Below are 44,287 nucleotides of genomic sequence, written 5' to 3' on the forward strand. Positions count from 1 at the left end.
TGAACCGGTGGGGGCCGAAGGGGGGCGCCGCGTAGGGGATGCCCCGGAAGACCGCGATGCCGTTCTCGTACCGGCCGCGCACCGCCCCGTAGGGGGTGCCGACCACGGGGTTCGTCCGCTCTGCCGTCATCTGCCCACCAGCTCCTCACCGCGCTCGTGAACCATGCTCATCAGAGCATCACATCGCGCCCCGCTATTCCGGCGGACGAGCGCGGCTGTACGGGTTGTCCGCGCGTGCCGGGCCGGGCTGGTCGTACGGGTCGTAGGGGCCGCGCGCACGGGTCGTACGGGTACGGGGCGCACTCCCACCGATTGACCCCCGCTCCCCGGCAGATCTACGGTAGAAGACGCTTTCAGAAAACGTTTCCCACCTCATCCTCACGTCGTACCACACGTCGCACTACTGGAGGGTCATGCCCAGCGCCCAGCCGCCGAGGGCCGTGTTCGCCATGGATCCGGTGCACCTGCCCCTGCTCTTCCCCCCACCCCTGATGGCACGGCTCCGGCAGACCGCCGAGATCGACCCGGGGCTCGTCGTCCAGGACTTCGCCGCACCCGAGGCCGTCGAGGCCCTGCGAGAGGCCGAGGTGCTGATCACCGGGTGGGGCTGCCCGCACCTCGACGCCGACGCGCTGGCGGCGGCACCCCGGGTGCGTGCCGTGCTGCACGCGGCGGGCTCGGTCCGCTCGCTGGTCGGCGAGGCGCTGTGGGAGCGCGGGGTGACCGTGTCCAGCGCGGTCACCGGCAACGCGCTGCCGGTCGCCGAGTACACCCTCGCGATGATCCTTCTGGCCGGGAAGGACGCCTTCGCGCAGCGCGAGCACTTCCGGCGCACGCACGCGTACCCGACGCCCGCCGAGACCGCGCCGATCGGCAACCTCGGCCGCCGGATCGGCGTCATCGGCGCCTCCCGCGTGGGCCGCCGACTGCTGGAACTGCTGCGGCCCTACGACTTCGAGGTCCTGCTGCACGACCCCTACGTCAGCGTCACCGAGGCCGCCGTGCTCGGCGCCGAACTCCTGCCGCTGGACCACCTGTTGAGCGGCAGCGACATCGTCAGCCTGCATGCCCCGGACATCCCCGAGACGCAGCGCATGCTGGACCGCGGGCGGCTCGCCCTCATCCGCGACGGCGGGGTGCTGATCAACACCTCGCGCGGCGCCCTGATCGACCACGAGGCCCTCACCGACGAGCTGCTCGCCGGCCGGCTGACCGCGATCCTCGACGTCACCGACCCCGAGCCGCTGCCCTCCACGTCCCCGCTGTACCAGCTGCCGAACGTCTTCCTCACCCCGCACATCGCGGGCTCCCTCGGCAACGAGCTGGCCCGGCTCGGCGGCATCGTCGTGGACGAGCTGGAGCGCCTGGCCGCGGGTCTGCCACCGGTCCACGAGGTACGGCACGCGGACCTGGCCCGTGTCGCCTGATCCCGGCCGTCCACAGTCCGGCACACCGGGATCAACCGTGGGATACGGTTTCCGGACCGACGCCGGGGCGGACCCCCGGGCGCCGGTCGGGACCGCGGTCATGGTGAAGGAGTCGCTACGGTGAGTCAGCGCAAGGCGTCGGGCGACGCCGGCCGGGCGACGATCCGGGACGTGGCGGAGCGCGCCGGGGTCTCCGTGGCGAGCGTCTCGCGCGTGCTGTCCGGCAACTACCCGGTGTCGGAGGAGCTGCGCCGCCGGGTGCTGAAGGTGGTCGGCGACCTGGACTACGTCACCAACGCGCACGCCCGTTCCCTGGCGGGCGGTGGCACTCCCACGGTGGCGATCCTCATCAACAACATCACGGGCGCGGCGTTCGCCCACGTGGCCAAGGGAGTTGAAGGCGCGGCCACGCTGCGCGGCTGGCTCTCCCTGGTCGGCACGACCGGCGACGACCCGGAGCGTGAGCTGGCGCTGGTCAACCTCATGCGCCAACAGGGCGTCGCCGCCGTGGTGTTGCTGGGCGGCGCGTACGACGTCGACGAGTACCAGGTGCGGATGGCCCGCTTCGCCCGCTCCCTCGACGCGGCGGGCTCGCACCTCGTCCTCGTCGGCCGTCCGCCGCTGGAGGGCGACGTCCCGGCGACCACGGTCGACTACGACAACGAGGGCGGCGCCTATGCCATGGCCAGCCACCTCCTATCGGCCGGCCACCGACGGGTCCTGGTCCTGCCCGGACACGCCGAACTCACCACGGCCCAGGGCCGGTTGAGGGGCGCGCAACGGGCCTTCGAGGCGTACGGCGTGCCGTTCGACCCGGGGATGGTGCGGCACGGTCCGTACGACTACGAGCACGGGTACGAGGCGGTGGAGGACACCCTGAAGGACGGGGTGGAGTTCACCGCCGTCCTCGCGGGGACCGATGTGGTCGCCGCGGGCGCCATGCAGGCACTGCGCGCGGCGGGCCTGCGAGTGCCCGAGGACGTGTCGATCGTCGGCTACGACGACATCCCGCTGGCCTCCCAGCTCACTCCCCAACTGACCACCGTGCACGTCCCGTACGAGGAGATGGGCCGGGTCGCGCTGCGCGCGGTGGCGGACCGGCGCGAGGGCGGCGGCACGGGCCGACGCAGGGGCGGCGACGGCGACCATCTGGTGCTGGGCACCCATGTCGTCGTACGGAACTCGGTGCGCCCGCCCGCGCCGCGCGGCTAGAAAGCTCCTCGAAGATCCCGGGGACCTCAGAGTTACGTAACCGGTTTCTCTTCAAATCCCCTGGCCAGACGGGTTCTGTCCAGGGCGATAGAAACAATCTGCTGCACACCTCTTGCTCCCTGCGGGCCTCGATGCCTACCTTCCCAGCAACCGGTTTCTACCTCTTCTCTTCCGAAGGAACACGGTCTGATGAACTTCACCAGCCCCCGGAGAAGGTTCGCCCGCGCAGCCGTCGCGGGCCTCGCCCTGACAGGTCTGCTCTCCGCCTGCGGCGGATCCGGCTCGGGAGACAAGACGTCCTCCGGTCCGGTCACCCTCCCCTTCTGGGGCTGGGCCAACGGGCAGGACGCGGTAGTGAAGGCGTTCAACGCCGCTCACCAGGACATCAAGCTCAAGTACACCAAGGTCACCGACCAGTTGACGATGCAGAAACAGCTCACCAACGCGGTCAAGGCCGGCAACGCGCCCTGCCTGGTGCAGAACACGGCGGAGTACGTGACCACCTGGGTCTCGCAGGGCGCGCTCGCCGACATCTCGAAGTACGTCTCCGCCGACAAGGACAAGTTCAACGCGGGGGCCTGGGCCAGTGCGCAGGTGCAGGGCAAGTCCTATGGCGTGCCGACCAGTTCGGCCCCCGCGTTCACGATCTACCGCACGGACATCTTCAAGAAGTACGGCCTGAAGGCGCCCACGACCTGGGACGAGTTCATCGCCGCGGGCAAGGTGCTCAAGAAGCACGGCATCAAGATCACCAACTACGCCGGTGAGGACCCGAGCACGCTGGAGGTGCTCGCCATGCAGGCGGGCGCCCACTGGTACGCGATCGACGGCAACTCCTGGAAGGTGGACTTCCAGGACGCGGGCAGCCTCAAGGCGGCCCAGGTGATCCAGGACATCATCGACAACGACCTCGACTCCAAGCTCTCGTTCGCCGACTACGCGGCCGTGCAGCGCAACTACGACGACGGCGGCACCGCGACCCGGCAGATCTCGACCTGGCAGATGGCGGGCATGGTGCAGAACTTCACCAAGTCCGACGGGCAATGGGCGCTGTCGCCCTGGCCGACGTATCCGGGCGAGGCCGCCAAGACGCCCGCCGGGACCAACCAGAGCGGTGGCGTCACCCTGGTGACGAAGCAGTGCGCGCACCAACAGCAGGCCGCCGAGGCCGCGTTGTGGCTGTCGACCGACACCGGTGCGGTGAAGTCCATGGCGAGCCCGACCACCGGCAACGGTGTGATGCCGGCCCTCGCGGACAGCGACGCGTATGTCGCCGAGGCCATCTCCGACAAGCTGCTCGGCACGAACTACGAGCCCGCGAAGAAGGTCGTCACCGACAGTCTGAACACCGTGACCTCGGACTGGGTGTTCGGCCCGGACTGGACCGCGATGTTCACCGAACTCCAGACGGGCTGGGCGAAGGTGGTCAGCAAGCAGGAAAAGGTCATCGATCTGCTGGCGCACATGCAGGAATGGACGGTCAAGGACCTGAAGTCCCGCGGTATCAGCGTCAAGGGCTGAGGCAGCGCCGATGATTCGCTCCCAGCGCTGGAAGGGTGCCGCGTTCACGGTGCCCTTCCAGCTCGGTTTCGTGTTCCTCTACCTGATACCGATCGGGTACGCCGTCTACGAGTCGCTGTTCGTGGAGCACCAGTCGGGGCTCGGCCTCGGCGGTTCCACGGAGAGGTTCTCCGGCCTCGACAACTACCAACAGGGCCTGACCGACCCGGCGTTCATGAACTCGGTGCTGCGCGTGGTGCTGTTCGCCTGCGTGCAGATCCCGGTGATGCTGCTCGTCAGCCTGCTGCTGGCGCTGTTCCTGGACGCGCTGTCCTCGAAGGTCGCGGGCCGCTTCCGGATCCTGCTCCTGGTGCCCTACATGATCCCCGGGGTGGTCGCGGCGATCGTGTGGATCAACCTGTACAGCCCTGACGTCGGCCCGTTGACGCCGTTGGGCAAGGTGTTCGGGCTGTCCTGGAACTTCTTCGCGCCCTCGATGGTGTGGCCGTCGATCGGCAACCTGCTGACCTGGCACGGCATCGGCTACAACATGGTCATCATCTACGCGGCGCTCCAGGGCGTGCCCCGCGACCTCTTCGAGGCGGCCCGGCTCGACGGCGCCTCCGAGTTCCAGGTCGCCCGCAGCATCAAAATCCCCTACGTACGTGGGGCGTTGGTGCTGACCGGGATGCTCTCGATCATCCAGATGCTCCAGATCTTCAACGAACCGGCGCTGTTCCGGAACGTCACCCCGCAGACGGTCGACGACAGCTTCACGCCCATCATGATCATCTACAACCAGGCGTTCAACGCGGGCAACTACCACTACGCGGCGGCCCTTTCGGTCCTGCTGGCCCTCATCCTGGGCCTGGCCTCCTTCCTCTTCTACCGGCTCACCGCGAAGGAGGCCGACGCATGACCCTCACCGAGGACCGCCGCACCGCTCATCAGGTCCGGCGGCTCAACAAGCCCGACCCGGCGGCCCGTTCACGCGGCGGCCAGCGTTTCCTGCTTGTCGGTCTGGTGCTGGCCAGCGCATACAGCCTGTTCCCGGTGTGGTGGCTGATCGTCGCCGCCACCAAGAACCGCACCGGCCTCTACCAGAGCAACGGCCTGTGGTTCTCCGGCATGCACCTGTGGGCCAACCTGCGTCAGGTCTTCACCTACGAGAACGGCATCTTCCTGCGCTGGACCGCCAACTCGTTCCTCTACGCCGGCGTCGGCTCCCTCGGCGGCACCCTCATCGCGCTCGCCACCGGCTACGGCCTGGCGCGCTTCGAATTCCCGGGCCGCAGCGCGGTGTTCGCGTGTGTGGTGGGCTCGTTCCTGATCCCGATCGCGCTGCTGACGCTCCCGCTGTACCTGATGTTCTCGAAGATCAGCCTGGTCGACACCCCCTGGGCGATGCTCATCCCCTGCCTGATCAACCCGTTCAGCGTCTACCTCGCCAAGGTCTACACCGAGGCCACGGTCCCCTTCGAACTCCTCGAAGCAGCCCGCCTGGACGGCGCGGGCGAACTCCGCATCTTCTTCAGCATCGTGCTGCGGATGATGACGACGGGCGGCGCCACGGTGTTCCTGCTCGCCTTCGTGAACACCTGGAACGCCTTCTTCCTCCCCCTCACCGTCCTGCGCGGCGAGAACAACTGGACCCTCAACATCGGCCTCTACAACTGGTCCGGCAAACGCCTGGAGTCGGGCGTCGACCTCACCAGCCTGGTCCTGACCGGCGCGCTGCTGTCGATCGTGCCGATGGCCGTGATGATGGTGGCGATGCGGCGGTACTGGCGCACCGGCGTCACGCTGGGAGCCCTCAAGTGACCTTGCTGCACAACCCCGTTGTCCGTGGCTTCGCCCCCGACCCCTCGATGGTCAGGGTCGGCGACCGTTACTACGTGGCGACCAGTTCCTTCGAGTGGTTCCCCACGATCCCGATCCACCGCTCGTGGGACCTCGCGCACTGGGAGTACGCGGGCCATGTCCGGGGCGCCGTGCCCGGTGACTCCCTGGCGGGCGTCCCGGACTCGGGCGGCATCTGGGCGCCCTCGCTGAGCTGGGACGGCGAGCGGTTCTGGATGACGTACTCGATCGTCCGCTCGGTCGGTACGCCGTACTTCGACGCCGACACCTACATCACGACGGCCACGGACATCGACGGGAAGTGGACCGCCCCGCGGCGGGTCGCGAGCCACGGTTTCGACCCGGCGCTGTTCCACGACGAGGGGCGGCTGTGGCTGCTCAACCTCCAGAACGACTGTCGCCCCGGCGGCCGACGCTTCGCGGGCATCGTCACGACCGAGCTGGACCGCGACACGCTCGCCCCGACCGGCACGACCCATCTGCTGCTCCAGCACGAACGGCTCGTGGAGGGGCCGAAGTTGGTGCGGCGGGGCGGCTGGTACCACCTGCTGCTCGCGGAGGGCGGCACGGGGTACGAGCACGGGGTGCTGGTGGCGCGCAGCCGTACGGTCACGGGCCCGTACGAGCTGGACGACCGCCCGCTGCTGACGTCCCGGGACGATCCGTCGGTGCCGTTGCAGAAGGCGGGACACGGTGAGCTGCTCGAACTGCCGGGCGGTGACTGGGTGTTAAGCCATCTGGCGGCGCGCCCGGTCCCGACTCCCGACGGGCCGCGCTGCACCCTGGGCCGGGAGACCGCGATCCAGGCGGTGACCTGGGACGCGAACGGCTGGCCGAGGCTACGGCACGGGGGTTGGCACCCGGCGGAGGAGGTCACCGTGTCGACGCCACCCGTCTCACCGGTGGACCAAGTCACCAGCCCCACAGGGCCGTTGGGGTGGCCGTGGAGCAGTCCGCGCGGGTACCCGGACCCCTCCTGGGCCGACCCCACCGTCCGCCCCGGCTGGATCCGGCTGCGCGGTCGGCACGGCCCGGAGTCCCGGTGGGCGCACAGTCTGCTCGCCCAGCGGATCACGGAGCATCGCACGGAGGCCGAAGTCACCGTAGAGGCACGGCCGTTGACGTTCACGCAGGCGGCGGGGCTGGTGCTCTGGTACGGCGCCGAGGCGTATCTGAGCCTGCATCTGACCTGGGCGGAGCCCGAGGGTGAGGGGCAGCACGGGCAGCAGTGGCGGGGCGGTGATGGGCGTACGGTGCTGAGCCTGGTGGAGCGGGACGAGGACGGTACCCGTCAAGTGGCCGTCGTCGAGGTCGAGTTCGGTGCCCCGGTGACTCTGGGGGCGACGGTCGAGGGGGCGGATGCCCGGTTCTGGTATCTGCGGGAGGGAGTGCGGACGCCGGTCGGGCCGGTGCTGGACTTCAGTCGGCTGTCCGACGACCACGGGTCGCGGCTGCGGTTCACCGGTGCGATGGCGGGCGTCCACGCCTGGGATCTGGTCGACGGCGCGTTCACCGCCGACTTCTCCCGTTTCCGCCTCGACTGCGTGCCCGGCTGAGCTGTTCGGGGTTTCGAAAGCACGGGTCGGCGCCATCAGATGAATTCCCTGGTCTTCCCGACGTGTTGACGCGCACCTATCGTAGGAAGCGCTTTCTGGACGGCTGCCGGCCGGACCGGGGAAGCAGCGCCGGTCGAAACTTTCGTTGGCCCTCGGGCGGGCCGGAGAGGCGGTACCCGATGGTCCGTACGGGGAGCGCGGGTGTCACGGCGGGTCCGACGCTGGCGGTCGTGGCCCGGGAGGCGGGGGTCTCCGTGCCGACGGCGTCCAAGGTGGTCAACGGCCGGGAGGACGTGGCGCCGGAGACCCGGCGGCGGGTGACGGAGGCGCTGGAGCGGCTCGGGTATGTGCGCAGGCCGAGGTTCGACGCGAGCAAGGCGCCGGGGCTTGTCGACCTGGTGGTGCACTCCTTGGAGAGTTCCTGGTCGGGGGCGGTGCTGCACGGGGTGGAGGAGGCGGCGTACGAGGCCGGGCTCGAGGTGGTGGTCTCGGCGGGGCTGACCCGGACGCGGGCCGACCGGCCCGAACGGGGCTGGCTGGACAAGCTGGTCGGCCGTGGCTCGTCCGGAGTCCTGTTCAATCTGGCGGAGTTGACGCCGTCGCAGTACTCCTGGCTCGACCAGCACCGCATCCCGTTCGTGATGATCGACCCCGTGCACGAGCCGCCGCCAGGGGTGGTGTCGGTCGGCGCGGCCAACTGGCAGGGCGGGGTGACGGCGACCGAGCATCTGCTGTCCCTGGGCCACGAACAGATCGCGGTGATCGCGGGGCACCGGCACAAGATGTGCAGCAGCGCGCGGGTCGCCGGCTACCGCTCCGCGCTCGCCTCCGCGGGCCTGCGTGTGCGCCCGGAGTACATCCGCCACGGCGGCTTCGACCAGGCCATGGCCCGCACCCGGATGCACGAGCTCCTCGACCTGCCCGCACCGCCCACAGCGGTCTTCGTCTGCTCCGACCGGATGGCCCTCGGCGTCTACGAGGCGCTGGCGGAACGGGAGTTGCGCATCCCGGGCGACATCAGCGTGGTCGGTTTCGACGACCTTCCCGAGTCCCGCTGGGTGACTCCGGCGCTGACCACGATCCGGCAGCCGCTGTCGGAGATGGCGGCCACGGCACTGCGGTTGCTGCTGCGGCTGATGGCGGGTGACCGTCCGGAGGGGACGCGGACGGAGTTGTCGACGCGGTTGGTGGAGCGGACCAGCACGGGTGCGCCGGGCGGCCGGTAGCCTGCCGATATGGCCATGTCATGGGAGAAGCGGCAGTTGATCGCGGACGGCTTCGAGCCCACGTATGTGGACTTGGAGTGGTACGACGGGCCACGAAAGGGACTCGCGCTCATCCATGGCGTCCCGCACTACTACGAAGGCTGGGAGTACGACGCCCGGGACGAGGCCTACGAGTACGCCGTGTGGCCCGCGAGCGAGGCGGCGGTGGCGATGGAGCGCGAGCAGTGGGCGATCTTCGTCAGGTACCAGGTCTCCGATCCCAGGGGCGACGAGCATCCCGGCCTCGAAGGGATCGACGCCCGCTACGACGAACTGGACCTGCTCCTCGCACCGCACCGTCAGGCGCCGGAGGGTGCTCGACGGCTCCTGGGCGAGATGCGGTTCGACGACGGGGACGACCGCTATCGCCTCGACGGGGTCGACCACTGGTTCCGGTGGCACCCGGCCGGGTGAGGTCGCCGTGACGGCGTACGGGGCGGCGTGATCCGTCGTCCGCCGCCCCGTCACCGTCCGCCGTCGCGGTGTCGGACGAACTGGTCGCCCAGCGCGCGGAGTTGTCGGCGCAGGAGCTTGCCGTTCGCGTTGCGGGGCAGGGTGTCCAGCCGGACAACATCGGGCGGGACCTTGTACCAGGACAGCCGGGACCGGGCGAGGGCGATCGACTCGGCGTCCAGGGCGGCGTCTTCCTCCTTGTCGGCCGGCTCGCTCTCGGGGACGGTCACCACGTAGGCGCGCGGGCTCGTGTCCTCGGCGGGTCGGCCCATGGAGATCACGCCGGGTTCGGTGGCGCCGTAGTTGTTGATCAGCCGGTTGCCCGGGAGCGGCACCAGTTGTTCGCGCAGTCGTGGCGAGAGGACCTCGCCCGCGCTCGACACCTCGGGGAGGTGGCCGAACGTCTCCGCGTGGCCGGGTTCGAGGAGCATGCGGGCCAGGAAGCTCGGCTGCGTGAAGAGGTCGGTGACCCGGTGGCGGTGGACGAGAACGAGGACGAGGACGAGGACGAGCACCGACGCTCGGGCCCTGGCTGTGCACAGGGCCCTGGCGGTGTACGGGCTGCTAGCTCAGCCCCGCCGTCCAGTTGATGCCGCCGAGCAGGTGGGCGCGGAAGTCCGGGTCTTCGTATGCCTCTGCGGCGTGACCCAGGGCCGTGTAGAAGACCCGGCCGTCGCCCTTCGCGTGGCACCAGGCCAAGGGGTGGTCGACGCCCATCCGGCCACCCTCGTAGGAGGATTCGTCCGCCGAGACGAGGACGTGTGTCGAACTCCGCGGGCTGGTGCGGAAGTCGTACCACTCGTCCGTGAACTGCCATACGGCGGGCAGGTGTCGGGTGGACGGGTGCGTGCGGTCCTCGATGACCGCCCGGCCGGGCTGGTGGGCGGGGTGCCGGTCGAAGCGGGCGCCGAGGAGGTCGCCGTAGTACGGCCAGTCGTACTCGGTGCAGGCCGCGGCGTGGATGCCGACGAAGCCGCCGCCCGACTCGACGTAGGCGGCGAGGAGTTGACGGCCCGTCGGGGTCAGGACCTCGCCGCTGGTGGAGAGGAAGACGACGGCCGCGTAGTCGTCCAGGGGGCGTTCGAAGGCTGCCGGGTCCTCGGTGGCGTCCACCTCGAAGGGGCCGAGGGTGCGTACGGCGGTCACCGCGGCCGGGATGGAGTCGTGGCGGTAGGCGGTGGTGCGGGTGAAGACCAGGAGGCGGGGTGCGGCGGCCATGCGCGTGAGCCTAGTTCGCGTCCGCGTCTGCTCGGCGGACCCCGCCTCCCGGCGCGTGCTCAACCGCCCTTCCCCACACTGTTGTCGGGCGCCCCGTCCCCGTTCGTCGGCAGGTCGCCGCGCTCCACGGGCGAGGTGACCGCGCGGGCGGGCGGGAGGACGACGGTGAGTTCGCTCTCGTACGGGCGGCGGACCGACGCGATGGCCTTGCGCAGGAGGGCGCGGCTCACCTTGCCCTGTTCGGCGCCGACGTGCACGAGGTGGCCCTTCTGCGCGAGCACGTACTCGATCTGCCCTCCGCCGGTCCGGTACCAGGCGGCTCCGTCGCGTACGCAGGTCATGTGCTCGGCGAACGCCGCCTGTGTCGCGCAGTTCGCGTCGGTCATCGTGCCCGGCTCCACGCGCAGGTTGATCACGGCACCGGTCTTCAGCGAGGTGTACGCGATGGAGAGACCGACGTCCGAGGCGCCGACCGACTGCTGGGCGAGGGTGAATCCGGGCGGGTCGATGACGTGGACGAGGTCGGGGTCGAGGCCCAACGCCTCCGCGCGGGACGCGAGTTCGGCCGGATCGGCGGGGGACGCGGAGGCCTTCGGGTCCGCGGTGCCGGCGCCGGCCTTCTGGGTATCGACGCCCGCCTTCTCGGTACCGCAGCCGGCGAGCAGCAAGGGCAGCAGCAACAGCGGCAGGACGCGCGCGGTACGGATCATGCGCCCATCCTGCCGTACAGCTGTTCCACAGTTGAGGGACTTTTCTCTCCTCCGGTGAGGGACTTTTCTCTCCTCCGGCGCGGCCTCGCCGCGTAGCCTAGGTGGGGATGAATGCCATTCCCGCACGCCTCGACCATCTCGTCCTCGCGACGCCCGAACTGGCGGCGACGGTCGCCCAGTTCACCGAGCGCACCGGTATCGCGCCGGTGGAGGGCGGTGCCCATGTCGGGCTCGGTACCCGCAACTACCTTGTCTCTCTGGGTGGTTCGCGTTACCTGGAGATCATCGGTCCGGACCCGGAGCAGCCCGCGCCGTCGGGTCCCCGCCCCTTCGGCATCGAGGGGCTGGCCGCCGCCCGGACGGTGACCTGGGCGCTCTCCCCGCCCGACCTGGACGCGGCGGTCGCGGCGGCGCGTGCGCGGGGGTACGACCCCGGGCCCGTGCGGGCGATGAGCCGCCGCCGGCCCGACGGCACGCTGCTGGAGTGGCGGCTCACCGACGGGGACACGGCGCATCCCTCCGGCCTGGTGCCGTTCCTCATCGACTGGAGTTCCTCGCCCCACCCGACCGCCTCGGGCCTGCCCGTCGCACCCCTGCTGGAGCTGACGGCGACGGCCCCGGTCCCGGCCGAGATCCGCCCGCTGCTGTCCGCCGTGGACACGGAACTGCCGCTGACGGAGGGCCCGGTGGGTCTGTCGTTCACGGTGAGCACACCACGGGGAGCGGTGACCTTCGGCTGAGGAACCCGAGGAACCCGAGGAGACCGAGGAGACCGCTTCGACACGACGTCGGCCGAACGGCCGTTGCGACACGCCCTCGACCGAGTAGCCGCTCCGACCCGACCGCCGTGTCCGATTCCTTCAAGACCCGCCGACCGGCCCCCGCCTACCGTGGCCCCATGACTCCACGATTCGACGCGATCGGCCTGGTCGTCTCCGACATGGCCGCCTCTGTCGCCTTCTACCGCCGGCTCGGGTTCGGGTTCCCCGAGGGTGCCGAGAGCCAGCCGCATGCCGAGGCCCAACTGCCGGGTGGATCGCGGCTGTTGCTGGACACGGAGGACACCGTCCGGTCCTTCCACGCGGGTTGGCGGCCGCCCACCGGGGGCAACGGCCGGGCCGCGCTCGCCCTGCTCTGTGACGACCCCGCCGAAGTCGACCGGGTGTATGAGGAGTTGACCGGTGCCGGGCATCACGGCGAGCTCAAGCCGTGGGACGCCTTCTGGGGTCAGCGGTACGCCGTCGTGCACGACCCCGACGGCAACGGCGTGGACCTGTTCGCCCCGCTGAGCACGTCCTAGCCGGCGCGGGCGAGCAGTTCCCGCAGTGGCATCCCCGCCAACTCCTTGACGTCCCGGGCGAGATGGGCCTGGTCCGCGTAGCCGGACCGGGCCGCCGTCTCGGCGAACGGGACTCCGGCGCGGGCCAGCGCGAGGGCCCGCTGGAGGCGCAGCACCCGGGCGAGGGTCTTGGGGCCGTAGCCGAACGCGGCCAGCGAGCGCCGGTGCAACTGGCGGGCGCCGAGGCCGAGTTCGTCGGCGGTGGCGGCGACGGGGCGGCCGGTGTCGAGGGCCGCCACGAGGTGTCGTAGCAGCGGATCGGGGGCGGGTGTCTCGGTGGCGCGGCGCAGGGCCAGGTCCTCCAGCGCGGTCGCCGGGTCGGGGGCCGTGTCGAGGCGGGCGCTCAGGCGTCGTACCGTCGCGGCGGGCCAGAGGTCGGTGAGGTCGACGCGGCGGTCGCGGAGTTCGTGGGCGGGGACACCCAGGTAGGTGGGCGCGGTGCCGGGGGCGAAGCGGAGGCCGGCCCAGTGCGCGGGTTCGCTGCCGGGGACGTAGGCGCGGGTGTCGGGGCCCGCGACCAGCAGGCGGCCCTCGTGCCAGAGAAGGTCCATGCAGCCGTCGGGCAGGACGGGGTGGACCCGGGCGGCGGTGGGGGCCTCGACGGTCCGGCTCCACACGACCGCGCCCGGCAGCCGGGACGCCCGCTCCACGTACACAGCCGCCAGGCTACGCCGACCGCGTCCGGTGCTCCTGCGGGCTCACGCCGTAGACCCGCTTGAAGGCGCTGGACAGGGCGAACGCGCTGCCGTAGCCGACCTGTCGGGCGATCGCGCCGATGGTGTCCTCGGTGTCGCGCAGGCGGTCGGCGGTGAGGGCGAGGCGCCAGGCCGTGAGGTACGACATCGGGGGTTCGCCCACCAGGTCGGTGAAGCGGCGGGCCAGGGCCGCGCGGGAGACGCCCGCCTTGGCGGCGAGGGAGGCGACCGTCCAGGGGTGGGCCGGGTCGTCCTGGAGGAGGCGCAGGACCCTGCCGACGACCGGGTCCGCCAGGGCGCGGTACCAGGCCGGGGCCGCCGCCTCCGGGCGGGAGAACCAGGCCCTGAGCGCGGCGATGACCAGGAGGTCCAGAAGGCGGTCCAGGACGACCTCCTGGGCGGGTTCGTCGCGGACGATCTCCTCCATGAGGAGCGGGGTGAGCGGGCACTCCCAGACCTCGGAGGGGAGGGAGAGCAGCGGTGGGAGGGCGTCCAGGAGACGGCCGTTGATCTCGCCGCGCATGAGGTAGGTGCCGATGAGCATGACCGCGGAGCCGTCGAGGCGGTCGCCCCAGGTGCGGACGCCGAGGTCCATGGAGCCCTTGAGGGGGGTGCCGTCGGGGTAGTGGCACTCGCCGCCGGGCAGGATCACGGCCTGCGGGGTGGTGTCCGGGGCGTCGCCGCAGGTGTACGGGTCCGGGCCACGCGCGATGGCGAGGTCGCCCGCCCGCAGCCGTACGCGCTCCCCCGTCTCCGGAGTGATCACGGCGTCACCGCGGACCATGAGCATGACCGTCAGGGGGGCGCGGTCCTCGACGCGTACCGCCCAGGGCGGGTCGAAGCACGCGCGGATCATGAAGGCGCCACGCGCGCGTGGACCCTCGAGAAGGCCTGCAAGGGCGTCCATGCGGCCAGCGTAGACGCGGGCTTATGGGAATGAGCCGTTCAGCGATGGTCCGGGCTCGCGGACGGCGGTTGACTGGTCGGCATGACACAGAATGCGCGGAACATGACGGTTGTGGTGACGGGCGCTTCGGGTCGTACCGGGCGCCGGGTGGCGGAGGCGGCGCGTGCCGCGGGGCTGACCGTGCGGGAGGCCTCGCGGGCGCGGGGCTTCGACTGGGCGGACCGCTCGACGTGGGCGGACACCCTGCGGGGCGCCGACGCGGCGTATCTCGTGTACCCCTCGGACGTCGGGGCTCCGGAGGCGGGCCGTGCGGTGGGGCTGCTGGCGCAGGAGGCGGTCGGGCTGAGCGTACGGCGGCTGGTGCTGCTGTCGTCGCGGGGTGAGGAGCGGGCGCGGCCCACGGAGGAGGCGCTGCGGGGGTCGGGGGCGGACTGGACGGTCGTACGGGCGGCGTGGTTCGCGCGGAACTTCAGCGAGGGGCCGCTGGTGGAGGGGTTGCGGGAGAGCGGGGAACTGGTGTTCCCCGGGGGTTCGGTGCGGGAGCCTCCCCCATAGCCTTAAGGGCATGGGAGGTGCCCCCAGTCGATGTGCGGGACATCGCGGACGTGGTCGTCGCGGCGCTGACGGGCGGGGACCGGCATGTGGGGCAGGCGATCACGGTGTCCGGGCCTCGGTTGCTGACGTTCGGTGAGGCGGTCGCGGAGATCGCCGCGGTGACGGGGCGTGAGCTGACGTATCGGGCGGTGTCGGCGCGTCAGTACGGGGAGGTTCTCGCGGGGTTCGGGGTGCCGGCGGAGGAGGTGGAGTTCCTGGTGGAGTTGTTCGAGTCGCTGCTCGACGGGCGCAACGCGTATCTCTCCGAGGGCGTTCAGGAGGTGCTGGGCCGTGAGCCGCGTGGCTTCGGGGAGTTCGTGCGGGAGGCTGCGTCCGTGGGGGTCTGGAAGGCCGGTTCGTAGGCTGCGGGTTCGTTGGGGCTGGGTGCGCCCACGCGGCGGAGCCGCACATCGACACAGCCCCGCGCCCTATGGGGCGCGCTTCACTTCTCCGGTGTTTGAGAGTTCCCTGTTCCCTTGTGGGTGCTCTTCGCGTGGGTGCGGAGCCTCGACGTCACGTCCTCCGGAGGGAGGAAGCGGGACCAGCGTTCCGGGAACTCGGACGGCATGTAGGAGTCGTCGGGGTCGTCGTCGTCCTCGCCGTCACGGGCGCGGACCGCGGCCATCCGGGCGACGTACTCGGCGACCTGCTCCTCCTGCCGGCGTTCGTTGGCGGCGCGGGCCGCTGCGGTCGCGGCGGCCGGCCAGACGCGGTCGATGGCCGCGTTGACGGCGGCGCCGACGAGCACGGCGAACGCGGACACACCGATCCACAGCAGGACGGCGACGGGCGCGGCCAGGGAGCCGTAGATGGTGGGGCCCTCGACCGTGCCGGTGAGGTAGATGCGCAGCAGGTAGCTGCCGAGCACCCACATGGCGAGGGCGACCAGCGCGCCGGGCACGTCCTCGATCCACGGGGAGCGGACGGGGACGGACACGTGGTAGAGCGTCGTCAGGAAGACGATGGACAGGACGATCACAACCGGCCAGTACAGGACCTGTACGACCGTCTCCGACCACGGCACCACCTTCACCACGGCGTCCGGTCCCGCGACCATCAGGGGCAGCGCGATCGAGCCGATCACCAGGGCCGCGAGGAACAGCGCGAAGGACACGATGCGGGTCTTGACGATGCCGCGTACGCCGTCGAGGCCGTACATGACGGTGATCGTGTCGATGAAGACGTTGACCGCGCGGGAGCCCGACCACAGGGCGAACAGGAAGCCGATGGAGATGACGTCGGGCCGGCCGCCCTTCATGACGTCGTGCAGGATCGGCTGGGCGATCTCGTGGACGCCCTTGTCGGACAGGACGGTGCGGGACGCCTCCAGGATGTTGTTCTCCAGGCCGGCGATGCTGTCGGCGCCGGTCCAGCTGTCGACGTAGCCGAGCAGGCCGATGAGGCTCAGCAGGAGCGGCGGCACGGACAGCAGCGTGAAGAACGCGGCCTCGGCCGCGAGGCCCAGGATGCGGTACTCCATGCAGGAGTTGACGGTGTCCTTGACCAGCAGCCAGGCGGTCCTGCGCTTGGAGACGTTCCGGTAGAGGGCACGCGCCCGGTGGAACCGGCCGGCCGGCCGCTCGGGGGGTTCACTTGCTGACTGCACGCCCTAAAGGTATCCGGCGCGCCGGGATGCACTCGCCCCCTGGGGTCACCGGCCCGGACGGGGCGCCCGCGGGGCCTTGATGTCATGCCCGCGATGGCCGAAACTTTTCGGTCCTGAATTCGAAATGGCTTTCGATATTTTAAGGGTTGTTTTGGAGAATGTCCCGGTGAGGACTTCGACCGTCAATCCTGATTGACCCACCGCGCATCTCGCGAAGACGAAAAAGCGCCATTGCCCAAAACGGCCTTGACCCGTTCCAGAATGTCCAGAAATAATCCGGACTGCATTCGTTGCGCGCGTTGGGACGACGTCAGCGCACACGACTCGGGGGAATCACACATTGGGTCCATGACCGGGACCCCGTCCCAGAAATCTACTTTTACCCCACCCGTTTCGCGTGTGCCGTATTCGTCTTTGGCGATTTTGGCAATTCAAAGACAATGATCAGCACCAAGGAGCCACGTGGTGGGAAAACCCGGCACCGTCACCGAGACCGTCCTCGCGGAGGTCCTGGCCGGTGTCGTACGCAAGGAAGCCATACCCCTCGACAGTCACTTCTTCGACGACCTGGGGGCCAACTCGCTGGTCATGGCGCACTTCTGCGCCCGGGTCAGAAAGCGCGAGGATCTGCCGTCGGTGTCGATGCGGGACGTCTACGGATATCCGACGATCCGGAGTCTGGCGGCGGCGCTCGCCGACACGCCCGAGCCCGTCGAGCCGGTCGAGGCGGCGCGGACGCCGGCCGGGAGCACGGCGCGTTATCTGCTGTGCGGGGCGCTTCAGTTCCTCGTTTTCGCGCTGTATTGCGCGCTCGTCGGGACGGTCACCGGACGCGGCTACGAATGGGTTTCCTCCGGTAACGGAGTCGTCCAGGTATATCTGCGGTCCGCGATATTCGGCGGCACCGTGTTCATCGGTGTGTGCACGGTGCCGGTGGTGGCCAAGTGGGTTCTCGTGGGCCGCTGGAAGGAGACCGAGTTCCCGGTCTGGGGGCTGGCCTACGTCCGGTTCTGGACGGTCAAGGCGCTGCTGCACGCCAACCCGATGATCCTGTTCGTCGGCAATCCGCTCTACGTCCTCTACCTGCGCGCCCTCGGCGCCCGCATCGGCAAGGGCGTCACGATCCTGTCCCATTCCGTGCCGGTCTGCACCGACCTGCTGACCGTCGGTGCCGGAACGGTCATCCGCAAGGACAGCTTCTTCCTCTGCTACCAGGCGCGCGCCGGCCGCATCCGCACCGGCCGTGTCACCCTCGGCAGCGAGGTCTACGTCGGCGAGAAGACCGTCCTCGACATCGGCACGGTCATGGGCGACGGGTCCCAACTCGGCCATTCCTCCGCCCTGTACGACGGCGCCCACGTCCCGGCGGGCGGGCGCGCGCACGGCTCACCGGCCCAGCCCACGGACGTCGACTACGTCCGGATCCCGCCCGCGGACTGCTCGGCGCCGCGCCGCTTCGGCTACGGCCTGGTCGCCCTGCTGCAGATGGTGCTGGTCTACGTCCCGCTCGCGCTCGGCGGCAGCTACATGGCGCTGACCGTGGCACCGGCCCTCGACCACCTGCTCGACCCGAACACCACGGACCTCAACTCGGCCCGGTTCTACGGCGAGGCGCTGGGCCTGTCGCTCGTGGCGTTCGTCGGCTTCGTCGTCCTCGGCTTCGCCGCGGTGTCGCTGCTGCCCCGGCTGCTCCGTCCGCTGCTGCGCCCCGACCGGGTGTATCCGCTGTACGGCTTCCACTACTCGGTGCAGCGCGCGGTGGCCCGGACGACCAACATCAAGTTCTTCAAGTGGCTGTTCGGGGACAGCTCGTACATCACCGGGTATCTGCGGGCGATCGGCTACGACCTCGGTGTGGTGGAGCAGACCGGCTCCAACTTCGGTTCCGAGGTGCAGCACGAGACGCCGTATCTGGTCACCGTGGGAACCGGCACGATGATCGCGGACGGGCTGTCGATCGTCAACGCGGACTTCTCCAGTACGTCGTTCCGGCTGTCGCGCACCACGATCGGACCGCACAACTTCCTCGGCAACAACATCGCCTACCCCTCGGGCGGCCGCACCGGCGACAACTGTCTGCTCGCCACCAAGGTGATGGTCCCGATCGACGGCGAACTCCGGGAGGACGTAGGCCTGTTGGGCTCGCCGTGCTTCGAGATCCCGCGCTCGGTGGAACGCGACAGCCGCTTCGACCACCTGCGCGAGGGCGACGAGCTGCGGCGCCGGCTGACCGCGAAGAACCGCTACAACCTGCGCTCGATGGGCCTGTTCCTGTTCGTGCGCTGGCTGCACTGGTTCGTGCTCACCGTCCTCGGCTTCGCGGCCATCGACCTGTACGGGGGCGAGGGCATCGGCGGGGGGCTGCTGATCGGCGCGTCCCTGATGCTCGGGCTCGGTTTCACCGCCGGCTACTACGTGCTGGTGGAGCGGCTGATCGGACGGTTCCGGCCGCTGGAGCCGAAGTTGTGCTCGATCTACGACCCGTACTTCTGGTGGCACGAGCGGCTGTGGAAGGTGCCGGACACCTATATGCAGGTGTTCAACGGCACGCCGTTCAAGAACCTGATCTGGCGGCTGCTGGGCGTGCGGATCGGCCGCCGGGTCTTCGACGACGGCGCCTACATCACCGAGCGCACGCTGACCGCGATCGGCGACGACTGCACGCTCGCGGCGCACACCAAGGTGCAGTCGCACTCGCAGGAGGACGGCACCTTCAAGTCCGAACAGATCACCATCGGCGCCGGCTGCACCCTCGGGGTGGGTGCGCACGTGCACTACGGCGTGTCGATGGGCGACGGGGCCGAACTCGCCGCCGACTCCTTCCTGATGAAGGGCGAGGAGATGCCGGCGCGGTCGCGATGGGGCGGGAATCCGGCGGTGGCGCCACGGCGCGCCGGACAGCACATGGCTCCCTGACGGCTCGCGCCGTGGGGGGAAAGGAAACAGGGGGAAGAGAACGATGGAGATCATTCCGCGGTGGACGCTCGCTCCGGTGTCCGGTGGGGCGGAGTACGAGGTGTCCCTGCCCGACGGGCTGTCGATCGAGCCCGGCGCACTGGACGTCGCCCATGCCAAGGTCCTCGGCGCGCTGTCCGGCGAACCCGCCGCACAGGACCCGGCGGTGCGGGTGAGCGTCACCGGCCGCACACTGCGGCTGCGGTACGACACGGAAGTCCTCGACGCCGGGGCCGCCGCCCGGATCGCGGGCTACCACCTGACCGCGCTGACCGAGCCGGACCGGCCGGTCCTGCTGTCGGACGCCGAACTCCGCTTCCAGCTCGACGAGTTGGCGGGCCCACGGCGCGAACTGCCGGACCGGCGGGTGCACGAGCTGTTCGAGGACATGGTGACGGTGTGCCCGGACGCGGTCGCCGCCGTCCAGGGCGAACGGCAGTGGACCTACCGGGAGCTCAACTCCCGCGCGAACCAGCTGAGTCGGGCGCTGCTCTCCCGCGGTCTCACCCGCGAGGGTGTCGTCGCCGTGGTGCTGGAGCGGAACCTGGACTGGATGGCCGCCGTGCTCGCCGTGTTCAAGGCGGGCGGGGTGTATCTGCCCGTCGAGCCGCACTTCCCGGCCGACCGGGTCGCGCGGGTGCTGGAGCGCGCCGGGTGCGAACTGGTGCTGACCGAGCGCGGCAGCGACGGCGCGCTGGACCACCCGGCCGAACGCAGGCTCTACGTGGACGAGGCGTACGCCGAGGGCCACTCGGACGGCGACCTGGGGATCGCCGTCCAGCCCGGTCAACTCGCGTACATCTACTTCACGTCCGGGTCCACGGGTGAGCCCAAGGGCGCGATGTGCGAGCACGCCGGGTTCCTCAACCATGCGTTCGCCAAGCTCGACGACCTGGGGATCGGGGCCGGGCACGTGGTCGCGCAGACCGCGCCGCAGTGCTTCGACATCTCCCTGTGGCAGTTGGTCTGCGCGCCGCTCGTGGGCGGGCGGACGCTGCTGGTGGAGCAGGACGTGATCCTGGACGTGGCGCGGTTCGTCGACACCATCGAGGCGGGGCACGTGAACGTGCTCCAGGTCGTGCCGTCGTATCTGGAGGCCGTGCTGGCCGAGTTGGAGCGGCAGCCGCGCGAACTACCCGATCTGCGCTGTGTGTCGGTGACCGGGGAGGCCGTGAAGAAGGAGCTCGTGGAGCGCTGGTTCGCGGCGCGGCCCGGGGTGCGGCTCGTCAACGCCTATGGCCTGACGGAGACTTCGGACGACACCAACCACGAGGTCATGGACCGGGCGCCGGACGGGCCCCGGGTCCCGCTCGGACGGCCCGTCTCCAATGTGCGGGTGTACGTCGTCGACGAGGACCTGGTGCCCGTGCCGTTGGGGGCGCCCGGCGAGATCGTGTTCTCCGGTGTGTGCGTGGGCCGGGGGTACGTCAACGATCCCGAGCGGACCCGAGCGGCCTTCACCGAGGACCCGTACCGGCCCGGCGAGCGGCTGTACCGCAGCGGCGACCACGGGCGCTGGCGCCCCGACGGCAAGCTGGAGTTCCTGGGGCGCCGGGACAGCCAGGTGAAGATCCGCGGCTTCCGCATCGAGATCGGCGAGATCGAGAACGCGCTGCTGCGGGTGGACGGGGTGCGGGACGGCGCGGTGGTCGTCGTGCGCGGGACACAGCTGGTGGCGTTCTGCACGGGCGACCGGCCCGTCGAGGCGGCCGCCGTGCGCGAGCGGCTCGCCGAGTCGCTGCCCGCGTACATGGTGCCGTCGGTCGTGCACTGGCGGGCGTCGCTGCCGCTGACCGCCAACGGCAAGACCGACCGGCGGACGCTGACCGCGCTCGCCGGTGACCTGGACGCCGTGGGCGACGGGCCGGACACGCCCGCCGAACGTCGGCTGGCGGCCGCGTGGGCCGTGGTGCTGGGCATCCCGGCCGACCGGATCGGCCGCCAGGACCACTTCTTCGACCGCGGCGGCACATCGCTGGCCGCGGTGAAGCTGGCGGTCGCCCTCGACCGGGCGATCAGCCTCAAGGACGTCACCCGACACCCGGTCCTCGCGGACCTGGCCGGACTGCTGGACCCGCCGATCTCCTCCTGAGGCCGGCCGCACCCCCGGTCGAACGCACAACAGCACCACCGAAAGGAACACCGAGATGTCGCTCTCTTCCGCGACGCTGCTCACCTCCGTGGCCCTGAGCCCGGACAGTCCACCCCTCCTGCACGCCGACGTCGGCGCGGACCCGGTCGGCTGGGCCGCCCGGCACCGGGACGCGCTGCGTGCCGTCGTCGCCGAGCACGGCTGCGTCCTGGTCCGCGGGCTCGGCCTCGCCGACCCGGCCGGCGCCGAGACCGTCTTCCGGCGGCTCACCGACTCCCTGATGGCCGACCGGGAGCCGTTCGCGCCCCGCCGTACCTACGCAGAGGGCGTGTACTCCGCCACGAAGTGGCCGACCGACCAACCGATGTGCCAGCACCACGAGTTGAGCTACGCGCTGGAGTTCCCCGGCCTGCTGCTCTTCGCCTGCCTGGAGGCGCCGACCGAGGGCGGCGCGACCCCGGTCGCCGACGCCGAGGCCGTCCTCGGGTCGCTGCCCGCGCCGCTGGTGGAGCGGTTCGAGCGGGAGGGCTGGCTGCTGACCCGGACGTACCACGAGGAGATCGGGGCGTCGGTCGCCGAGGCCTTCGGCACCGACGACCGCGCCACCGTGGAGCGCTACTGCCGGGCCCAGGGCATCGAGTTCGCCTGGCAGCACGACGGTTCGCTGCACACCCGCCAGCGCCGCGCCGCCGTCCTGCGGCACCCGGTCACCGGCCGCCGCTGCTGGTTCAACCAGATCGCGTTCCTGAACGAGTGGACGATGGAGCCCGAAGTGCGCGAGTACCTGGTCGACGTCTACGGCGCGGACGCGCTGCCCTTCAACACCCGCTTCGGCAACGGCGATCCGGTCGGCGCGGACATCGTGGCGGCCATCAACGAGGCCTACGACACGCACGCCAGGCGCGAGCCGTGGCGCTCGGGGGATCTGCTGCTGGTGGACAACATCCGTACCGCGCACGGCCGGGAGCCGTTCGAGGGGCCGCGCGAGGTGCTCGCCGGGCTCGGCGATCCGGTGCGGCCGGCGGACCTCGCCCCGTCGGCCGGGGGGAGGGCGGCATGAGCATCGACACACCGTCGTTCGCGGTCGTCAGCGGCGCACAGGTCCAACAGGCCCTGTCCGGGCGGGAGTCGGAGATCGCCGACCTCGTGGAGGCCACCTACCGGCTGCACGGCGCGGGCGAGTCGGTGAACCCGCCGTCGTACTTCCTGCGCTTCCCGGACCGTCCGTCGTCGCGGATCATCGCGCTGCCGGCCTCGCTGGGCGGGCCGTCGCGGGTGGACGGTCTGAAGTGGATCTCCAGTTTCCCCGGGAACACCGGCTCGGGGCTGCCCAGGGCCTCGGCGGTGCTGATCCTCAACGACCCGGACACCGGCTATCCGTACGCCTGCCTGGAGAGTTCGGTGATCAGCGCGACCCGTACGGCGAGTTCGGCGGCGCTCGCGGCCGAGAAGCTCAGCCAGGGCCGGGCACGGCCGCTGCGGGTCGGGTTCGTCGGGACGGGCCTGATCGCCCGCTACATCCACACCCATCTCCTCGGCACCGGCTGGGAGTTCGAGGAGACGGGCGTGTACGACCTGGCCGCGGACAGCGCGGAGGGGTTCCGGGGGTACCTGGAGCGGTCGGGGGCGCCGGGGCGGATCACCGTGCACGACAAGCTCGAAGGCCTCGTGCGCGCCAGCGACCTGGTGGTGTTCGCGACGATCGCCGGCTCGCCCCATGTGCACGATCCGGCCTGGTTCGACCATCATCCGCTGGTCCTGCACGTGTCGTTGCGGGATCTCGACCCGGCGATCCTGCTCGCGTCCGCGAACTTCGTGGACGACGTCGAGCACTGCCTGAAGGCCGACACCTCGCCGCATCTGGCCGAACAGGCGACCGGGGGGCGGGAGTTCATCGACGGCACGCTGGACGACGTACTGACCGGGCGGGTGACCGTACCGGCCGACCGGACGGTGGTGTTCTCGCCCTTCGGGCTGGGGGTGCTCGACCTCGCGGTCGGCAGGTTCGTCCATGACGAAGTGGTCCGGCGGGGCGAACTCCAGGTCGTCGACGGCTTCTTCCACGAACTGCGCCGGTACGGCTGACGCGGATCGTGGCGCACCACTAGGGGGAGAACATGGCTGTTATTTCCGATCCCGCGGAGTTCAACGAGGACGACCTCTACGTCGACCTGCGGGCCGCGCTGGAGCTTCCGCTCTATCTGAAGTGCGAGGGGTTCAACTTCGCCGGCTCGGTCAAGCTGAAGGCGGCCACCGAGATGGTGGACGCCGCCGAGCGGGCCGGCATCCTGCGGCCCGGCTCGGTGCTGGTCGAGTCGTCGTCCGGCAACCTGGGGGTGGCGCTGAGCGTGCTCGCGGCGAGCCGCGGCTACGGGTTTCTCTGCATCACCGACAGACGCTGCAACGTGCCGACGGTGCGGCTGATGGAGGCGCTCGGCAGCCGGGTCCACGTCATCGACCAACCGGACCCGCACGGCGGTTTCCTGGGCGCCCGGATCGCGTACGTGCGGGCGCTGTGCGCCTCGGACGAGCGGTACGTGTGGCTCAACCAGTACACCAACCAAGGGAATTGGCGGGCGCACTACCGCACCACGGCACCCGCGATCGCGCGCCGGTTCCCGCAGCTGGACGTGCTGTTCGTCGGCGCCGGCACCACCGGGACGCTGATGGGCTGCGCGCGCTGGTTCTGGCAGGGGCGGCGCCGGGTGCGGATCGTGGCCGTGGACGCCGTCGGCTCGGTCACCTTCGGCGGGGAGGCGCGGCCCCGGATGATCCCGGGGCTCGGCACCAGCGTGGGCTCGCCCTTCCTCGACATGTCGTACATCGACGACGTGATCCATGTCGAGGAGGCAGACACCGTGCAGACCTGCCGGCGGCTGGCCGCGCGGGGCTTCCTGTTCGGCGGCTCCACCGGCACGGTCGTCAGCGGGGCCGAGCAGTGGCTCGCGCGCCATGGACGACATGGCACGACAGCGGTGGCGATCGCCCCTGACCTGGGCGAACGCTATCTGGACACGGTGTACCGCACCGGCTGGCTAGAGGAGGAGATGCCCGAAACCGCGATGCTTGCGGCCATGTCCCGCTCGGCGTGACGTCCGTGACGGCGGCTGTGTCAGGGTAGGGATCAAGACCACCGCAGAGTGGAGATCCGCACCGCCGCAGGGTGGGGATCCCGACCACCGCCGTCCCCCGGGCAGGTTCCAGCCATGGCACGCACCACCCACACCGTGACCAACCAGACTCCCCCACTGGTCGGCCACGACGTCTTCACCACCGATCGCGTCCTGACGGCCGCGGTCGAGCGCCACACCGCTCCCGGGCTGCTGGACGAGGTCCGGGACGAACTCTCCGCCCTGGGCCGCGCCGCCGGTTCGGCCCAGGTCCAGGAGTGGGGTGCGCAGGCCAACGACAACCCCCCGGGCCTGCGCACCCACGACCGCTACGGCCGTCGGATCGACGAGGTCGAGTTCCATCCGGCCTGGCACCGGCTGCTCGGCAAGGGCGTCGCGGCCGGGCTGACCGCCGCCTGGAACCGCCCGGCCGGACATGTCCGCCGGGCGGCCGGGCTGCTGGTCTGGACCCAGGTCGAGGCGGGCAACATCTGCCCGCTGTCGATGACCCACGCGGCGGTGCCCGCGCTGCGCGCCGATCCCGCGCTGGCAGCCGAGTGGGAGCCCCAGCTGACGTCCATGGTCTACGACCGTGGGCTGCGGCCCGCCCACCTCAAGGCCGGGGTCCTCTTCGGGATGGGCATGACGGAGAAGCAGGGCGGCAGCGACGTCCGCGCGAACACGACGACGGCGCACCCGCTCGCGGAGGAGGGGACGTACGAGCTGACCGGCCACAAGTGGTTCTGCTCGGCGCCCATGTCCGACGGTTTCCTGGTGCTGGCGCAGGCGCCCGGCGGGCTGACCTGCTTCCTGGTGCCCCGGGTGCTGGCGGACGGCACCCGCAACGTGTTCCTGCTCCAGCGGCTCAAGGACAAGCTCGGCAACCGCTCGAACGCCTCCGCCGAGGTCGAGTTCGACGGGACCTGGGCGCGCCGGGTCGGGGACGAGGGGGACGGAGTGCGGACCATCATCGGGATGGTCGCGGCGACCCGGCTCGACTGTGTGCTCGGCTCGGCCGGTCTGATGCGGCAGGCCGTCGCACAGGCCGTCCATCACACCGCCCACCGCGAGGCCTTCGGCGGGAAGCTTCTCGACAAGCCGCTGATGCGCAACGTACTGGCGGATCTCGCCCTGGAGTCGGAGGCGGCGACCGCGCTCGGCCTGCGACTCGCGGCGGCCTACGACGACGGCGGTGAACAGGAGCTGGCGTTCCTGCGGTTGGCGGTGCCGGCCGCCAAGTACTGGGTGACCAAGCACTGTTCACCGGTCGCGGTCGAGGCGGCGGAGTGCCTGGGCGGCAACGGCTATGTCGAGGAGTCCGGACTGCCGCGCCTGGTACGGGAGTCGCCGCTCAACTCGATCTGGGAGGGCGCAGGGAACATCCAGGCCCTCGACGCACTGCGGGCGTTGCGGCGCGAACCGCGGGCGCTGAACGCCTTCCTGGTCGAGGTCGGCCGGGTGCGCGGCGCCGATCACCGGCTCGACGGGGCGATGAAGAACCTGCTCACCGAGTTCGCCGACTTGGACGGCATCGAGGGCCGCGCCCGGCGCGTGGTCGAGCGGATGGCGCTGGTGCTGCAAGGGGCGCTGCTCGTCCGGCACGCGCCGCCGGAGGTAGCCGACGCGTTCTGCGCGTCCCGGCTGGGCGGCGACTGGGGCACCACCTTCGGGACCCTGCCGCCGACGCTCGACCTGGCCTCGATCGTGGAGCGGGCCCGGCCGGAGGCCTGATTCCACGGCGGTACATCGCGAGGGTGGTGCTGCGCCGACACGGCACCACCCTCGCAGCGTGGGACAAGTTTCAGACACCACTCGGCTGTTCACCAGGGTTGCAGAGGGTTGCAACTTGACGGTCACTGTGGTCGGACTGTCTCCCTCCGTCACCACGGAGCGGCACTATGAGACCAACAGTCGATACGGGACCGGAGGGAAGGACCCATGGCGAACCCGCCGGCCGGACTGCCGCGGCGCACCACCGTCGACGCGGCGCGCACGGCCCGGATGTTGAGCGACGCCCGGCACGCCACGCCCTTCGGAACGCGCGCCCGCACCGCTCCCCGCCCGGTCATCGAGGAGTCCTGGGAGCGCGCGTTACGCGGCGGGACCCACCCCGACCACGATCTGCGGACCGGGGTGCTGTCCCGTGAGGAGGTCGAACGGCGGCGCGGCGCAAGCCCGTTACGGCACGTCCTGCCGGTGTTGCGGGAGGGGCTGGTGTCCGTTGCGGACGCCGCCCACCACATCGTGCTGATCGCCGACGACGAGGGCCGCGCGCTGTGGCGGGAGGGCAGTGCCGCCGTGCTGCGCAAGGCCGACGAGGTCGGCATCGAGGTCGGCACGGACTGGCGCGAGGACGTCATCGGCACCAACGGCGTGGGCACCCCGGCGGTCGTACGACGGCCCGTGCAGGTCTTCGCCGGTGAGCATCTCTCGCGCGCGCTGGCCTCGTTCACCTGCGCGGGCGCCCCGATCACCGACCCCAGGGACGGCCGGCTGATCGGTGTCGTCGATGTCAGCGGCCCGCTGGAGACCATGCATCCGGCCACCCTCGCCTGGGTCGACTCGGTGGCCAAACTCGCCGAGGCCCGGCTGCGCGAGCTGCACATGACCTCGCTGGAGCGGCTGCGCGCGGTGGCGGCGCCGATCCTGCCCCGGCTGGGCGGCCGGGCCCTGGTGGTGGACCGGGACGGCTGGACCGCCGCGGTCACCGGAATGCCGTATGTGAAGCGGATCGCGCTGCCCAAGTCGCCCTCCGGGGGCCGCCGTTGGGTGCCGTCGCTCGGGCTCTGCGCACTGGAGCCGCTGGCCGGGGGCTGGTTGATCCGCGTCGCCGACGAACCGGTGCCCGGCGCCGCCCCCCGGATCGTCCTGGACCTGGCGCCGGCCCGCCGCTGGTCGGTGACGGTCTACGGCGGCACGGGCTCCTGGACCCATGAACTGAGCCCGCGGCACGCCGAGTTGCTCTACCTCCTGGCCCTGCACCCCACCGGCCGCAGCGCCGCGGCCCTGGCCGAGGACATGTTCGGCGACCCCGGCCGCACGGTGACGGTGCGGGCGGAGATGTCGCGGGTACGGCGCTATCTCGGGCCACTTCTGGAGCACCGGCCCTACCGCTTCCGCGAGGACGCGGAGGTCGAGGTGGTGCTGCCCCAGGACCCGCGCGAGCTGCTGCCGCACTCGACGGCACCGGGTGTGACCAGGGGACGGGCGTCGGCCCAAGTGCCGTAGCGGAGGCAGCGGGAGCGGGTCGGGGGCCGTATCGGACAGGTGGCGCAAAAGACACGTCCGGCAGCATCTTCCGCATATTTGCAGGGTCTTACCCATGGGACGGCCAGGACTGCCGTAGCATCCCCCTACGGGCCACCCCACCTGCTCCCTGGTCAACGCACGGATCACCAGGCGCAGTTGGCTCGCCTCGGGAGGACACTATGAGTGCACGTGGGCGACATCGCCGCCGCAGGCGGGGCAGGGCGCTGCGCGCCGTGCTGACCGGGGCCGCGCTCGGCCTCACCGCGGCCGCGACGATGATCAGCGCCTCGCAGGCGACCGTCGGTTCCGATCCCGGGGGGCTGAAGCCGCTCACCTCGGCTTCCGATCTGGGGCAGTTGCAGGTGCGGGAGACCCTGGAGCCGCAGCAGTCCTTGGACCGGCTCGCCTCGGCGATGGGGCGTCCGGTGGGCGTCGACGCCGTGCTGAAGAGCGCCGACCACACCCTGCGCGACGCCGCGGACTGCACGACCGACGAGAAGGCGGCTCTGCCCGTCGAACCGGCGGCCACCCGCGCGTACTGCTGGGACAGCGGCGACGCGGCCGACCCGGGGTGGACGCCCCGCTCGGTGACCACCTCGGGCGACGCCGACGAGGACGGCTGGTGGGGCTCGAACCGCGTGATCCTCTCCGGCTGGAGCGCGAACACCCGCGGCCTGGCCCGGGTCGCCTTCGTGAACGCGGCCGACCCTGCCCGTCTCACCTACACCTGGGCCCTCCTCGCCGTACCGACCGACGGCGGACGCGACTACCGCGGGCTCGCCTCCACGGTCTCCGGCATGGTCTGGTACCAGGACAAGCTCCTGGTCACCACCACGGGCGGGACCCGCGACGCGCTGTACGTCTACGACATGAACCGCATCCAGCGCACCACGGTGACGGCCTCCGCGGTCGGCCGGGTGCGCGAGGGCTGGTCGGCGGCCGGGTACCGGTACGTCCTGCCCGCGGTCGGCTCGTACCGGCTGAGCGGCGACAAGTCCGCCGTACGGCCCGTGGGCCTCTCCCTGGACCGCAGTACGGTGCCGGACAGTCTGGTCGCGAGCGGGGCCAAGCGGCTGTGGCGCTATCCGTTCAGCCGCGATCCCGCGCGCACCGGGCTGCTCGCCACGGACTCGGCGGGACGCGCGGTGCCCGAGGAGGCGTACGCGACGAAGGTCACCGGCGTCGGCGGCGTGCTCGCGAGCGGTTCCTCCTGGTACCTGGGCGGCGCGGCCGGGGAGCAGAGCGGGCACGGCTCGCTGTGGCGGCAGGACGCCAAGGACGCGAAGGCCACCGAGTGCGGGGCCGACGAGACGCACCAGTGCTGGAGCGCGCAGACCGGCTCCCTCTCCTACTGGCAGGAGACAGGCGAGGTCTGGTCGGTGTCGGGACGGATGCTGTTCGCACTTCCACTGAACTCGATCGACAGCTCGCTCGGTTGATCCACTGATCGACAGATCCGCCGGGCGGATGATTCCCTGACGGGCATGACGAACATCCCCGTGACCACCTGGTCCCTGGAGCAGACCGACCCGAGCGACCTCCTCCCGGCCATCGCGCCGGACGGGGACGTGCGGATCGCCCGCTCCGAGGTGCCCTCCCCCGAGTTCAGCCGCTATCTGTACGCGTCGGTCGGCGGGGACATCCTCTGGATAGACCGGCTGCACTGGACGTTCGCGCAGTGGCAGGAGCACCTGGACCGGCCGGGCGTGGAGACCTGGGTCGTGTACGACCGGGGCACACCCGCCGGGTACGTGGAACTGGAGCCACAGGACGACGGCGTCGTCGAGATCGTCTACTTCGGCCTGATCCCCGCCTTCCGCGGCCGCCGCCTCGGCGGCCACCTCCTCTCCTACGGCGCCGCCCGCGCCTGGGACCTCGCCGACCGCTGGCCGGGACGGGTGTCCACCAAGCGGGTCTGGCTGCATACCTGCAGCCTGGACGGGGTGCACGCCATGGACAACTACCAGCGCCGGGGCTTCAAGCTCTTCGACACGCAGGTCGAGGAGATGGCCCAGGCGACCACACCGGGACCCTGGCCGGGCGCCTACCGCGTCTGACCTGCGCCGACAAGACAGCGTGCGCGGCTTGTGACCGATGACACCCTCGTCTCACATAGCGGGACCAGGGTGTCCGCATGACGGACGAAGCTGGACTGTGTCCAGAACGCCGTGACACGCTTCCGTCATGTCCGGAACTGGAATTGCCTTGGTGAGTCGGCGACACGTCGACCTCGGCCGCATGTCCAGCGCCATCTGTCCGGCGGGCTAGTCGAGCCGCAGCACCGCCGGTTTTCCCCGTATCTGCCTCATACTGCGCAAAGACGCGCGCGTATGCCCGCATGCGCCCGTACACGCAGGTCAGAGCCGATCACCCGCCTGTCCCGGAGGACGTAGAACCATGGCCGCCACCCCCGAGAACCCTGCAGCCGCAGCGCCCCGCCGCAAGGTGAGCCGTCACCGCGGTGAGGGTCAGTGGGCAGCCGGACACTTCACCCCGCTCAACGGCAACGAGCAGTTCAAGAAGGACGACGACGGTCTCAATGTGCGGACACGCATTGAGACGATCTACTCCAAGCGCGGCTTCGACTCGATCGACCCGAACGACCTCCGCGGACGTATGCGCTGGTGGGGGCTGTACACCCAGCGCAAGCCCGGGATCGACGGCGGCAAGACCGCGATCCTGGAGCCGGAGGAGCTGGACGACAAGTACTTCATGCTGCGCGTCCGGATCGACGGCGGCCGGCTGACCACGGACCAGTTGCGGGTGATCGGCGAGATCTCGCAGGAGTTCGCGCGCGGCACGGCCGACCTGACGGACCGGCAGAACGTGCAGTACCACTGGATCCGCATCGAGGACGTGCCCGAGATCTGGAACCGCCTGGAGGCGGTCGGTCTCTCCACCACCGAGGCCTGCGGCGACACGCCCCGCACCATCCTCGGCTCCCCGGTCGCCGGCATCGCCGAGGACGAGATCATCGACGGCTCCTCGGCCATCGACGAGATCCACCGCCTCTACATCGGCACCAAGGAGTTCTCCAACCTCCCGCGCAAGTTCAAGACGGCGATCTCAGGATCCCCGCTCCTGGACGTCGCGCACGAGATCAACGACATCGCGTTCGTCGGCGTCGAGCACCCCGAGCACGGCCCCGGTTTCGACCTGTGGGTCGGCGGCGGTCTGTCCACCAACCCGAAGATCGGCGTCCGGCTCGGCGCCTGGGTCCCGCTGGACGAGGTCCCGGACGTGTGGGCCGGCGTGATCGGCATCTTCCGCGACTACGGCTACCGGCGGCTGCGCACCCGCGCCCGCCTGAAGTTCCTCGTCGCCGACTGGGGCCCGGAGAAGTTCCGCCGGATCCTGGAGGACGAGTACCTCAAGCGCAATCTCGTCGACGGCCCCGCCCCCGCTCAACCGCTCCAGCGCTGGCGCGACCACGTCGGCGTCCACCGCCAGCGGGACGGCCTGTTCTACGTCGGTTTCGCGCCGCGTGTCGGCCGCGTCGACGGCACCACGCTCACGAAGATCGCCGAGCTGGCCACGGCGCACGGCTCGGGCCGGCTGCGCACCACGGTCGAGCAGAAGATGATCGTGCTCGATGTGGCGGAGGACCGGATCTACTCGCTGGTCGAGGGCCTCGAAGCCCTCGGCCTCACCGCCAAGCCCTCGCCCTTCCGGCGCGGCACCATGGCCTGCACCGGCATCGAGTACTGCAAGCTCGCGATCGTCGAGACCAAGCAGCGCGGCATCACGCTCATCGACGAACTGGAGCGCCGCATCCCGGAGTTCGACGAGCCGATCACCATCAACATCAACGGCTGCCCGAACGCCTGCGCCCGTATCCAGGTCGCGGACATCGGTCTCAAGGGCCAGTTGGTCCTGGACGACAAGGGCGAGCAGGTCGAGGGCTTCCAGGTGCACCTGGGCGGCGCTCTCGGTCTGGAGGCCGGTTTCGGCCGCAAGGTCCGTGGCCTGAAGGTCACTTCGGAGGAACTCCCGGACTACGTCGAGCGGGTGCTCACCCGGTTCCAGCAGGAGCGCGAGGACGGCGAGCGCTTCGCCGCCTGGGCGACGCGCGCCAGCGAGGAGTCACTGTCGTGAGCGAGCGCGCCGCCCCCTTCTACTGCCCCTACTGCGGTGACGAGGACCTGCGTCCCAACGAGCAGGGCCATGGCGCATGGGAATGCGCGGCATGCAATCGGGCCTTTCAGCTGAAGTTCCTCGGGCTCCTCGCCCGGGGTCTCCAGCAGACCGACGCAGGGGGAGAACAGATATGACGACGACTCAGAAAGCGCGCCCCACCGACGACTTGAAAGCCCTCGCCGAGCAGGCGGGCCGTGACCTGGAGGACGCCTCCGCGCTGGAGATCCTCCAGTGGGCGGCTCGGACCTTCGGCAAGCAGTTCTGTGTGACCTCCTCGATGGAGGACGCGGTGGTGGCCCACCTCGCCTCCCGCGCGATGCCCGGTGTCGACGTGGTGTTCCTCGACACGGGCTACCACTTCCCGGAGACCATCGGCACCCGTGACGCGGTCGAGGCCGTGATGGACGTCAACGTCATCACGCTCACCCCGCGCCAGACGGTCGCCGAGCAGGACGCCGAGTACGGGGCCCAACTGCACGACCGCGACCCGGACCTGTGCTGCAAGCTGCGCAAGGTACAGCCCCTTGAGCAGGGCCTGACCAAGTACGCGGCCTGGGCGACCGGGCTGCGCCGCGACGAGTCCCCGACCCGGGCCAACACCCCGGTCGTCGGCTGGGACGAGAAGCGCCAGAAGGTCAAGGTCTCCCCCATCGCCCGCTGGACCCAGGACGACGTGGACGCCTACGTCGCCGAACACGGCGTCCTCACCAACCCGTTGCTGATGGACGGCTACGCGTCCGTCGGCTGCGCGCCCTGCACCCGCCGGGTCCTCGCGGGCGAGGACGCGCGCGCCGGCCGCTGGGCGGGGCGCGGGAAGACCGAGTGCGGGCTGCACGAATGACCATCACCGAGAAGGAGTTGCACGTGACGACCGGAGCCACCGTCTGGCTCACGGGTCTGCCGAGTGCCGGCAAGACCACCATCGCGTACGAGCTGGCCGGCCGGCTGCGCGAGGAGGGCCACCTCGTCGAGGTGCTCGACGGCGACGAGATCCGCGAGTTCATCTCGGCGGGCCTCGGTTTCTCCCGCGAGGACCGGCACACCAACGTGCAGCGCATCGGCTTTCTCGCCGAACTGCTCGCCCGCAACGGCGTCAAGGCGCTCGTACCGGTCATCGCGCCGTACACCGACAGCCGCGAGGCCGTCCGCAAGCGGCACCAGGAGAGCGGCGCCGCCTATGTCGAGGTGCATGTGGCGACCCCGGTCGACGTGTGCTCCGTACGCGATGTGAAGGGTCTCTACGCCAAGCAGGCCGCCGGTGAACTCACCGGGCTCACCGGGGTCGACGACCCCTACGAGGAGCCCGAGTCGCCCGACCTGCGGATCGAGTCGCAGCACCAGACCGTGCAGGAGTCGGCGGCGGCACTCCACGCGCTGCTCACCGAGAGGGGACTGGCATGACCGCGACCGTCGCCAAGGCCGAGGACGGCACGGACACGCCGTACGCCCTCTCGCACCTGGACGCCCTCGAGTCCGAGGCGGTGCACATCTTCCGTGAGGTGGCGGGCGAGTTCGAGCGGCCGGTGATCCTCTTCTCCGGCGGCAAGGACTCGATCGTCATGCTGCACCTCGCGTTGAAGGCGTTCGCGCCCGCGCCGGTGCCGTTCTCGCTGCTGCATGTGGACACGGGACACAACTTCCCCGAGGTTCTTGAGTACCGGGACCACACGGTCGAACAGCATGGACTGCGGCTCCATGTGGCCTCCGTACAGGACTACATCGACCGCGGTGTGCTGCGCGAACGTCCGGACGGGACCCGCAACCCGCTCCAGACGCTGCCGCTCACCGAGAAGATCCAGAGCGAGAAGTTCGACGCGGTCTTCGGTGGGGGTCGTAGGGACGAGGAGAAGGCCCGGGCGAAGGAGCGGGTGTTCAGCCTCCGGGACGAGTTCTCGCAGTGGGACCCGCGTCGGCAGCGGCCCGAGCTGTGGAACCTGTACAACGGGCGGCACGCGGCCGGTGAGCATGTCCGTGTCTTCCCGCTGTCGAACTGGACCGAGCTGGACGTCTGGCAGTACATCGACCGCGAGGGCATCGACCTCCCGCAGATCTACTTCGCGCACGAGCGTGAGGTGTTCAACCGGGGTGGCATGTGGCTGACCGCCGGTGAGTGGGGCGGGCCGAAGGCGGGCGAGACCGTCGAGAAGCGGCTCGTGCGGTACCGGACCGTGGGCGACATGTCCTGCACGGGCGCCGTCGACTCCGACGCGGTGACGCTGGAGCAGGTCATCACCGAGATCGCCGCCTCCCGGCTGACCGAGCGGGGCGCCACGCGCGCCGACGACAAGATGTCCGAGGCCGCGATGGAAGACCGCAAGCGCGAGGGGTACTTCTAACCATGAGCACCACCATCACGGAACTCCCCGAGACGACCCTCCTGCGATTCGCGACGGCCGGTTCGGTCGACGACGGCAAGTCCACGCTCGTAGGACGGCTGTTGCACGACTCCAAGTCGGTGCTGACCGACCAACTCGAAGCCGTGCAGCGGGTGTCGGCCGACCGTGGCCAGGACGCCCCCGACCTCGCTCTCCTCACAGACGGGCTGCGCGCCGAGCGCGAGCAGGGCATCACGATCGACGTGGCGTACCGCTACTTCGCCACCCCGCGCAGGCGGTTCATCCTCGCCGACACGCCCGGTCACGTGCAGTACACCCGCAACATGGTGACGGGTGCCTCCACGGCCGAGCTGACGGTGATCCTCGTCGACGCCCGCAACGGTGTCGTCGAACAGACCCGGCGGCACGCGGCGATCGCCGCGCTGCTGCGCGTCCCGCACGTGGTGCTGGCCGTGAACAAGATGGACCTCGTCGAGTACAAGGAGTCCGTGTTCGCCGCGATCGCCGAGGAGTTCACGGCGTACGCCAGCGAGTTGGGCGTCCCGGAGATCACCGCGATCCCGATCTCGGCGCTGGCCGGGGACAACGTGGTGGACCCGTCCGCGCACATGGACTGGTACGGCGGGCCGACCTTCCTGGAGCACCTGGAGTCGGTGCCGGTCGCCCACGACCTGAGCCACTGCCACGCGCGGCTGCCCGTGCAGTACGTGATCCGGCCGCAGAGCGCCGAGCACCCGGACTACCGGGGGTACGCGGGCCAGATCGCGGCCGGTACGTTCCGTGTGGGCGAGGCGGTGACGGTGCTGCCGTCCGGGCGGGCCACGCGGATCTCCGCGATCGACCTGCTCGGCAAGCCGGTCCGGGCCGCCTGGACCACGCAGTCGGTGACCCTCCTGCTGGAGGACGACATCGACATCTCGCGCGGCGATCTGATCGTGCCCAGCAAGGACGCCCCGGCGACCACGCAGGACATCGAGGCGACCGTCTGCCATGTCGCCGACCAGCCGCTGACCGTGGGCCACCGCGTGCTCCTCAAGCACGGCACCCGCACGGTCAAGGCGATCGTCAAGGACATCCCGTCCCGCCTCACACTCGACGACCTGTCCCTGCACCCGCATCCGGGACAGCTCGTCGCCAACGACATCGGCCGCGTGAAGATCCGTACCGCGGAGCCGCTGCCGGTGGACTCGTACGCGGACTCGCGGCGCACGGGCTCGTTCATCCTGATCGACCCGGCCGACGGCACGACGCTCACCGCCGGCATGGTCGGCGAGTCGTTCGCGGCGCCCGAGCCGGTCAAGGACGGTACGGACGACGACGGTTGGGACTTCTGACATGACGTCGAGGGACTTCTACTCCACGTTCGCGAAGGAGGGCGGCCGCGTCGGCAGCGGCGCCCTCGGCAGCGGGCAGGGCGGAGTGGCGCGATGTGCGGGCTGACGTACGCGCACCGCTCGCGCGCCCAGTCCCCCCACCCGCCGTCCCGGACACGACGAAGACGAAGACCTGCCGACCTCCCGGCCACGACCTGAGACCGTGACCGCCGGGCCAACGAGAGGAACACCTCCCGTGCCTGTCAACCGCTCGACATACCTGCGCCGCGGCATAGCCGTGGTCGCCGCGCTCCCCCTGCTCACCCTCGCCGCGTGCGGTTACGGGTCGGACTCCAAGAGCACCAACTCCAAGGAGAAGGTCGCCGCCGGGTCCTCCAAGATCGACGGTCTCGCCTCCGTGAAGATCGGCTACTTCGGCAACCTGACCCACGGGACCGCGCTGGTCGGCCGTGAGCAGGGTCTGTTCCAGAAGGAACTGGGCGCCACCAAGGCCGAGTACGCCACCTTCAACGCCGGCCCGTCCGAGATCGAGGCGCTCAACTCGGGCTCCATCGACATCGGTTGGATCGGCCCCTCCCCGGCGATCAACGGTTACACCAAGTCCGACGGCAAGAGCCTGAAGATCATCGGCGGTTCGGCGTCGGGCGGCGTGAAGCTGGTCGTCAACCCGAAGAAGATCAAGTCCCTGAAGGACGTCAAGGGCAAGAAGATCGCGACGCCTCAGCTGGGCAACACGCAGGACGTGGCGTTCCTCAACTGGATCGCGGACCAGGGCTGGAAGGTCGACGCGCAGAGCGGCAAGGGTGACGTCACCGTCGTCCGCACCGACAACAAGATCACCCCGGACGCCTTCAAGGCCGGTTCGATCGACGGCGCCTGGGTGCCGGAGCCGACCGCGTCCAAGCTGGTCGCCGAGGGCGGCAAGACGATCCTCGACGAGGCGTCGCTGTGGCCCGACAAGAAGTTCGTGATCACGAACATCATCGTGTCGCAGAAGTTCCTCAAGGCGCACCCGAAGGTCGTCGAGGCCGTCCTGAAGGGCTCGGTCGCGGCCAACAAGTGGATCAACGCCAACCCGACCGAGGCGAAGGCCGCGGCGAACAAGCAGCTGGCGGCCGACTCGGGCAAGGCGCTCAAGGCCAACGTCCTCGACCCGGCGTGGAGTTCGATCCAGTTCACCAACGACCCGCTGGCCTCCACCCTCAACACCGAGGCCGAGCACGCGGTGAAGGCGGGTCTGCTGGAGAAGCCCGACCTGAGCGGCATCTACGACCTCACGCTCCTCAACAAGGTCCTCAAGGCCGACGGTGAGAGCACGGTCGACGCCGCCGGTCTCGGCACGAGCTGATCGAGGCAACCCGATGACTTCCCAGGAGGTGACGACCGTGGCCACGACCTTCGCCAAGGAGACCACCGAGTCGGTAGAGCACGCGGCACGCCTCGAGCATGTCTCGAAGTCCTTCGCGACACCGGGTGGGCAGCAACTCGTCCTGGACGACATCACCATCGATGTCGCGCCCGGCGAGTTCGTCACCCTCCTGGGGGCCTCGGGCTGCGGCAAGTCCACGCTGCTGAACCTGGTGGCGGGCCTCGACCGGCCCACCACCGGGTCCATCACGACGGACGGCCGCCCCGCGCTGATGTTCCAGGAACACGCCCTGTTCCCCTGGCTGACCGCGGGCAAGAACATCGAACTCGCCCTGAAACTCAGGGGAGTTCCGAAGGACGAGCGGCGCGGCCGGACCGAGGAGCTGCTCGAACTGGTCCGGCTGCCGGGCGCGTACGGCAAGCGGGTGCACGAACTGTCCGGCGGTATGCGGCAGCGCGTCGCCATGGCCCGCGCACTCGCCCAGGAGAGCCGCATCCTGCTGATGGACGAGCCGTTCGCGGCGCTGGACGCCATCACGCGGGACGTCCTGCACGACGAACTCACCCGTATCTGGGGCGAGACGGGGCTCTCGGTCCTGTTCGTCACGCACAACGTGCGGGAGGCGGTACGGCTCGCCCAGCGGGTGATCCTGCTGTCCTCCCGGCCCGGCCGGATCGCCCGCGAGTGGACGGTCGACATCCCGCAGCCACGCCGTATCGAGGACGCGCCCGTGGCCGAACTGTCCCTTGAGATCACCGATGTACTGCGTGGGGAGATCCGCCGTCATGGCCAGCACTGAGACGACGACGGTCAAGGACGGCGGGAGCGTCGAGGCCGGCCTCGACGCCCTGGAGACCACGGTCACCGGCCGTCCGACCTTCCGGCAGACCTTCGTCAGCAAGATCTTCCCGCCGATCGTCGCGCTCGCGGTGGTCGTGGTGGTCTGGCTGATCCTGACCCCGATCGTCGACGACCCGAGCAAGCTGCCCTCGCCGGGCGCCGTGGGCACGGAGTTCAAGAACGCCTGGCTGGCGGGCGATCTGCTCGGCTACATCTGGACCAGCGTCTCGCGCGGTCTGCTGGGCTTCTTCTTCGCGCTGTTGATCGGCACCCCGCTGGGGCTGCTGGTGGCGCGGGTGAAGTTCGTGCGCGCGGCGATCGGTCCGATCCTGTCCGGCCTCCAGTCGCTGCCGTCGGTGGCGTGGGTGCCGCCGGCCGTGATCTGGCTGGGTCTGAACAACTCGATGATGTACGCCGTGATCCTGCTCGGCGCGGTCCCCTCGATCGCCAACGGCCTGGTCTCCGGCGTCGACCAGGTGCCGCCGCTGTTCCTGCGGGCGGGCCGCACGATGGGCGCGACCGGCATCAAGGGCATCTGGCATGTCACGCTGCCGGCTGCGCTCCCCGGCTATGTGGCGGGCCTGAAGCAGGGCTGGGCGTTCTCGTGGCGCTCGCTGATGGCGGCGGAGATCATCGCCCAGTTCCCCGATCTGGGCGTGGGCCTCGGCCAGTTGCTGGAGAACGGCCGTACCAACAGCGACATGGCGATGGTCTTCGAGGCCATCATCCTGATCCTGTTCGTCGGTATCGCCATCGATCTGCTGATCTTCAGCCCGCTGGAGCGGTGGGTGCTGCGCAGCCGCGGTCTGCTGGTGAAGAGCTGAGCTGATCCGTATGCACCAGAGGCCGGTTCTCCTCGTCATCGCCCACGGCAGCCGCGATCCGCGGCACGCCGCGACCGTCCACGCCCTCGTCCGGCGGATACGGTCGCGGCGGCCCGGGCTGCGCGTGGAGATCGGCTTCCTGGACTTCAACATCCCTTCCGTGCACGGGGTGTTGGAGTCGCTGGCGGCACAGGGTGTGCGGGACGTCGTGGCCCTCCCGCTGCTCCTGACCCGGGCGTTCCACGCGAAGGCGGACATCCCGGCGGTCCTGCGGGACGCGCCGTCACAACTGCGGATCAGACAGGCGGAGGTGCTGGGTCCGTCGCCGCTGCTGGTGCGCGCGCTCGAACGGCGGCTCTACGAGGCCGGGTTGACGCCCGCCGACAAGTCCTCCACCGGGGTCGTCCTGGCCTCGGCCGGGTCCACCGACCCGGAGGCGATCGCGGTGATCGACGGCATCGCTCGGGAGTGGTGGCACACCGGCTGGCGCGCCGTGCGCCCCGCGTTCGCCTCGGCGGCCCTGCCCCGCACCGAGGACGCGGTCCGTGAACTGCGCGCCCTGGGCTGCGAACGCGTCGCGGTCGCACCGTACGTCCTGGCCCCCGGCTTCCTCCCCGACCGGATCGCACGGGGCGCGGCGGAGGCGGACGTCCTCGCCGACGTCCTGGGCCCGGCACCGGAGGTGGCGCGCCTGCTGCTGGAGCGCTACGACGCGGCCCTGGCCCCGATGCTCGCCGCCGTGGGCGTATAGCGCGTCACAGGTCCGACCTGCCCGGATTCGCGAAAAAGGGTCCCCCTGGGGCCGCGGATCTGCTGGGATGGTTCCTCGCGGAGCAAGCGGGGGAGCGGCACACGTGAAGGGTCGGGACTTCGGGCATCACTTGGGGCTGCCCCGGGCACTGTCCGGGCTGCCGCTGAGTCCCCTCGTGGCGTCCTACGGCGAGCTCGTCGCCGCCCAACACGCGCTCGGCTTAAGGCACTTGGGCGAGGCGCTACTACCGCCCGGCGCCGCTGGGCTGAGCGTGCTCGACGGGGTGTACGTGCCGTCGGGCGGGCGTGGGCGCCGGCGCGTGGACGTCGCGTTCCTGGAGGATCTCGCCCGCGCCCCGACCCCGACGGCCGGACTCGCGCGGCTGCTGGCCGAGGCGCAGCGGCGTGATCCGCAGGCGGTGCGCAGGGTCGTGCTCTATCAGCTGATCGGGCTGCTCCAGGACCGGCCGGCGAAGGAACGTCCGCAGACGGCGGCCCAGTTGGGGGTGCACGCCGACGAGATCGGCGGGCTGGTGGCGGCGGCCCGGGTGCGGCCTCTTCTCGACCGGCGTGAGCGCCAGGCCGCCGAGTCCCTCGCCGGGGCCTGGGAGCAGCACCGGCTGCACCGGGTCCGCGCCCTGCTGGAACGGCTGCCGCACGGCACCGACGACCCGGCTGTACGGTCGCTGCGAGCCGAGTCGGTCCGACGTTTCGCCCTGGTCGACGCGGCGTTGCTCGCGGCGCGGCGGGCCGAGCAGGACCGGGATACGGAGACCGTCGGCGCGGAGTATCTGCGCGCGCTGCGTGAAGTCGCCGACGACCGGCGGGCGTTGCGCGGACTGGTGCGGGCGCACCGGCCGCGGGCCGGTGAGCCGGCCGCCCTGGCTGCCGAACTCGGCCTGGACCATGTGCGGTTGACGTGGGACGAGTCGGGCTCGGACGATGGCTGGCGGCTGCTGTGTCTGCACCGCGACGAACGGGGTGCGCCCGCGGTACGGGAAGTGGCCGCGCGTGACGAGGCGTTGGTCCTCGGGAGCACCGTCCGCTATGCCGCCCTCCCCCTGCGCGAGGGACTCGTGGACGGTCCGCCCCTCGTCTCGCACCGGTTGCTGCTCGCCCCGGAGGTGGAGGCGCTCACCCTGACGGACGGGCCGGAGCGGATCGTGGGCACCTGGAAGCGTCCGCCGGGCGCCACGGACGTGACGGTCGAGCGCACCGGTCCGGACACCAAGGGCGGTCAACTCACCCTCCGTTCCGAGGGGTTCACCGCCACGGGCCTTCCGCCCGGCCGTCACACCGTCCGCGTCGTCTGTCACTACCGCACCCCCGGCAGACAGCCCGTCGCCTCCCCCGGCGTCCGCGCCACCCGCACCGTCCACCCCTGGCCCTCCCCCGTCCGCGCCCTCAGCGCCCGCCCCGAGGGCGACGCCGTCCGGTTCGTGTGGACCGGTGCCGAGGAAGGGGACGTACGGCTGGTGGAGTGGCCCGGCGCGGTCCCGGCCCCCGGCGCCGAACTGCGCACACGGGACCTGCCCGCCGGGCTCGGCTGGCCCGAGCGGGACGGGGCGCTGTGTCCGCCGCCCGGTCTGAGTGTCCGGGTCGCCGCCGTCGCCGTCCTCGGCGAGCGGGCGCTGGCCGGTCCCGTCGTGGATGTCGAGGTGTTGCGGCCGGTGACCGGGCTCGCCGTGCGGCGGCTGCCGGGCGGCGAGGCGGAGGTCTCGCTGGACTGGCCCGGTGACACCCCTCATCTCAGGGTGAGTTGGGACTCGGGCGAGCGCAGTGTCACCGCGCACGCCTACCGGCGGGGCGGGCTGCGGCTGCCGGTGGGGCCGCACGCCGTACGGGTCCGGGTCGCCGCCGCGCCCCAGGTCCCCGGCGCCGTCGTGGTCGTACCGGACGCGGCCGAGGTGCTGCTGCCGCCCGACACGGCCATCGGGTATCAACTGGTGCGCGCGCCGCGCCGGTTGCTCGGCCGGGGGCGTCCGCTGCTGCGGGTCACCCTGTCCGCGCCGGAGGGCGGGGAGCAGGACGACGCCCCGGAGTTCGTGTGTGTGGCGCGCAGTGGCACGCTCCGGCCGCGCAGCGCGGCGGACGGCACGACCCTGCTGCGCATCCCCGGCACCGATCTGCTCCGACTCGGCACGGTGGAGCAGGAGTTGCCGGCCGCGCCCTGCCCGGCGCCGTACACCCTGCGCGGCTTTCTGCTGGGCGAGCACGCGGCCTCCGTACGACTCGAAGAACCGTCCCCCGCGACCCTGGTGGTGCGCTGAGCCATGACGACCGTCATCTGCCCCTACTGCTTCGCCCGTACCTCGGCGGCCAAACTGCCCTACCGGTGTCTGATGACCCCGAGCGGGGTGCGCGGGGGCACACCCTGTGGGTCCCAACGGGACGATGTCTGGGCCGGGTTCGTGGGTCCCGGTGTGAATCCGGCGGCCCTGCTGCGGGGGCCGGTGTTCGCCCCGGCGCGCGGGATGGGCGCGCTGGCGTCCGGGCTGCGCTCCGGTTCCGGGAGCAGCGTGCCCTGCCCGGACTGCGGGGTGACCACGACCGTCCGGGTGTGCGCGTCCTGCCACAGCGACCTGCCCAGCGACTACTGCGACCAGGACAGCCGGATCATCGCGCTGGTCGGTGCGAAGGCCTCCGGCAAGAGCACCTATGTGTCCGTGCTGGTCAACGAGTTGAACCACCGGGTCGGGCAGGCCTATCACGCCTCGCTGGCGGCGATGGGGCAGTCCACCCAGCAGCGGGACCGGGAGATGGCGGAGGACCTGTACGAGCGGCTGCGGCTGCCGGACGCGACCCGTCCTGCGGCGCTCGGCTTCAACGACCCGCTGCTGTACCGGCTGAGCGTGCCCCGGCGCGGGAGACTCGGCAACGGCACCCGGCACACCACGCTGGTCTTCTTCGACGCGGCGGGCGAGGACCTCGCGGGCGCCGAGGCGATGGACCGGTACACGCGCTATCTCAGCGCGGCCGACGGCATCATCCTGCTGGTCGACCCCCTGCAACTGGGCTCCGTACGCGACCGGTTGCCGCTCCAGGACGGTCCGCCGCTGCCCATGGTGGAGACCCCGCCGCAGCAGATCGCCGCCGATCTGGCCGCCCAGTTGCGCGCCCACGGCAAGGGCGGTTCACGGGGCCGGGTGAGTACGCCGATCGCGGTGGCGGTGACGAAGACGGACATGCTGAAGCCGCTGCTGGACGCGCATTCGCCGGTGCTGCGCAACGCCCCGCATCCGGAGGGCACTTATGACGAGGACGACCGGCTCACCGTGCACGAGGAGATCCGCTCGCTGATGGCGGACTGGGACTCCGGGGCGCTGATGCGTCAACTGGAGCTGGACTTCGACCGGTTGTCGATGTTCGGGCTCTCGGCGCTGGGTGCGCCGCCGCCCGCCGACGCGCCCGCGGACGTACCGAAGTCGGGGCCGCAGCCGGTGCGGGTGGAGGATCCGCTGCTGTGGCTGCTGGCGCTGCGCGGGGTGCTGCCGGTCCGTACCGCCGGGAAGGGGCGAGCCAAGTGACCCTGGCCCAGCTGCACTACACCTCGGCGCCGCCCGGCCCCGACGGCTCCGGCTTCCGCTTCACCGCGGTCAGCGCGGGGGTTCCGCAGGGGTTGTTGCGGGAGGCCGAGCAGCTCATCGGGTACGAGCCGCCGCGCGACTGCCCGGCCCGGCCGGACACCGAACAGCTCAAGGGGTTCCCGAAGGCCTTCAGCTTCAGTGAACTCTCGGACGGCGGGCGGCTGTTGAGCCGCTCGGTGTACATCGGCGCCGACTACAGCGGACGCTGGGGCAACTTCCACGCGCACGCCGTGCATCTGCCGGCCGGTACCCGGCTGCCGGACGGGGTGCTGCCCATCACCGCCTGGGAGTCGCCGCGTTGGGCGGACACGACTCCCCCGGGCGGCAGGCCGCAGCCGGTCGAGCGCATCGAGCCGTCCGGGCTGCTCCGCAAGGACGCGCTGGTCGCGTTCGCGGTGTCCCGGGCCGGGTGGCTCGCGCCGTTCTTCGCCGATCTGCGGGCGGTCGCCGCGGATCCGGGTGCCGGGCAGATCGTGGTCGTGGAGCACGACAGCGCCGATGTGGCCCAGTGGATCGCGCTCGCCTGCGCGGTCCTGCCCCGCGAGCAGGCGCACCGGCTCACCTTCTCGACGTACACCCGCCGCCCCCAACAGGCCCGCCAGCAGCTCGTCGGCGCACTGCCGTCCTCCGAGTCGGTCGCCCACGACCACCGCTACCGGGTCCACGACTGCACCGGGCAGCAGCCGTCCGGGCCGGTCGCCGACACCTGGGCCGAGGTGTGCGCCCGGATCTGGCGCGCGGGCCGCCCCGACCTGTTCCACAACACCCCCGAGGACCTGGGCCAGTTGGCGGCCACGGCACTGATCGCGGGTATCGCCCTGCGCCCGGACGCCCGTACGGAGGCGGCCCGTTGGGCGACCGAACACGCGGGCGCGCTCCCGGACGAGACGCTCACGGCGCTGGTCGCGGGGCTGTGCGAGGGGCCCCTGGCCGGCTCGGGGTGGGCGGACGGCGCACGGGGCGTGCCGGGCGCCCGGAGTTGGGCGAACGATGCGCCGGCGGGGTCGGGCTCCTACGGCTCGGCCAGGCACGGGCAGGCGGATCCGTCGTCCCTCGGCTCGACTGGCTACGGGCAGGCAACACCGCCGTCTCCTGGCTCGGCAGGGCACGGGCAGGCCGCACCGCCACCCCCTGGCTCGGCGGACGACGAACAGGCCGCGCTGGCCGCCCTGTTGGCACGGCTGGACGGGCAGGTGCCGGCCGTCGTGTCGGCGCCGCTGGCCGCGCGGGTGCTGGCGTCGGCGGTGCTCGGCAAGGGGCCGGTGCCCGCGCTGCGGGCCGGGTCCCTGACCCCGTGGGCCCATGACGAGCTGGCCCGCGATCTCGCCCCCGCCCTGCGGGCCGGGCTCGCCGACCCGGCGG

Annotated in this window: 40 protein-coding genes and 1 pseudogene; 34 read left to right on the plus strand and 7 right to left on the minus strand. The window is 71.0% G+C overall.

Features of this window, described 5'->3' with window-relative positions; translation table 11 throughout:
• A partial coding sequence (locus tag JHN63_RS13335; protein WP_200679997.1) for a carboxylesterase family protein occupies positions 1-130 on the minus strand: 130 nt, incomplete at its 3' end.
• Between the two features lie 283 nt (positions 131-413).
• Here JHN63_RS13335 and JHN63_RS13340 point away from each other — a divergent pair.
• From JHN63_RS13340 to JHN63_RS13375, 8 genes are all read left to right on the plus strand, one after another.
• Positions 414-1,427: a hydroxyacid dehydrogenase gene (locus tag JHN63_RS13340; protein WP_200679998.1), complete on the plus strand. Its 1,014-nt coding sequence runs from the start codon at positions 414-416 to the stop codon at positions 1,425-1,427.
• A gap of 120 nt (positions 1,428-1,547) precedes the next feature.
• Positions 1,548-2,639, plus strand: a complete 1,092-nt coding sequence (locus JHN63_RS13345) for a LacI family DNA-binding transcriptional regulator (protein WP_200679999.1) — start codon at positions 1,548-1,550, stop codon at positions 2,637-2,639.
• Between the two features lie 189 nt (positions 2,640-2,828).
• Positions 2,829-4,160: an ABC transporter substrate-binding protein gene (locus tag JHN63_RS13350; protein ID WP_200680000.1), complete on the plus strand. Its 1,332-nt coding sequence runs from the start codon at positions 2,829-2,831 to the stop codon at positions 4,158-4,160.
• Positions 4,161-4,170: 10 nt separating this feature from the next.
• Positions 4,171-5,058, plus strand: a complete 888-nt coding sequence (locus JHN63_RS13355) for a carbohydrate ABC transporter permease (RefSeq protein ID WP_200680001.1) — start codon at positions 4,171-4,173, stop codon at positions 5,056-5,058.
• Positions 5,055-5,960 (plus strand): carbohydrate ABC transporter permease, encoded by a 906-nt coding sequence (locus JHN63_RS13360; protein ID WP_200680002.1) that lies wholly within the window; start codon positions 5,055-5,057, stop codon positions 5,958-5,960. The genes JHN63_RS13355 and JHN63_RS13360 overlap by 4 nt, the downstream gene beginning before the upstream one ends.
• Entirely contained in the window at positions 5,957-7,555 is a 1,599-nt protein-coding gene (locus JHN63_RS13365; RefSeq protein ID WP_200680003.1) for a family 43 glycosylhydrolase, read from the plus strand. The genes JHN63_RS13360 and JHN63_RS13365 overlap by 4 nt, the downstream gene beginning before the upstream one ends.
• A 179-nt stretch (positions 7,556-7,734) precedes the next feature.
• Positions 7,735-8,781: a LacI family DNA-binding transcriptional regulator gene (locus JHN63_RS13370; protein WP_200680004.1), complete on the plus strand. Its 1,047-nt coding sequence runs from the start codon at positions 7,735-7,737 to the stop codon at positions 8,779-8,781.
• Between the two features lie 9 nt (positions 8,782-8,790).
• Positions 8,791-9,234 carry a hypothetical protein gene (locus JHN63_RS13375; RefSeq protein ID WP_200680005.1) on the plus strand — a complete coding sequence of 148 codons (444 nt, stop codon included), beginning with the start codon at positions 8,791-8,793 and terminating at the stop codon, positions 9,232-9,234.
• Positions 9,235-9,284: 50 nt separating this feature from the next.
• Here JHN63_RS13375 and JHN63_RS13380 read toward each other — a convergent pair whose 3' ends face one another.
• From JHN63_RS13380 to JHN63_RS13390, 3 genes are read right to left on the minus strand one after another with little or no spacing between them, the layout of a single operon-like run.
• Positions 9,285-9,788: an AMP-binding protein gene (locus JHN63_RS13380; RefSeq protein WP_200680006.1), complete on the minus strand. Its 504-nt coding sequence runs from the start codon at positions 9,786-9,788 to the stop codon at positions 9,285-9,287.
• Positions 9,789-9,837: 49 nt separating this feature from the next.
• On the minus strand, positions 9,838-10,491 hold the full coding sequence (locus tag JHN63_RS13385) for a ThuA domain-containing protein (RefSeq protein ID WP_200680007.1): 654 nt from the start codon (positions 10,489-10,491) through the stop codon (positions 9,838-9,840).
• Between the two features lie 59 nt (positions 10,492-10,550).
• Positions 10,551-11,201: a hypothetical protein gene (locus JHN63_RS13390; protein ID WP_200680008.1), complete on the minus strand. Its 651-nt coding sequence runs from the start codon at positions 11,199-11,201 to the stop codon at positions 10,551-10,553.
• A 107-nt stretch (positions 11,202-11,308) separates the two neighbouring features.
• Between JHN63_RS13390 and JHN63_RS13395 the strand changes: the two genes are divergently transcribed.
• Together JHN63_RS13395 and JHN63_RS13400 are read left to right on the plus strand one after the other, a co-directional pair.
• The gene (locus JHN63_RS13395; protein WP_200680009.1) at positions 11,309-11,941 is read left to right on the plus strand and encodes a VOC family protein; all 633 of its coding nucleotides are present in this window, start codon (positions 11,309-11,311) and stop codon (positions 11,939-11,941) included.
• 158 nt (positions 11,942-12,099) lie between these two features.
• A complete protein-coding gene (locus JHN63_RS13400) occupies positions 12,100-12,501 on the plus strand; it encodes a VOC family protein (RefSeq protein WP_200680010.1) in 402 nt (133 codons plus the stop codon).
• Here the strand turns inward: JHN63_RS13400 and JHN63_RS13405 are convergent.
• Together JHN63_RS13405 and JHN63_RS13410 are read right to left on the minus strand one after the other, a co-directional pair.
• Positions 12,498-13,196, minus strand: coding sequence for a helix-turn-helix domain-containing protein (locus tag JHN63_RS13405; protein ID WP_200680011.1), 699 nt, complete (start codon positions 13,194-13,196; stop codon positions 12,498-12,500). The two genes, JHN63_RS13400 and JHN63_RS13405, sit on opposite strands and share 4 nt — an antisense overlap.
• 10 nt (positions 13,197-13,206) lie before the next feature.
• Entirely contained in the window at positions 13,207-14,142 is a 936-nt protein-coding gene (locus JHN63_RS13410) for an AraC family transcriptional regulator (protein WP_200680012.1), read from the minus strand.
• Positions 14,143-14,223: 81 nt separating this feature from the next.
• Here JHN63_RS13410 and JHN63_RS13415 point away from each other — a divergent pair.
• A pseudogene (locus JHN63_RS13415) lies at positions 14,224-15,098 on the plus strand (NmrA family transcriptional regulator).
• Between the two features lie 80 nt (positions 15,099-15,178).
• On the opposite strand, the gene JHN63_RS13420 reads toward JHN63_RS13415, so the two are convergent.
• Positions 15,179-16,342: a YihY/virulence factor BrkB family protein gene (locus JHN63_RS13420; protein WP_200680013.1), complete on the minus strand. Its 1,164-nt coding sequence runs from the start codon at positions 16,340-16,342 to the stop codon at positions 15,179-15,181.
• Between the two features lie 465 nt (positions 16,343-16,807).
• Between JHN63_RS13420 and JHN63_RS13425 the strand changes: the two genes are divergently transcribed.
• From JHN63_RS13425 to JHN63_RS13535, 23 genes are all read left to right on the plus strand, one after another.
• The gene (locus JHN63_RS13425; protein ID WP_200680014.1) at positions 16,808-19,258 is read left to right on the plus strand and encodes a Pls/PosA family non-ribosomal peptide synthetase; all 2,451 of its coding nucleotides are present in this window, start codon (positions 16,808-16,810) and stop codon (positions 19,256-19,258) included.
• Between the two features lie 43 nt (positions 19,259-19,301).
• Complete coding sequence (locus JHN63_RS13430; protein WP_200680015.1) at positions 19,302-21,389, plus strand: non-ribosomal peptide synthetase; 2,088 nt, start codon at positions 19,302-19,304, stop codon at positions 21,387-21,389.
• A 55-nt stretch (positions 21,390-21,444) separates the two neighbouring features.
• Positions 21,445-22,449 (plus strand): TauD/TfdA family dioxygenase, encoded by a 1,005-nt coding sequence (locus JHN63_RS13435; protein ID WP_200680016.1) that lies wholly within the window; start codon positions 21,445-21,447, stop codon positions 22,447-22,449.
• Positions 22,446-23,474, plus strand: a complete 1,029-nt coding sequence (gene sbnB, locus JHN63_RS13440) for a 2,3-diaminopropionate biosynthesis protein SbnB (RefSeq protein ID WP_200680017.1) — start codon at positions 22,446-22,448, stop codon at positions 23,472-23,474. Before JHN63_RS13435 ends, sbnB begins: the two co-directional genes overlap by 4 nt.
• A gap of 32 nt (positions 23,475-23,506) precedes the next feature.
• Entirely contained in the window at positions 23,507-24,481 is a 975-nt protein-coding gene (gene sbnA, locus JHN63_RS13445; RefSeq protein WP_200680018.1) for a 2,3-diaminopropionate biosynthesis protein SbnA, read from the plus strand.
• Positions 24,482-24,595: 114 nt separating this feature from the next.
• The gene (locus tag JHN63_RS13450; RefSeq protein WP_200680019.1) at positions 24,596-26,230 is read left to right on the plus strand and encodes an acyl-CoA dehydrogenase family protein; all 1,635 of its coding nucleotides are present in this window, start codon (positions 24,596-24,598) and stop codon (positions 26,228-26,230) included.
• A gap of 207 nt (positions 26,231-26,437) precedes the next feature.
• Positions 26,438-27,727: a helix-turn-helix domain-containing protein gene (locus JHN63_RS13455; RefSeq protein ID WP_200680020.1), complete on the plus strand. Its 1,290-nt coding sequence runs from the start codon at positions 26,438-26,440 to the stop codon at positions 27,725-27,727.
• A gap of 200 nt (positions 27,728-27,927) precedes the next feature.
• Positions 27,928-29,187: a hypothetical protein gene (locus JHN63_RS13460; protein WP_200680021.1), complete on the plus strand. Its 1,260-nt coding sequence runs from the start codon at positions 27,928-27,930 to the stop codon at positions 29,185-29,187.
• Between the two features lie 45 nt (positions 29,188-29,232).
• Positions 29,233-29,805 (plus strand): GNAT family N-acetyltransferase, encoded by a 573-nt coding sequence (locus JHN63_RS13465; protein WP_200680022.1) that lies wholly within the window; start codon positions 29,233-29,235, stop codon positions 29,803-29,805.
• A gap of 127 nt (positions 29,806-29,932) precedes the next feature.
• Complete coding sequence (locus JHN63_RS54640; RefSeq protein ID WP_309500612.1) at positions 29,933-30,016, plus strand: putative leader peptide; 84 nt, start codon at positions 29,933-29,935, stop codon at positions 30,014-30,016.
• 129 nt (positions 30,017-30,145) lie between these two features.
• Positions 30,146-31,843: a nitrite/sulfite reductase gene (locus tag JHN63_RS13470; RefSeq protein ID WP_200680023.1), complete on the plus strand. Its 1,698-nt coding sequence runs from the start codon at positions 30,146-30,148 to the stop codon at positions 31,841-31,843.
• Positions 31,840-32,019 (plus strand): hypothetical protein, encoded by a 180-nt coding sequence (locus JHN63_RS13475; RefSeq protein ID WP_200680024.1) that lies wholly within the window; start codon positions 31,840-31,842, stop codon positions 32,017-32,019. The genes JHN63_RS13470 and JHN63_RS13475 overlap by 4 nt, the downstream gene beginning before the upstream one ends.
• Complete coding sequence (locus JHN63_RS13480; protein ID WP_200680025.1) at positions 32,016-32,726, plus strand: phosphoadenylyl-sulfate reductase; 711 nt, start codon at positions 32,016-32,018, stop codon at positions 32,724-32,726. The genes JHN63_RS13475 and JHN63_RS13480 overlap by 4 nt, the downstream gene beginning before the upstream one ends.
• A gap of 23 nt (positions 32,727-32,749) precedes the next feature.
• The gene (gene cysC, locus JHN63_RS13485) at positions 32,750-33,286 is read left to right on the plus strand and encodes an adenylyl-sulfate kinase (RefSeq protein WP_200680034.1); all 537 of its coding nucleotides are present in this window, start codon (positions 32,750-32,752) and stop codon (positions 33,284-33,286) included.
• The gene (gene cysD, locus JHN63_RS13490; RefSeq protein ID WP_200680026.1) at positions 33,283-34,221 is read left to right on the plus strand and encodes a sulfate adenylyltransferase subunit CysD; all 939 of its coding nucleotides are present in this window, start codon (positions 33,283-33,285) and stop codon (positions 34,219-34,221) included. The genes cysC and cysD overlap by 4 nt, the downstream gene beginning before the upstream one ends.
• A gap of 2 nt (positions 34,222-34,223) precedes the next feature.
• Entirely contained in the window at positions 34,224-35,555 is a 1,332-nt protein-coding gene (locus JHN63_RS13495) for a sulfate adenylyltransferase subunit 1 (protein ID WP_200680027.1), read from the plus strand.
• 235 nt (positions 35,556-35,790) lie between these two features.
• Complete coding sequence (locus tag JHN63_RS13505) at positions 35,791-36,903, plus strand: aliphatic sulfonate ABC transporter substrate-binding protein (RefSeq protein WP_200680028.1); 1,113 nt, start codon at positions 35,791-35,793, stop codon at positions 36,901-36,903.
• A gap of 13 nt (positions 36,904-36,916) precedes the next feature.
• Complete coding sequence (locus JHN63_RS13510) at positions 36,917-37,723, plus strand: ABC transporter ATP-binding protein (protein ID WP_200680029.1); 807 nt, start codon at positions 36,917-36,919, stop codon at positions 37,721-37,723.
• Positions 37,710-38,588 (plus strand): ABC transporter permease, encoded by an 879-nt coding sequence (locus JHN63_RS13515; protein ID WP_200680030.1) that lies wholly within the window; start codon positions 37,710-37,712, stop codon positions 38,586-38,588. The genes JHN63_RS13510 and JHN63_RS13515 overlap by 14 nt, the downstream gene beginning before the upstream one ends.
• 10 nt (positions 38,589-38,598) lie before the next feature.
• A complete protein-coding gene (locus JHN63_RS13520) occupies positions 38,599-39,339 on the plus strand; it encodes a sirohydrochlorin chelatase (protein ID WP_200680031.1) in 741 nt (246 codons plus the stop codon).
• 103 nt (positions 39,340-39,442) lie between these two features.
• A complete protein-coding gene (locus JHN63_RS13525; protein ID WP_200680032.1) occupies positions 39,443-41,608 on the plus strand; it encodes a hypothetical protein in 2,166 nt (721 codons plus the stop codon).
• 3 nt (positions 41,609-41,611) lie between these two features.
• Entirely contained in the window at positions 41,612-42,865 is a 1,254-nt protein-coding gene (locus JHN63_RS13530) for a hypothetical protein (protein ID WP_200680033.1), read from the plus strand.
• A partial coding sequence (locus JHN63_RS13535; protein ID WP_307781884.1) for a GTPase-associated protein 1-related protein occupies positions 42,862-44,287 on the plus strand: 1,426 nt, incomplete at its 3' end. The genes JHN63_RS13530 and JHN63_RS13535, both read left to right, overlap by 4 nt.

This window comes from Streptomyces sp. MBT65, assembly GCF_016612545.1.
Classification (GTDB): domain Bacteria; phylum Actinomycetota; class Actinomycetes; order Streptomycetales; family Streptomycetaceae; genus Streptomyces.

Coding starts and splice junctions, on each gene's coding strand:
- JHN63_RS13340 (WP_200679998.1), top strand. CDS start 414: ATGCCCAGCGCCCAGCCGCCGAGGGCCGTGTTCGCCATGGATCCGGTG.
- JHN63_RS13350 (WP_200680000.1), top strand. CDS start 2,829: ATGAACTTCACCAGCCCCCGGAGAAGGTTCGCCCGCGCAGCCGTCGCG.
- JHN63_RS13355 (WP_200680001.1), top strand. CDS start 4,171: ATGATTCGCTCCCAGCGCTGGAAGGGTGCCGCGTTCACGGTGCCCTTC.
- JHN63_RS13360 (WP_200680002.1), top strand. CDS start 5,055: ATGACCCTCACCGAGGACCGCCGCACCGCTCATCAGGTCCGGCGGCTC.
- JHN63_RS13370 (WP_200680004.1), top strand. CDS start 7,735: ATGGTCCGTACGGGGAGCGCGGGTGTCACGGCGGGTCCGACGCTGGCG.
- JHN63_RS13375 (WP_200680005.1), top strand. CDS start 8,791: ATGGCCATGTCATGGGAGAAGCGGCAGTTGATCGCGGACGGCTTCGAG.
- JHN63_RS13385 (WP_200680007.1), bottom strand. CDS start 10,491: ATGGCCGCCGCACCCCGCCTCCTGGTCTTCACCCGCACCACCGCCTAC.
- JHN63_RS13390 (WP_200680008.1), bottom strand. CDS start 11,201: ATGATCCGTACCGCGCGCGTCCTGCCGCTGTTGCTGCTGCCCTTGCTG.
- JHN63_RS13395 (WP_200680009.1), top strand. CDS start 11,309: ATGAATGCCATTCCCGCACGCCTCGACCATCTCGTCCTCGCGACGCCC.
- JHN63_RS13400 (WP_200680010.1), top strand. CDS start 12,100: ATGACTCCACGATTCGACGCGATCGGCCTGGTCGTCTCCGACATGGCC.
- JHN63_RS13410 (WP_200680012.1), bottom strand. CDS start 14,142: ATGGACGCCCTTGCAGGCCTTCTCGAGGGTCCACGCGCGCGTGGCGCC.
- JHN63_RS13430 (WP_200680015.1), top strand. CDS start 19,302: ATGGAGATCATTCCGCGGTGGACGCTCGCTCCGGTGTCCGGTGGGGCG.
- JHN63_RS13435 (WP_200680016.1), top strand. CDS start 21,445: ATGTCGCTCTCTTCCGCGACGCTGCTCACCTCCGTGGCCCTGAGCCCG.
- sbnB (WP_200680017.1), top strand. CDS start 22,446: ATGAGCATCGACACACCGTCGTTCGCGGTCGTCAGCGGCGCACAGGTC.
- sbnA (WP_200680018.1), top strand. CDS start 23,507: ATGGCTGTTATTTCCGATCCCGCGGAGTTCAACGAGGACGACCTCTAC.
- JHN63_RS13450 (WP_200680019.1), top strand. CDS start 24,596: ATGGCACGCACCACCCACACCGTGACCAACCAGACTCCCCCACTGGTC.
- JHN63_RS13455 (WP_200680020.1), top strand. CDS start 26,438: ATGGCGAACCCGCCGGCCGGACTGCCGCGGCGCACCACCGTCGACGCG.
- JHN63_RS13460 (WP_200680021.1), top strand. CDS start 27,928: ATGAGTGCACGTGGGCGACATCGCCGCCGCAGGCGGGGCAGGGCGCTG.
- JHN63_RS13465 (WP_200680022.1), top strand. CDS start 29,233: ATGACGAACATCCCCGTGACCACCTGGTCCCTGGAGCAGACCGACCCG.
- JHN63_RS54640 (WP_309500612.1), top strand. CDS start 29,933: ATGTCCGGAACTGGAATTGCCTTGGTGAGTCGGCGACACGTCGACCTC.
- JHN63_RS13470 (WP_200680023.1), top strand. CDS start 30,146: ATGGCCGCCACCCCCGAGAACCCTGCAGCCGCAGCGCCCCGCCGCAAG.
- JHN63_RS13480 (WP_200680025.1), top strand. CDS start 32,016: ATGACGACGACTCAGAAAGCGCGCCCCACCGACGACTTGAAAGCCCTC.
- cysD (WP_200680026.1), top strand. CDS start 33,283: ATGACCGCGACCGTCGCCAAGGCCGAGGACGGCACGGACACGCCGTAC.
- JHN63_RS13495 (WP_200680027.1), top strand. CDS start 34,224: ATGAGCACCACCATCACGGAACTCCCCGAGACGACCCTCCTGCGATTC.
- JHN63_RS13510 (WP_200680029.1), top strand. CDS start 36,917: ATGACTTCCCAGGAGGTGACGACCGTGGCCACGACCTTCGCCAAGGAG.
- JHN63_RS13515 (WP_200680030.1), top strand. CDS start 37,710: ATGGCCAGCACTGAGACGACGACGGTCAAGGACGGCGGGAGCGTCGAG.
- JHN63_RS13520 (WP_200680031.1), top strand. CDS start 38,599: ATGCACCAGAGGCCGGTTCTCCTCGTCATCGCCCACGGCAGCCGCGAT.
- JHN63_RS13530 (WP_200680033.1), top strand. CDS start 41,612: ATGACGACCGTCATCTGCCCCTACTGCTTCGCCCGTACCTCGGCGGCC.